The following is a 57,234-nucleotide window of genomic DNA, read 5'->3' on the forward strand; positions in this document are numbered from 1 at the left end:
TAAGACAGATAAACCTTCCTCTGATACTTCGTGTGAGACTCTTGATACTTTTGCTATTGCTGCAGCGCCTAAGCACCGCAACCGCACTCGCTATCAAGCGCCCACACTTATCGGCTGTTAGTTTTTAAAGAGCATTACGCAGAACTTCTCAGCGATTTCGCTTCGTTTCTTGCGCGCCGTCATTCAACGGGAGGCGAATTATGCGGACCAATTTCGATGCCGTCAAGCGCCTTTTTCAAAAAAAATTAATCAGACTATTTTCGAGTCGAATGGCGAAATAGAACAGACGCGCCCAATCCGGCCGACGTCGAAGCCGAGTTCGAACAGGTCAGCGAGGACAACACGCGTCCGCAGCGCGGATGGAACCTTCTGCGCAAGAACATGAACTTTCGCTGTTCCGTGCTGCTCGGCGTGTTGACAATGTCGTGATGTACTACGCGCCGCGCATCTTCGAACTAGCCGGCTTCGCGACGCACGAGCAGCAACTAATGGGCGACGGTCATCGTCGGTCTCGTGAATGTAGTGGCGACGTTCGGGGCGATCGGGATGTGCTCGCTCGGGTTTCTCTTGCATGCCGGCGTGGCGGGGCTGACGGCTCAGGTTCTGGCGGTCGCGTCGCTGCTGCTTTTCATCGCGGGTCCGCTCGTATGGATTCTCTGCTCGGAGATTCAACCGCAGCAGGGACGCGACTTCGGCATCGCGGTTTCGACGCTCGTTAACTGGGTGACCAACATGGCGGTCGCGGCCACGTTCCTCAGCTTGCTGTCGACGGTTGGTGAAGCGAACACCTTCGTTCCGTATGCCATCCTCAACGTCGTGTTCGGGATCGTCGTGTTCTTCTACGTTCCCGAAACGCGCGGCGTATCGCTCGAAAAGCTCGGCAACGATCTGATGGCCGGCAAGCGCCTGCGTGATCTGTGCAAAGCAAATTAGCGGCGACGCTGGCGGAATTCAAAACTCGCGCAACGTCAGTTCGACATGCTTCAGCCTGCGCACCATGCGCTCGACGAACTCACCCGTCACATGCGGCAGCGCGCGCTGGCTGGGAACGATGATGCCGACCGTCAGCGCGTTGATGTTCTCGTCGTCGATCGGGCGCCACACGACGTCGCCGCGCGAGAGTTCGTCGAGGAACGCGAGCTTGGAGAAGAACGATATGCCGCGCCCGGATGCGATCAGGCGCTTGAGCAGTGTCGTGGAGTTGCAGGTGACGCTCGGCTGCAGCGATTCCCAGAACGCGGGGAAGTCGCTGCTCATGACGCCCTGGATCGGCGAGCGGCCTTCGAGACGCAGAAACGCGTGATTCCGGCACGCATCGAACGTGACGCGCTCGCGCTTCGCGAGCGGATGCGACGACGCCATCACGACGCCCGGCGGCAAGGGCACTTCGGTCACGACATCGAGCCCGGCGGGCAGCTTCGTGATGTACGTGATGCCGACGTCGTACTCGCCGCTCAGCACGCGCGGCGGGACATCGTGCGGCGGCACGGCGGCGATCGAATACGTGACGGCCGGATACGCGTCCGAGAATTCCTCGACCGTCGCCGGCAGAAAATCGACGAACAGCGAATCCATCGCCACCACGGAGACGTGGCCCTTGCGCTCGCCCTTCAGTTCGTCGAGCTCGCTGCGCATCAGGTGGAAATCGTTCAGCGTCCCGCGAATGTGCTGCAGGACGCGCTCGCCCGCCGCGTTCAGCCGGATGCCGTTGGGCAAGCGGTCGAAAAGCTCGGTGCCCATTTCCGATTCGAGCTTGAGTATCTGCCGGTTCACCGCGCTCGATGCGACATAGAGATTCTGCGCGGCCTTGCGGATCGATCCGCACCGCGCGACCTCGACGAAATACTTCAGAACGTTCGCGTGCATCGCTTGCCCTCAGTCCGATACCCGCACCGGCCACGACGCGACCACGGGGTGATCGAAGGCTACCTTGCCGACGTCCGATGCGCCACCCGGCGAACCGAGCGCGCTCACGTCCGCGTCGAAGAAAGCGCGGTTCACCGCCGCGAACGCGGCCTCTCCGCGCGGCAATTCTTCTTCGTGATAGATCGCCTCGGTCGGGCACACCGACACGCACACGCCGCAGTTGATGCATTCCTCCGGATGGATATAGAGCGTGCGCCCGCCTTCGTAGATGCAATCGACCGGACAGCATTGCACGCATGCGCCGTCCTTCACGTCGATGCACGGCGACCCGATCACGTACGCCATCAGCATCCCCTCCATTGCGGCTTGCGTTTTTCCTGGAACGCGCGCACGCCTTCGTGCGCGTCCTCGGACTGCAGCGCGCTGACCAGCGCGGGAAGCCGGAGCGCCTGCGCCTCGCTCGCGGAGAGCGTCGACGTGCGGCGCACGACCTGCTTGATCGCCTGCACCGACAGCGGCGCGCAGGCGAGCACGGCATCGACCCATCGTTCGACGGCCGCGTCCAGTTCCGCCCGCGCGACGACTTCGTTGACGAGACCCATCGCCAGCGCTTCGTGCGCCGAGATGCGGCGTCCGGTCATGAGCATCGCCATTGCCTGACGATAGGGAATCTGCCGTTGCAGCAAGGTCATGCCGCCGTCGAGCGGCATGCGGCCGACGAGCGCCTCGGGCAGGCCGAAGCTCGCTTCCTCGCACGCGATCACGAGATCGCAGCCGAGCACCATCTCGAAGCCGCCGCCGAGCGCGTAGCCGTTCACGCGCGCGATCACCGGCACGTTCAGCGTCTCGCGCAGCGCGATGCCGCCGAAGCCGCCCGGACGCGGCGCGGCCCAGTATTCGAGGCCGCTCATCGCGGGATTCTTGAGATCCGCGCCGACGCAGAACGCGCGCTCGCCTTCGCCCGTCAGCACGACGACGCGCACGTCGCGGTTATGCTCCAGCTCGCTCCAGATGCGTTGCAGTTCGCTTTCCGTTTGCAGGTCGACGGCGTTCATTGCCTCGGGCCGCGCGAGTGTGACGGTTGCTACATGTCGATCGATGACGAGGCGCACGCTCATACGGCCTCCGTCGTCGTGAGGCCGAGAACCTCGGCGGTGTGTTGCCCCAGCCGCGGCGGTGCGCGGCGCAGTTCGACGGGCGCGTTCGACAGTTCGATCGGGCTGCCGATCAGCCGCACCGGCTGGCCTTCTCCGTCGCCTTCGATGACGAGCCGGTTGTGCAGCGTCTGCGGATCGACGAGCGCCTCGCGCAGATCGCGCACCGGCGCGCACAGCAGATCCTGTTCTTCGAGCCGCGCGAGCCAGTGCTCGCGGCTGTCGCTCGCGAAGCGCTCGCGGAAGGTGCGCTGCAATTCGGCCTTGTGCGCGAACTGCTGGTTCAGGTTGCAGAAGCGCGCATCGAGCGACATGTCGTCGATCTCGAGCGCCGCGCAGATGTCGCGCAACGGATTCGCCTTGAACGCGCCGACGAGCACGAGCGGGCCCGTCGTCGTGTCGAACACGCCGGAGAGCGGCATCGCGGCCCAGTTCACTTCGGAGTCCGCCATCATGATCATCGCGGCTTCCTGCATCTGCATGGCGAGCATCGAGTTGTAGAGCGACACGTTCACCTTCTGCCCTTCGCCCGTGCGTTCGCGATGCAAGAGCGCGAGCAGAATGCCCTGCACCATGTGCATGCCCGCCGAATAATCCGCGAGCGCCGTCGGGTAGACGGAGACGGGCAGCGTGTCGTCGGCGCGGCGGGCCATCACGCCGCTCATCGCCTGCGCGAGCACGTCCTGTCCGCCCTTGTGCGCATACGGTCCCGTCTCGCCGAAGCCTGTGCCGACCGCATAGATGACGCGCGGATTCAGCGCGCGGCAGTGCTCGTAGCCGAGACCGAGACGATCCATCACGCCCGCGCGGAAGTTGTTCACGACGACGTCCGCATCCGCGATCAGCGCCTTCAACGCCTCCATCTGCGATGCATCGCGCAGATCGAGCGCGACGCTGCGCTTGTTGCGATTCAGGCTGCAGAAGATCGGGTTGTCCGCGCCCGCCACGGGCTCGAAAGTCGAGCGGCTCAGATCGCCCGCGCCGTGCCGCTCGATCTTGACGACATCGGCGCCGTAGTCCGCGAGCATCTGCGTGCAGACGGGGCCCATCATCACTTGCGTGAGGTCGATCACGCGCACGCCGGTCAATGGAAGATCGTGCTTTTTCATCGTGTTCTCCGTATTGCTCATGCCGCTTCCCTCGCATCGATATGCGCGGCGAGCGGCGGAATGTCCGCGTTGCGTCCGCTCTGATCGCCGGGGTCCGCGCCCTGCGCCCGCAGCGTCTTTTGCAGCGCGGTCACGTCGACGTCGCGCACGGTGACGCCCGCGTTCAGCGCGAGCGCCGCCGCGACGCCCGCCGCTTCGCCCATCGCCATGCACGGCGGAATTTCGCGCGACATCTTCTGCGCCTGCGACGTCGCCGAATAATGGCGGCCCGCGACGAGCAGGTTGTCGATCTCCTTCGGCAGCAGCACGCGATACGGCATGTAGTAGTCGCGTCCGCGCGCGATGCTGTCGGAGAAGCGCGTGCGCTGCGCGAGGTCTTCCTTCGTCATCACGTATTCGCCTTGCAGCAGACGCGTTTGCCGCACACCGGTCTGCGGCGCGACATCGATCACATAGCAGTTCTCGAAGCCCGGCAGCTTCTCGCGCGCGAACTCCACGACCGCGTGAATGTGGCTGCGTCCCTGCATTTCGGCGCGCGTCAGGTCTTCGGGCTTCAGCCCGTCGAGACCGGCCATGTGCGGGCAGTTGCACCACACGACGCCCGGCAGCGGCGTCTTGAGCCACCAGTAGCCCCACGATCCGCCGAGAATCCGTTTGATCTGGCGGTCGATCGCGGCAAATGTTTCGGGATCCTCTGCTTCGAAGCGTTCGGCGGCTTCGGTGTCGACGCCGCCGAGCCGGAACACCGTCGTCGTGATGTAGCTGCCGCCGACATGCGGCACGCCCGCCGACGCCGCGACATCGAGATCGCCCGTCGCGTCGATGACGACATCTGCGAGAATCGCTTCGCGCCCGCTCTTGGTCTCGCAGATCACGCCCCTTACCTTGCCGTCCTCGACGAGCGTGCGCGAGAACCACGAATGCAGCCGCAGCTTGATGCCGAGCGACTCGACCATTTCGAGCGCGACACGCTTCATCGCGTCGGGATCGAAGGCCGCGGCGAAGCACACCGGATGCGGGTTCTTCTGGCTATGAAAGTCGAACGTGCCCCAGCGTCCCCACTTTCGGTACGACGCCGGATCGTCGCCCCATTCGTCCGCACGCGGGAAATACGCGAGCTTGCGGGCCGCCATGCGTTCGATGAAGGTCATGCAGGTGCCGCGCACGGAGATTTCGTGCAGATGGTTGTCCCACATGTCGTCGAGCACGAGCACCATGCCGCCCGATGCAAGCCCGCCCAGATGGTTGTAGCGTTCGAGCAGGATCACTTCCGCGCCGTTGCGTGCCGCCGCGATCGCCGCGGACAAGCCCGCCGGACCGCCGCCGACCACGACGACGTTCGCCTGCGCCGCCACGCGGACATCGCGCGCGGGTTCCTGAATCCAGTCGCTGATCATGTTCATTTCGTCTCCAGTGTTGATGGTTCGTATCGCGTCGGATTCAGCGGACGCCTTCCGGCTGCCACTTGACGAGCCAGCGCTCGAGCGCCGCGATCACGAGAAAAAAGAAGCCCGAGAGAACGGCGCTCATGATGATCGCCGTGTAGAGCAGCGCCGAGTCGAAGGCGTAGGTCGCCTGAATGATCATCGCGCCGATGCCTTCCGTTGCGCCGATCCATTCGCCCACGACCGCGCCGATCACCGACATCGACGCCGCGATGCGCAACGCGGAGAACAGATACGGCAGCGATGCGTAGAGCCTCAGCTTGAAGAAGATTTCGCGCTTGCTCGCGGAGAGCACGTGCATCAGTTCCATCGCCTGCGGATTGACCGCTTCGAGACCGCGCACCATGTTCACGAGCGTCGGAAAGAAGCAGACGATCGCCGCGATCGTGATCTTCGGCTCCAGACCGTTGCCCATGATGAGCACGAGAATCGGCGCCTTGGCGACCACCGGAATCGAGTTGATCATCACCGCGACCGGATAGAAGATGTCCTGCAGCGTCTTGTTGTGAACGAAGATCGTCGCCAGCACGATGGCCGCGAAATTGCCGAGCAGAAAGCCGAGCGAAGCCTCGATGGCGGTCGGCACGAGGTTCTGCAGGAGCACGTCGCTTTTGGCGAAGAGCGTCTCGAACACGAGCGCCGGCGAAGGCGCGATGAACGGCTTCACATGAAAGCCCGCGACCACCGCCCACCACGCGAAGATCAGGCTCGCGACGCCGAGCGCGGGCAACATGCGCGCGCGCCACACCTGCTGGCGACGGCGCGCGCGCCACGCCTGCGATTCCTCGTCCGGCATGTTGGCCGGCACGTTCAGGTTCATTTCGGACGTAGCCATCAGCAAGTCTCCAGTACGCGCCGCAGGTGCGCGGTGAGTTCGACGAATTCACGCGTTTCGCGGATGTCGAGCGTGCGATCCTCGGGCAGATCGACCGGCACGATTTCTTTCACGCGTCCCGGGTTCGCCGCGAGCATGAGCACGCGCTGACCGAGAAACGCGGCCTCGTAGATGCTGTGCGTGACGAAGAGCGTCGTGAGGCCGAGTTCCTTCCAGACGCGGCGCAATTCTTCGTTGAGACGGTCGCGCGTGATCTCGTCGAGTGCGCCGAAGGGCTCGTCCATCAGCAGCACTTTCGGATCGCAGACGAGCGCGCGCGCAATCGCGACGCGCTGGCGCATGCCGCCCGACATCTCGTGCGGAAACGCATCCTCGCGGCCTTTCAGACCGACGAGTTCCAGCAGTTCGCGCGGCGTCGCCCGGCCGGCGCGCGCCTTGCCGTGCGCGACTTCGAGCGGCAGCGCGACGTTCTGGATCGCGGTGCGCCACGGCAAGAGCGCGGCGTCCTGAAACACGAAGCCGATGTCGCGCCGCTCGCGCGCGGCCTGCGGCGCGGCGCCGAGCACGCTGACGCTGCCGCGGCTCGGCTTGACGAGATCCGCGACGACGCGCAGAAACGTCGACTTGCCGCAGCCCGACGGCCCGAGCAGCGTGAGGAATTCGCCCGCCGCGATATCGAGGCTGAGACCTTCGATCGCGGTGACGCTGCGGCGATCGGTGAAAAAACGCACGTTGATGTCGCGGCAACTGATCGCGCAATCGATGTCTTGCGGCAACGCGAAGCGCGCGCTCGCCCGCCCCGCGCGCGGCGGATTCGAAGTGGCAGCATGCATGGGTTACACCTTCAGGCGAGAGGAATGAGTGGCCTTGAGCACGTCCATCGTCATGACGTCGTCGACTTTGGGCTGTGCCGCGCGGAACTGGCCGAGCTGGCCGTACATCGCGATCTGTTCTTCCCAGACGCTCGCGTCCATCGCGCCCCAGCCCTGCGTTTGCGTCGTCTGGTTGAACGCGTAGCTCATCAGCGAATCGATCGCGATGCGCTCGTCCACGCGATTCAGGTTCGGATAGTCCTTCACGAGCATGTCGATGGCCTGATCGCGGTTCTGATTGGCGTACATCCATCCGCGCGCGGTGGCTCGCAGAAAACCCTGCACGATCTCGGGATGTTCCTTGAGCGTCGACGTGGTCGCGTAATACGGCAGCGCGTAGAGGCGCACGCCGGTGTCCCACAGACGCAAGTCCACGCGATCGGCGCCGAGGGGCTTCAGCGCCGTGGTGTTGGTTTGCCAGCCGGTGACGGCATCGACCTGACCGGCGACGAGCGGCATCATGTCCGCGCCGACCGGCACGATCTTCACCTGGCTCTCGGGGATCTTGTGCTTCGCGAGCAGCGCGCGCAGCAGGACCATGCCCGTCGACTGAATGCCGATGCGCTTGCCGATCATGTCCTGCGGCGAGCGGATCGGCGCCTTCTTCAGCGAAAAGAACGTATACGGATGTTGCTGGAGCCCGACCGCGATGCACTTGATGGGCAAGCCTTCCGACACAGCCAGCATGATCGACGGGCTCGACGAAATCTCGCCCGCCTGAAAGCGCCCCGACGCGACGATCGCGACGCCGTCGATGTTCGGGCCGCCCGGCTGGATGTGGAAATCGATGCCTTCCTGTTCGTAATAGCCGAGCCGCTTCGCGACCACCTCGCCGACCTGATTGCCGCCCGGCACCCAGCCGAGCTGCATGTTGACGGTCGTGAGTCCGCCCGCAAACGCCCGCACCGACAGCAGGCCGCCGCTCGTCGCCAACGCGCTTGCGGCGAGCGTGCGCAACATGCGTCGCCGTCCCGCGCTTTCGATCATTGCCATTTTCGTCTCCGGTGTTTCCTGCATGGGCTCCCCTTTTCAACGGTCTTTCGTGTGACGGGTGATGCCGAGTGATCCCATTGTCAGCAGCCAAAAGTGTCCCCGCATAGCATCATTTTTGGCGATGAGTGATGCCGAAATTAGATCGGGCGGGTATACCCGGCGACCCGCGCGCGAGGCGAAAGGCGTACGCAATGCGCACGGCCAGGAAGCGGATGCGCGCTAAAAATTCGCTCGCTGGTGGCCAAATTCGGTGCTATCCGGCGCGTTTTTTGTTCCGCAAGAATCTGTCGCAGCCGGGGTGAATCGCTGTGGCCGATGACATCGGAAACCAGCGCCGGATTTCTGGAAGACTGATTCGTCATCCTTATCGATCGCAACGTTTCCGTTCAAACTCATACAACAGGAAAGCCATGAAACGACGTTTGTTGGTCATCGCCGCAAGCGCGCTGTGTGTTCAGAGCGCCTTCGCCCAGAGCAGCGTGACGCTCTATGGACTGGTTTCGACAGGCATCGTCTACGCGAACAATCAACGCGGCGCGGACAAGCAGGGACATTCGACATGGCAGTTCTCGAGCGGCCCGATGCAGACGCCGCGCTGGGGCATGAAGGGCACCGAAGATCTGGGCGGCGGCGTGAAAGCGATCTTCACGCTGGAGAGCGGCTATAACATCGGCAACGGCACGCTCTCGCAGGGCGGACGCGAGTTCGGGCGGCAGGCGTTCGTCGGGTTGTCGTCGAATACGCTCGGCACGATCACGCTCGGGCGTCAATACGACGAGGCGGTCACGTTGTGCATGTTCGAGTCGGCGTGCCAGTTCGCGGCGTACGGCGCGCATATCGGCGACAGCGACAACGTGTTCGACACCTTCCGCATCAACAACGCGGTGCAGTACAAGACGATCGACTATGGCGGCTTTCAGGCGGAAGCGCTGTACGGATTCTCGAATCGCGCCGGCGGTTTTTCCGACAACAACGCTTACAGCGCGGCGGTGCAATACCGCAGAGGTCCGTTGTCGTTGGGCGCGGCGTTCCTGCTCGTCAACGAGCCGAACGACCCGAACAACCCGAACGGCGCCGTCGTCGGCGATTATGGCTTCACGTCGCCGTTCATCACCAACCCGGCGACGGGCGCGGGCGTGCGCAGACAGACCATGTACGGCGCGGGCGGCGCTTACGCGTTCGGAAAGGTGAGCGCGTCGTTCCTCTATACGAACGCGCGCTTCGACTATCTGGACGAGTCACGATTGACGCTGCAGAACTTCGAAGTCTCGCTGACGGACTATGTGTTGCCCGATTTGCTGCTTGGCGCGGCGTACATCTATACGACCGGGCAGTACCATCCGCAGGACGCGTCGCCAGCGTGGCATCAGGTGAATGCGGGCGCGAACTACTTCCTCAGCAAGCGCACGGACGTGTTCCTCGTCGGCGTCTATCAGCATGCGGCGAAGGACGCCCCGTATGCGCAAATCTATACGCTGTCGCCATCGACGACGAAGACGCAGGTCTCGGCCGTCGTCGGGTTGAGGCATCGGTGGTAATGCGTCGCTCTAAAGTTGCAAGTTCCGATGCCGTTAGAAAGGAAGTCTTTATCGGCTGCCAGAACGGCGCGCCGTTTTTTTCGAGACCGAGATTGGCTCCTTTCATTTCCTTGCCGCGAATGCAAGTCAAAACATCAGAACAAGCATGAAACTCGTCGTTGCGGTATCTGCACTTACAGTCGCTTTGGCCGGATGCGGCGGAGGTGGATCGGATAACGCGCCAAGCGCGCCCGAGGCAAACGCCGCCCAAGGCCTTTACGCAGGAACCGATGCAAACGGCAACGCCGTCGCCGGCGTCGTGCTCGAGACGGGCGCGTTCTACTTCGTGTATGCAAACACGACGACCAACGCGTTTGGATTGGTGCAAGGCACGTCGTCTGCCTCTCACGGCACTTTCCAGTCCGACAACGCTCGCACCTTCGACATCACCGGCAACGGCGCGGGCGATACGCCCGTACTCGCAGGTTACAACGAGAAGAACAGCGTCCAGGGCGTGATCTATACGAGCGCGGCGAAGCAGAACAGCTTCAAGTTCAATCTGACTTACGACGGCACGTATGAGCGGGCGATTTCGCTGTCGTCCGTCGCGGGGGCGTATTCGGGCGCGGCGGGATCGATCAAGGGCAGTGAGACCACCACGTTCGTGATCGGGCAGGACGGCGCGATCAAAGGTACGGGAGCGAGCGGCTGTACGTTCAGCGGAACGGCAACGCCGCATGGGAACAAGGACTTTCTGGACGCTACTGTTTCGTTTGGAGGCGCGCCTTGTCTCTATCCAGGCGTCACGGTCACGGGTGTCGTGTTCTTCAGCGCTGGGGAGGTGCTGGCGGCGCTGACGTTGCCCGACCGGTCGGATGCGTTTGTTGTTGCGGGTACGAAGTGAGGCGAGTTTTGAATTTTTTTATGCTCTGCCCGCGACCCATCTGCGTCTCTTAGCCCGGACGGATCGATTGGACGCTAGACAGCCTGTGCGATTGTCACAGGCTGTTGGCGACTTGCTAGTCGCGCTGAGACAAGACCGTTAGTTGCGTTGAATGACTGCGGTTGAACCGCGATTTGCAATGCAGTTTCGAACAGCGCTGTCTCGCCGCAGTCGCCCTCTCGCTTGCAGCACACATCAAAGCGACCGAACCGGGCGCAGCGCAATTCGGATCGTGACTTTCGCGATTGCGCTCAACCCTTTCGTCTTCGCTGCGGTCGTGCAGGTTCGTGAACAAATCGCACGCGATTCGGCGAGCATTTCAAGCGCGGGGCATGCGTGCGTGGCTAAAGCGCCGACGCAGCGGCAAACGGTGGTCGAAGAATGTCGATTTCCGTGCTCGCTCAAGCGCCGAACAGACGCATGTTGTGACGGCTTATCTAGACATTGAGCCGGCATCGCTACGCGCATACTCAATGCAATCGATGTTCCGTCACAATGAACGACCGGGTGAGGTGGACATGGCTGTCCTTGAATTCCTTGGCACGATGGGGTTTGTCGCTGCTGTACTGCTTTCGTTGCTGGCGGTGTTGGACGTTTTCATACCGAGCCTGAGCCCGGGCTTGAACCGAAGGCGCGCTTTCAACTTCATCCGCGCACGTACGCTCGCGAAATCCCGGGTGCGATAGCGGAGCGTTGGACCACTTCCCTGGTGGACGTTCTCCACGCTCGGGCTGGCCACATCGAGTGGTCTCGGATGGATTCGGATCGCGTCGGGGAGGCCATTTTCTTATGGCTTGGTCGGTTGCGTTAGTTTCGTGTCGATCAAAACATTTCTTGTGTTTTTTGTTACGATTTTGATCGCATCGCTCTGCGTCCGTGCTCCACGGCCAATCCATATGATCTTCTGGGCGATAGCGCCTGCCTCGCCGTGAAACAATTCCTCGAAAGAGGATGAAAAACGGCGTTGAACCTTCTGCTAGTAAGGATCTCAGGGCTTGTCGCTGTTGCAAGCAATGTTTCACGATTTCCGGTGCCGGGCATTAGAAGGGGGTGTGGGTGGATTGAGTTCTGGTGGCTAGGCATTTTTCGCTCGAAAACCGGCAGTCAGCCGGTGACGTAACATCCTCGCTGGACACGCTTTGACCTTCATCACGCACTACACTCATAGGCAGAAATTTCGGCCCCGAGTTGAATCAATTGCTCCGCGTTTCAATGAGATGTCAGAGAACCTTTAGACCACGCCGACGTCTTTGTCTTCTCTGTGTCGTGCCACCTTGCTGCGCAGCGAAAAGAGGATTGGCTTGGCCGCCCCATGTGAGCGAAATACGCGGACGAGATCGCTTACCGCCTTGCTCTGAGCGCGAGCGTGCGTCAATCTTTCGTCTCAACTTAGTTGCCAGGGTTCGCTGGTTACCTTCGGCGCATCGATTCGCCAAGATCCATGCGCCATTCCTTCGGGCGCTCAACCGCGGAAATCTCTCCCGCTGGACCGAGATGGCCCGAATTTAAGGCGGCGCATGTCCGATTCATCAGAGGCGCCGGCTTACGTCGCGCTCGCTCGAACCATCGTCGTCAACGGTTCTGCCCGCCCATGCGTCCCAAACATCTTCTTGTCGTTAGCCGAAAGAGTGGGGGCCACTCGCCATCCTAAGACGAAACTCTCTGAGCGATTCTTTCGGTCGATGTGCCAGCGATTGCACGTTTTCGTGACGTATAGGATCACGGGTAGTGAACGTCGTCAGAGTTGGGCTCGGTCGCTGTGACCGATTGGCGATGGCAGCAAATTACGCGGGATTTTTGGTGTGGAGTTTGGCGCTCTCAGGTTGGCAAATCGCGTCCGAGCCATTATTGATCCGTTCTGTTTTGATGCTTAGACTGCACCACTTCGCGACCTTTGTGAGATTTTATCTTCGCTGCGATCTCGCTCCGCTCGTTAATGGGATCGTTCGGGCGACCAAGTCTTTAAAAGACGGAGCGGCGTAGTTGCCGTGAGACATCACCTGACTAATCAGGCGAAGCTTGGCGACTAGCATCAACCGAGACCCAAGCCTGATTTGCCACGAGGGCGCGGCTTTAGGTAAGTAGATCGTCGCTGGCGCGCCTAGTCGCCGCACGAAGGAGTGTCCCAAGTAGGGACACGCGTCGGATCTGCGGCAGATTGTGTCGGTTGGATCTTCACGCGGGGGTGTCCCAAGTTGAGACACTGCCTCTGAGACAGCGCGTATCTCAAGCGCATCGTTCGAAACGATTCAGTCCAGATAACAGCTTCGATCCAAATCACCCATTGTCTGCAAACAACTGCGCAACCAGATCCCTTATCTGCTTCTCCTTATCCACCGTCAGCATCCCCGCCTTGATTTTTACAGTCAGTCCCATCGAGTCCCTGGTGATCGATCCCGCTTGAGAACCGCTTGCGAAAATCTTGTCGATGCTACGATCACTGACGCCCGGCGCCGGCTTTCCTTGTTCCTCCAACGCCTGCTTAATCGCCTTTCCCAGTTTCGACTGCTCCAAGTCGCCCGCAACCACCCTCGCCCACAAATCCTTGGCGATCTCGAATGCCGCGTCATTTCGACCTCGCAACACCGAAACCACACTCTCCGCCGCGGTCGCCCCCAATAACCGCGGCTGTACATCCAGATCTTGGAGCACGAAGTCCGGCAATTCGCCGAACGACAAATAGCGATAAAGCTCAGAACGCGAAATTCCCAACGCTTCGGCCATTCGTTTGCGGTTAGGAAACTCCTTCTCCGTCCGTCGAATCGATCGCGAAATTTCGTAGTCGCACAGATCCTCACGCGCCACGTTCTCAACGAGCGCTAGCATCGCCATTTCTTCGTCGGAGAGATCGACGACCAGAACCTTGATCGACTCCTTCCCGATCATCTTGTGCGCGCGCCACCGACGCTCGCCCGCCACGATCTGAAATCCCGCGCCGACGCGGCGAACCACGATCGGCTGAACAAGTCCAGCTTCGCGAATCGACTCAGCCAACTGAACAAGTTTCGCGTCGTTGAATACCTGACGCGGCTGCCAAGGATTCGGAACAATATCGGCTACGGGCGCCTCTGACGCAGGACCGGCCTGCTCGAGCTGCGCAATGCGCTGCTGTGCCGAGGCCAGCGCGGCGGCCATCCCGGGCGCGGTACGCGGACTCGCAGCTTTCTCCTGCTGCGGATCGAGCTGGATGTCTTTTGCCGCCCGCACTTCGGCGGTCTTGCTCATCATGCGATCGCGAAGGCTGCTCATTGTCCTGCCCTCCATTGGGCTACGTACTGGTCATCAATCCATTTGCAGTAGTCCACCATCGGTTGCTTCACGCGCGCCAAGGTCTTCGCTACTGTTTCGGCACGCGATAAATCGAACACCGTCGAAAACGCCAACGCGCCGTTACTCATCACCGAACTAGCCGGGATTTCCGTGGTGTGCAGCCAATCTCCGTAAGCCCGCTGAGACCAGGAGCGCACAACGGGCGCCGACGACGTACTGCCATAGTCCACGCGTGAGAGAAGCACCGAGACGAAGTCGTAGGTCTTGTCGACCTCGTGCTCCACGAAACCATTCGCGACTTCCGCGAACAGCGACCAGAACGACACCGAAGAGATAAAGTCCAGGCTCTCGGGCACGAGCGGCATGACCATGGAGTCGGCGGCCATCAGTCCGTTCAGCGTCATATAAGATAGCGACGGCGCGGTGTCGAGAATGATGTAGTCATATTGCGCGCGCAGCGGCTCGATCCCTTTCCGCAGCACAGACCAGAATTCGAAGTTCGCATTCGTCTTCTGAGCAGTCGGCAGGTGGAACTCGGCGTCATGCAGATAGTTGTGCGCCGGAATGACATCGAGACCGTCCCAATACGTCGTCTGCACTTTCGACGAAAGGCCGCCTTCGATATCCGGGTCATAGATATAGGGCAGGACAGTGTCCTCCCACGTCAGATCCTTTTCGGCGTACAAGCCGCACAACTCTGAGAGCGACGCTTGTGGGTCCAGGTCGATCATGAGAACCTTTCGACCACGCAGACTCAATCCTTGACCGATGCACATCGATGTCGTCGTCTTGCAGGAGCCGCCTTTGAAGTTGGCGGTAATCAAGACGCGCCCGCGATGTTCGCGCGTGCCGGTGACGAGCGGTGTCTGATAGATGTCCGAGACCTGTTGCACCCAGGTTCGGGCATCCGGCAAAGAAAAAATGCGGGCGCGGCCCGTCCCATGCGTTTCGCCCGGCGGCAGTTCGCTTCCTTCCTTGGTCGCCAGGTAGTTGATCTTTTGACGGTCAATTCCACACATGTCCGAGAGTTCGCCGATCGTGAAAACGGGAGCCGTCTTCCGCGGCCTCGGGGCCAATATCTGATCACGGAGTTCGTTCGTCATGACCGACAAACGCTCGGCGAACTCTCCCAGATTGGAGAGCTTCACCCGTCGATTAATCCCTGGCAGTTCACTCAAATTCATTCGGGCGTTTCCTTATAGATCCACGGTGAGGTGTTTTCTCCACGCTCCGTGATGTTTCCACGGTTTTGGTGTAACTTGATATCAAACCGTAGAATACTCGCCAGAGCGATAAATCGCCATTGGAATCGAAAGAAATTTGCAGACGCCGTGGTTGACATCAAAAAACCTATATCTTTCCGTGACTTGGCTTGGCTCGTCGCCCGACGAAACTGGTTTCTGGCCAGTCCGACAACAATGTCGCTGACGCCTCGACACAAAACACCTCACCTCAGCGAATGGGTCAGCGCCGGTAAAACGGAAGCGTCGTTCGTCCTTTCACAATTTGCCTCACCAAACCGCTTGCAGATATCGCCCTCGTAACTGCTGCAGGTTCAAACTCAAGCATCTGCGCTAATCACAGTTAACTTCATGCTCTCGGTGGTTTGTTATTTAAAGAAATGAAAACCTACCACCACCAACAGCGCCAACCATATCGTTGAAAATCAGATAGTTGAGTCGGCAAGGTGAGGTTTACTGTGATCGAGGTGATGTGGATTGATCGCCAAAGTGCTGCGTTTACCCCACCAAGGTGATGTGAAGTGGCGCCGGAGGTGAGGCGTATGGGCGTCGATGGTGAGGGAAAATGTGACGGACACCGGGAAAGGTGAGCTTTTCTGTGTCGATGCCGAGGCAAGGTGAGGTAGTTTGTGTTGACAGCTCACCTTGCAGCCGTTAACGTACCGCTCGTTAACAAACACGTCGCTTGATGCGGAGGCGCAATGACGGCAGAAGGGCAGGTGGCCACGTCCAGACAACTGGCGCTGGCGCTATTCGACGATGCGAATACCGAAGGCCTTCCCGTCGATGCTGCCCGGTCGGACATTGGCTTCTCGCGCAAGAACGTCCTGATTCGGATCGTCGATCTCGGCGTGTCGGCGCGACGTCTTATCGACGCCGCGTATTTCATCGTCGCTCAAGAACACAAGGTCCACGATCTATACGACGTCGAACTGGACTATTTCAAATGGCTCATGCGTTACTCGAGCCGCAACAACGCGCATCTGGAGCAGGTGATCACGGAGGCGCAGAGAGCGCTCATTCAGGCGACCGCGGAACCCGACGCCGATGGGTCCAAGCCATTCGGATCGGTTCAACTGATCGGACGGATTTCTTACGTGGGCGGACGTTTCCAGTTCCGTGTGCCCCCGGATCTCATCGGGATCATTCGGGGTCCGGGGAAATCGCACTGGCTGAGCCTGCGCATTACCTCGCTCTTCACGCTCAGCTATGCACGCGTGATGTACGACCACCTGCTTCCTTATGCGGGCGAGGGTGTAACCGATTGGTTCACGCTCGACGAACTGCGCGCCTGGCAAGGAACGATGGGCGCGAAGGCACAGGAATTCAAGTACTTCAAGCGGGACTGGCTAGCGCCGGCCGTGGATCAAATCAATGAGGTCTCCGATCTTTCCCTGTCGTACGAGACACGTAACGAGCCGGGTTCACGCAAGATCGGGCGCATGCGTTTTCGCGTCGAGCGAAAGGAGATGGCTGAGCGGCTGCTTCATACGCACGAGCACGCACAGTCGCTGTACCAGACGCTGAAGCAGGAAATCGGGCTGTCGAGCGCGCAGTTCGGCCAGATCGCTTCCGACCGCGATACCTACACCGATGCACGTCTGGAGCAGGCGATCGAGCGTACGCGTTTCAGCTTGAAACTGGGCAAGGTATCGAAGAGTCCGGCGGGCTTCTTCATGAAGGCGCTGAAAGAAGGCTGGATCGTCTCGGACGCGGAGCGTCAGATGTTACACATCCAGCAAGGCCTGGCGTTGACCGATCAGCGGGAGGCCGAGGCGAAGGAGCAAGCCGAGGCGCGTCGTGCATTGCAGGTCGCGGCGCAAGACGTGAGCGCGCAGAACCGGATCGTCGACGAAGTCCGTCGAGGATGGGAAGTGTACGAAGCCGCGACGCCGCGACAGCGCGACGACTGGCGCCGCACTTACAGAACGAGCCCGGGCGGAAAGCTGACGCTGCGCAGGCTGGGCATCGATCCGTCGAGCGATCTCGTCGAAGCCGTCATCCAGAAGTATCCCGATCTGCGCGATGGGTTCTCGGGGTACGTATTCAATAAGGCGCGATCGGTGAAGGGCAGGGGCCTCGCGATATAAGTGTCAATCCGAGCGGCGAAATGTCCGGCGGCCGGGCGAGCGAGGCAAGCCAGGACGATTTGCGCTAGCCTGTCCGATCGTTCTTCAATTTTCACCACGCTTATGTCCCGCCCTCTCCAAATCGACTTCGTTTCCGACATCGCCTGCCCGTGGTGCGCCGTCGGCCTCTCTTCCCTGCAGCGCGCGCTGGAACGCCTCGGCGATACCGTCGATGCCCGCATCACGTTGCATCCGTTCGAACTGAATCCGGACATGGCGCCGCAAGGCGAGCGCATCGTCGATTATCTCGGCCGCAAGTATGGCCGCACGCCGGAGCAGATCCGCGAGACGCAGGCGATGATCCGCGAGCGCGGCGCGCAGGAAGGCTTCGCTTTCGGCGAACGCAACTGGGTGTACAACACGTTCGATGCGCATCGGCTGCTGCACTGGGCGCGTATCGAAGGCAAGCAACTGCCGCTCAAGCTCGCGCTTCTGCGTGCATATCACGGTGACGGCAAGGATACGAGCGATCGGAACGTTCTCGTCGAAGCGGCCCGAAGCGTCGGTCTCGATGGCGACCAGGCGCGCGCGGTGCTCGAAAACGGAACGTATGCCGATGAAGTGCGCGCGGAAGAGCGAGAGTTTCAGCAACTCGGCATTCAGTCCGTGCCCGCGATCATCTTCGACCGGAAATATCTGGTGAGCGGCGGTCAGCCTTCGGAAGCGTTCGAGCAGGCGATTCGGAAGATCATCGACGAGAACGGTTGAAGCGCAGGAGAAAGCGCGCGGTTCGCGCCAGCTCTGATCCAGCAAATGCGCGCCTCGTCCCGTCTATCGGAAGGACGTGGCGTGTCTATCGAACGTTCTTTGCGAGGAAGCGGTCGAGTTGCGCGGCGAAATTTTTCCCGTCGCGCGGCGCATACGGCGGAGGTCCGCCCGTCTGGACGCCGGAGCCGCGCAACTGATCCATCATCGCGCGGATCGACAGGCGTTCCTCGATGTTGTCCGTGTTCATCCACTCGCCACGCGGATCGAGCGCGAAGGCGCCCTTTGCGATCGCCGCGGCGGCAAGCGGAATGTCCGCCGTGATGATGAGATCGCCGGCCTGGGCCATCTCGACGATGCGCGCGTCGGCCACGTCGAAACCGGCGGGCACCTGAATGGCGCGTATCCACGGCGAGGGTGGCGTGCGAAGGAACTGATTCGCGACGAGCGTCACGTTGACCTTCATGCGCGGGCCCGCGCGAAAGAGGATGTCTTTCACGACGGCAGGGCAGGCGTCGGCATCGACGATGATTTGCATCGGTTCGTGTCCCGGAATGTCATGTCGCCGTGGCGACGAGTATCGGATGAGGTCTTCGAGCGGCGCAGCGCGAACCCGAACGCCCTATACTTGCCTTCGAACGCATCTCCCCCAGACGGAGAATCACCGTGAGAACGAAGCTGGCAAGCATTGCTGTGTCACTCATCATGGGCGTTGTGGGCGCTTCCGCGGCCCCGCTTTCCTATGCTCAGGATACCGGTTCGGCCGCCACCGACGCGACCCAGGCCGCACCCATGACGAAAGCGGAAAAGAAGGCCGCGCGAAAACAGGCGCGCGCGAAGAAGAACGCCGAGTTGAAGAAACTCGAAGACGCGGGCTACAGTCCAGGCCGCGCGAATGACCCCAACTATCCCCAGGATTTGCAGAACGCTCAGAAGAAAGCGGGGATAGGCACGGGCGCGAGCCAATAATCGCAGCCGATTGAACGCACGAGCGGGAGCGCCATCATGCTTGCCGTGATGGCTGGCACCCGTGCGTCTGCGAGGCTTATTAGCTGAACAAAAACTCCCGTGCAATTAGGGTTCAGGCGCCTTGCGCGCGACATTTTATTACCCAACACTGCATTGCATTCCGATTAGCCAGATGTCTGTCCGATATACCGGACAGCAAGCGATCACTCGTCTTCCGCTGCGGACCGAGTCTGGAACCGGTTCCCTGCTCCATCTCAAACTCAGGACCTGCACATGAAACTCTCGACTCTAGGCGCCAGAACTGTCTCTCTGTTCATCATCGCCGGTGCGCTGGCGTTGTCGGCGTGTACCAAGGTGTCCACGCCGGCCGAGGGCGGTGCGGCGGCCGCAGGTTCTGCTTCCACGCTTCAGGCCGTGTTGCAGCGTGGGACTTTGCGTGTCGGCGATTGCCTGACGTTCGCGCCGTTCGGCTTCTACGACAAGAACGGCCAGCCGGATGGCTACGACGTCGATCTCGCGAAAGAGCTTGCCAAGCAGATGGGAGTCAAGCTCGAAGTCGTGAACACGACGAGTGCGAACCGGATCCCGAATCTGCAGACGAGCAAGGTCGACGTCGTGTTCTGCAACTTCACGCGCAATCTGGAGCGCGCGAAGGTCATCGAGTTCACGACGCCTTACGTCGTAGCGAGTGAAGCGCTGCTGGTCAAGAAGAGCAGCGGCATTCAGTCCGTGAAGGACATGGGCAATCGCACGATCGCGACCGTGAAAGGCTCGACCAACGGCGATGAAGTCCGCTCGCTGAATATGCCGATCAAGATCCAGGAATACGACAGCTCGCAGGCCGCGATTCTCGCCGTGAAGCAAGGTCAGGCGGACGCGATGATCGAGGACAACAACTTCCTCGCGTATCAGGCGACACTCGACCCCGAATTGACCGTGACGAACGAAGCGCTCGTGCCGCTCGAGTACAACGGCTTCGGCGTGAAGGCCGGCGATCAGGCGTGGCTCAACTACTTGAATCTGTTCCTCTTCAACATCAACGCGTCGAAGCTCAACGCGCAGCTCTACAAGAAGTGGTTCGGCACCGATCCGCGTTATCCGCTCAACCCGCAGTTCTAATCCGAGCGACGCGGAGGCTGACATGAGTTACGAGTGGCTCACCTTGTGGGGCTATGTCCCCGAGTTCCTGAAAGCCGGCTGGCTGACTCTGCAGGTGACGCTTCTCGCGTTCGTGCTGGCGGTGCTGCTCGGTCTTTTGACGGCGCTGGCGAGCATGTCGCCGGTGGCCGTTGTCCGGTTCATCGCGCGGGCTTACGTGGAAATCATCCGCAATACGCCCGTCTTGCTGCAGATCTTCATCGTGTTCTTCGGATTGCCGTCGGCGGGCATTTCGCTCGACGCGTACTGGGCGGGCGTGATCGCACTGGGACTGAACGTCGGCGCGTATCTGTCGGAAGTGTTTCGCGCCGGCATTCAGTCCGTGCCGCGCGGACAGCTCGAAGCCGCGGGCATTCTCGGCCTCGAACGCGGCCAGATCTTCACCGAGATCGTCTTGCCGCAGGCCGCGCGCGCGGTTTATCCGGCGATCGTGAATTACCTGATTCAGTTGCTGCTCGGCACGTCGCTGTTGTCGGCGATCGCATTGCCCGAACTGACCGGCACCGCGACCGTCATCAACTCGCGCACGCTGCTTTACGTCCAGACCTTCGCGGTCGTTCTCGTCGTGTATCTGGTGCTGAGCAACGTGCTGTCGTGGATCGCGAACCTGCTCGGCGCGCGGATGTTTCATCCGCCGCTCGTCGTCCGGCCGCGTGCGCGGTTCGGCGGTTTCGCATTGCGCCGCGCCAATCGCGCCTGATGCCCGTATCGGAGTCGGATCATGTCAATCGAATTGCTGGGAACCAGTCTGTCGATCCTGCTGCAAGGTCTCGTGACGACGCTGCTGCTGTCCGTCGCGTCGATCGTCGGCGGCACGCTGGTCGGCCTCCTTGCCGCCGTGTTGCGGTCGTTCGGGCCGTGGGGCACGGATCGCATCGCGCGCCTTTATACCGAGCTGTTTCGCGGCACGCCCGTGCTGATCACGCTGATGTTCATCTATTTCGGCGTCTCGTACTTCGGCTATGCGATCGACGTGTTCGCCGCCGGCGTGATCGGGCTCTCCGTGTATCAGGGCGCGTATATCGCCGAAGTGTTCCGTTCCGGGATCGAGTCGGTGGCGAAGGGCCAGTGGGAAGTCTCGCAGATTCTCGGTCTGTCGCGCATGCAGGCGTTCGCGTTCGTCGTGTTGCCGCAGACCGGCAGGATCGTGCTGCCGCCGCTCATCGGACAGTATCTGTCGCTGATCAAGGACACGTCGATCGTCAGCATGATCGGCATGTCGGAACTGATGCACGGCGGGCAGGCGATCGTCGATCGCATCGGCAAGCCGGTGGAGATATACGGACTCGTCGCAATCATCTATTTCGTCGTGTGCTTCCCGCTTTCGCAATGGGTGCGCCACCATGACCGCAGGAGACTGTCGTGAGCAATCAAAGTCAGAGCAAGCCCGTCATTTCGCTTTCGGGCGTCAGTAAAGCATTCGGCGCGACGCGCGTGCTCAACGAGATCAATCTCGACGTGCGTGCGGGCGAAGTGCTCGTGCTCATCGGCGCGTCGGGTTCGGGCAAGAGCACGGTGCTGCGCATCATGGCGGGACTGGAAACGACGGATTCCGGCGAAGTCTGGGTCAACGAAGTGCCGCTGCACGATCCGAAACGCGCACGCGACATTCGCGGTCATGTCGGCATGGTTTTTCAGCAGTTCAATCTGTTTCCGCACAAGACCGCGCTCGGCAACGTGACGCTCGCGCTGATCAAGGCGCGCAAGATGAATCCCGCCGATGCCCGCAAGCGCGCGATGGACGTGCTCGATCGCGTCGGGCTCGCGGATCGCGCCGACCATTACCCGAGCCAGTTGTCCGGCGGACAGCAGCAGCGCGTCGCGATTGCGCGGGCGCTTGCCGTCGAGCCGGGCATCATGTTCTTCGACGAGGCGACGTCGGCGCTCGATCCCGAACTCGTCGGCGAAGTCACCGAAGTCATGCGCGGACTCGCGCGCGACGGCATGACGATGGTCGTCGTCACGCATGAAATGGGCTTCGCGCGCAAGACCGCCGATCGCGTCGTGTTCATGGACAAAGGCGTGATCGCGGAGCAGGGCGAGCCGGAACAGATCTTCGTCAGTCCATCGAACGAGCGCACCCGGCAGTTCCTGCATCGCGTGCTCGACCATTGACGCATACGGAGCGAATGAATGGCTGTCATGGAATCGTCGCGCGCCAGGGGCGTGGACCGGGTCATTGCCATGTTCCGGCAATTGCATCTCGCCCAGCGCCCGATGACGATGCGCGAGTTGATCGAAGCGACCGGCGCGCCGCGTTCGAGCATCTACGAACTGGTCGCGATTCTCGCCGAAGTCGGCTGGCTCGAAACCTCCGCCGACGGCAGCGTGTTCTTCGGACGCGAGATGCACTACTACGGCTCCGACTACGCCACGCACAACGACCTGATCAGCCGCGCGCATCAGTCGATACTCGCGCTGGTGCGCAAGTACGACGAGACCACGCAGTTGTGCATGCTCGAGGGCAACAAGTACACCGTGGTGTTGTCCGAGAACAGCGCGCGGCCGTTCAACATCAGTTCGGACATCGGCGTGCGCGTGCCGATTCCGTGGACCGCGACCGGACGCCTGCTGCTCGGCCACATGAACGCGGCAGAAATCCGCGCCTTGATTCCGGGCGAGGATTTCACGCTGGACAACGGCGTGCACATCGATTTCGATGAATTCATGCGCGATGTCCAGCACGCGAAGGAACTGGGCTACTGCTGCACGGAAGGATTGTCGAACGCGTTCCGGCTGTGCATGGCCGCGCCCGTGCGCGATCGCGCCGGACTGCCGATCGCGGCGCTGTGCTTCATGACGGGCCGCGATACCGATCCGCAACGGCGGCAGGCGATGCTCGACGATCTTTTGCAGTCCGCGCGGGCGCTGTCGCACCGATAGCGGCTTATCGCAGCTTTGCCTGGAAGAAGCGCACCACTTCCGCGTTGAAACGTTCATGGAACGCCGCGCGGTCGAAGCCTGGCGCACTCGCGCAGATGGCCGGCATCGTGCGCATCAGGCGCGCGCTACAGGGCGGCAGGAAGTCGTAATGTCCCGCGCCCGCGACGACGTGAAACTCCGGTGGCTGCGGCAGGTTCGCGCGCACGGCTTCGTCGTAGAAAGGATCCGGTTGATGACGGTCGTCGGCTGCTCGCCAGAGCTGGATCGGGATGCGCACGTTCTTCAGGCCCGCGCGTCCGAAGGTGAAGCCGAAAGCCGGAGCCGCAACGACCGCCGCTTCGATGCGCGAGTCCGAAACCCATGCGTCGCCGGGCACGTTCGCGCTGACGCCGGGATCGACGCCGGCATGCTGAAGCGCCTGACACAAGTCGTGGTCCGGATGCGCGCGGCAATACGGCGCGATCTCGGAAAGGTTCGGCACGCCGCCGGCGGCCACGAGCACGGTGAAACCGCCGTTCGAAAAGCCGAAGGCCCCGATGCGCGCGCGATCGAGATGCTCGCGGCCCGCCCACTCCGTGAGCATGTAATCGATGAGACGATGAAGCTGGATCGGGCGACGCCACAACTCCAGAACGTGCGACTGGTCGTCGAATGTATCGCCGGCATGGTTCACCGCCGCCGCGACGAAGCCCGCGCGAGCAAGCGCGATGGCGGTGTCGTGGTGGCTGTCGTACGCACCGCCGCCGCCGTGCGACATCACGATCAGCGCGAGCCCGTTTCCCACGACCTTCGATGCAGGATCGCCCGAAGCGTGTTCGGTCGCAGGCGCGTCGGCGGGATACCAGATTCCGACCGTCAGCGGCGACTCCGTGCCGTTCGCGATCCTGATTTCCTCGAAGCCGACGTCGGCGGCAAAACACGGCGTGGCAAGAAGCGCAAGAACGATCGCAAGCGCGGTGACGGCAGCGAATCTCACGAGGGTCGGCCTCCCTGGGTGTCCGTTCGTCGAAGCAATGGCCGTCCGCGCATCGATTGCCGCGGCGTTACCAAGGTGCTCGTAATCTCACGCTGCTACGATTTCGCCTCTTTCCTCTTTAACACAACGAACTCATGAAAAAGGCTGTTATCGCCGTGTTTGCCGCAGGCATGGCATTTTTTTCCGTCGCTCCGGCTTTCGCTGCTTCGCATCATCATGAACCGGTCTGCCACAAGGTGCGCGTGCATCATCATTGGGAACGCCACTGCAAGTAAGCACGTTCCGCTGCCGAAAGCCGAAAGCCCCGTCGCGATTGAACTGACGGGGCTTTTTTTCTTTCGATGCGACGCTTCAGTGAACGCGCGCCACCGACTCCGTCGCGCCCGACACCTCCCATCCCAGTCCCAGACTCTTCTGAAGCGACACGAAATCCTTCAGCAATTCCGCCTGCGCGGCCACCACGTCCTGTTGCGCGGCGAACTGCGTGCGCTGTGCGTCGAGGAGATCGATGAGCGTCGAGACACCCGCCGTGTAACGCTGGCGCACGAGCGTGGCCGAACGCTCCGCCGATGCCTGAACCTGCTGAAGCCGCACGACATGCTCGCGCTGATTGCCGTAACGCGACAGCGACGAATTGGCGTCCTTCAACGCGCCGAGCACGGTTTTTTCGTAGCGCGCTTCGGCTTCGTCGCGGGCGGCTTCGGCGGCATCGACGTTCGCCGCGGTGCGCCCGAAGTCGAACAGATTCCATTGCAGATACGGCACGCCGACCCACGAGAAATTCTGCTTGCGCAGCAGGTGCCCCGGATTCGACGCGGAAAAGCCGATATCGCCGAGCAAGGACACCTTCGGGAAATAGTCCGCGATATGCTCGCCGATCTGCGCATTGCTCGACGCGAGACGCCGCTCGGCGGCGCGAATGTCGGGCCGCTGTTGCAGCATCGTCGCCGGATCGCCGATCGGCACCGACGACGGCAACGCGGGCAGCGGCGCCCGCGCGCCGAGTTCGGCATCGAGCGCACCGGGCGTGCGGCCCGTCAGCACGGCGAGCTGGTCCAGCGAATCGGTGATCTGCACTTGCAGCGGCACGAGCGTCGCGCGCGTCGTGTCGACCTGCGTCGTGAGGCGTTCGACATCGACTTGCGCCGCCGTGCCGCGCGCGCGGCGCTGCTCGGTGAGCGTGAGCATCTGCTGCTGATAGTCGGCCGTGTGTTCGGCGAGCGCGAGCCGTTCCTGCTGATCGCGCAAGTCGATGTACACCGAAGCCACTTCCGCCGCGAGCGACACTTGCGCGTCGGAGAGATCCGCGTTCACGGCGTCGGCTTCGTCCGATGCGGCTTCGATCGCGCGGCGCGTGCCGCCGAAGAGATCGATTTCCCACGAGGCATCGAAGCCCACGGTGTAGAAATCGACGGGACCGCGTGCGGTCGATGCCGCGCCCTGATCGCCCGACGAAGAGCCGAAGATCGCCGTATCCGGCGAACGCATGCGCAGCGCCGCCGCCGAGCCCGACACCTTCGGCAACTCGTTGGCGCGTTCTCCGCGCAATTGCGAGCGGGACTGACGCAGACGCGCCTGCGCCATCCTGAGATCGGGATTGTGCGCGAACGCGGCGTCGATCAACGTGTTCAGTTGGGCATCGTCGAGCGATTGCCACCACGCCGCGGGCGCGTGCGTCGCGATGACGCCTTGCGCCGGCGCGCGCACGAATGCGCCGCTCTTCGCGGCGTCGGGCGCGATATCCGGCGCGCCGCGATAGTCGGGGCCGACCGTGCAAGCGGCGAGCACGAGCGCGGCGAGCGGAAGCAGACAGGTGAAGCGGGAAGGGAACATCGTCGAATGATTCATGACATCAGTGGCCGGCGGACGGCATTTCGCCGGCTTGCGCGCGCGGAGTCTTGAGGAGAAGCGCGAGCGGCAGGCACGCGAGCAGCGCGATGGCCAGCACGTAAAAAGTTTCGGAGTAGGTCATGACGATGGCCTGCTGGCCGATCTGCATCGACAACTGGCCGAGCGCCTGCATCTTCGCGTGGGCGATGTCGCCACCCTGCGCCGCGAAGTTCGCTGCGCTCGCGGCGATGCGTTCCTGGCCGATCACCGAGTTCGCCGTCAGCGATTCGCGGATCGCAGCCGTATGGAAGTCGTTGCGCCGGTCGATCACGGTGCCGAGGATCGCGAGACCCACCGAGCCGCCGAGATTGCGCGCCATGTTGTAGAGGCCGGCGGCATCGCCGGATTCTTCGCGCGACACCGCGGCCATCGACGCCTGATTGAGCGGCATCATCGCGAGCATCTGGCCAAAACCGCGCAGGATTTGCGACCAGAAGAAGTCGCGTCCGACGCTTTGCGCCGTGAGCGAAATGTCGAGCAGACAGCTCGCCGCGAAGAACAGCAGACCCGTGATGACGAGCACGCGGAAATCCACCTTGCCGAGCAGACGCGGCAGCACCGGCATGATGAGAAACGCGGGCACGCCCGACACCAGCATGATCGAGCCGGATTGCAACGCGTTATAGCCCGCGACGATGCTCAGAAACTGCGGCAGCAAAAACGACACGCAATACAGCCCCGCGCCCACGGCGAACACGATCAGGATCACGCTCGCATAGCGCGGATTGCGCAGCAGCGAGAGCCGCACGATCGGCTTTTTCGCGGTGAACTGCGACAGCGCGATGAGCAGAAAGCCGAACGCGGTGACGCAGGTGAGCATCACGATCTCGCTCGATTCGAACCATTGATTGCGCTGGCCTTCTTCCAGCACGACGGTGAGCGAGCTCAGACCGATCGCCAGGCCCGCGATGCCGAGCCAGTCGGCTTTGAGAAAGGACTCCCAGTGCGACTTCTCGGGCGGCAAGCCGGTCACGAGCAGCGCGACAAGCGCGAAGCCCACCGGCACGTTCACGAAGAAGCACCACGACCACGAAATGTTCTCCGCGAGCCAGCCGCCGAGCACGGGGCCGAGCAGCGGTCCGAGCAGCACGATCAGGCCGAAGATCGTCATGCCGACGGGCATCTGCTCGCGCGGCAGCCGCGTGCGGATGATGGTCTGCGCGGTCGGGATCATGGCGCCGCCGGTGAAGCCCTGCCCGATGCGGCCCGCGACCATCATCGGCAGGGAGTTCGAGAGGCCGCACATCACCGAGAACAGCGTGAACAGCACCGCGTTGCCGAGCAGGAAATTGCGCAGGCCGAACACGCGCGTAAGCCACGCGGCGAGCGGAATCATCACGATTTCCGACATCAGATAGCCGGTCGAAATCCACGTGCCTTCGGTGCCGGTCGCGCCGATTTCACCCTGAATCTGCGGCAGCGCGGAGTTCGTGATGGAGATGTCGAGCGTGGCCATCAGCGCGCCGAGTGCGCCGGCCGTGACCGCGATCCAGTCGACGGCGCTCGCGCGTGCGTGCGATTCAGTCATGGCGATTCTCGGCGGCGACGCGTTTGCTGTCGTCGGTGGCGGCTTTCGTGTCGACATCGACCGTCACCGACAATCCCGGCAGCAGCACCTTGCGCGTTTCCGGACCCGTATCGACGCGAATGCGCACGGGCACGCGCTGCACGATCTTCGTGAAGTTGCCGGTTGCGTTTTCGGGCGGCAGGAGCGCGAACTGCGCGCCGGTGCCGGGCGCGAAACTCTCGACGACGCCGTGCAGATCGGTGCCCTTGAGCGCATCGACGTGCAGCGTCGCCGGCTGGCCGATACGCATGCGGCCCACCTGCGTTTCCTTGAAGTTCGCTTCGAGATAGAGCGACTGGACCGGCACGACCGTCATCAGGCGCGTGCCGGGCTGCACGTACTGGCCGACGCGCATCGTGCGGTCGCCCACGCGGCCCGCGACGGGACTCACGAGCGTGGTGTCGTCGAGATCGAGCTTCGACTGATTCAGTTGCGCCTGCGCCGCTTCCATCTGCGCGCGGGCCTGCGCGATCTGCGCTTCGGTCGCGCCGATCTGCATCGCGGCGGAACGGGCGGCGGCGAGGTTCGCGGCGAGCGTGGCACGCGCCTGATCGCGCGTCGATACGAGGCTTGCGAGGCGCTCGGCGGTTTCCGCGCCGGTCGCGACGAGCGGACGGTAACGCGTCACGTCGTCCTCCGCGTGCGTGAGACTCACGCGCGCGACGTCGGCCTGCGCCTTCGCCTGGTCTGCGTTCGCGTGCTGCTGCTTCAATTCGGCTTCGGCGCGCTGGATGTCGGCGGCGCGGGCGTCGAGCGTCGCCTTCGCCTGATCGAGCGACGCCTGATACTGCCGCGTATCGAGCCGCGCGAGCGGCGCGCCCGCCGCGACGGTCTGATTGTCCTCGACCAGCACTTCCGTGACGTAGCCGCTCACCTTGGGCGCGATGGTCACGCTGTCGGCCTTGAGATAAGCGTCGTCGGTGGTTTCGACGAAGCGGCCGACGGTCCACCAGCGCAGCCCCCACGCAACGCCGACGACGACCGCGACGATTCCGATCGCGATCAGCACGCGCTTGCGTGACGGTTTGCTCTGGGCGGCGTCAGCGGGTTGATCGCCGTGCGTGGGCGCTGTGACTGACATGATTTCTCCGGGATTTCTTGCGCTACCGCGTGCGTGCGATAGTCTTCGATGAATACGAGACGGTGAGCGCGCTTGCTGCATGTTCGATACACGCGGTGCGCTCGCCAAACTAGACGATGTCGTCTAGTATGCACGAATCTAGACGATCGCGTCTAGTTTGGCCCGTCCCAGGAGAGACGATGAAAAAACCTCGCGCCGACAATGAAAGCGAGTTGCAGGCTCAGGAGCGCGGCAGCGCCGCGCGTTCGCCGCTGCAGGCGCGCGGACGTGCGCGCATCGAGGCCGTGCTCGACGCGACCGCCGAACTGATCGCGGAAAAAGGTCTCGAGGGCGTGACGATGCATGGCGTCGCGCGGCGCGCTCAGACGCCGATCGGCTCGATGTATCACTTCTTTCCGGATCGCGACAGCTTGCTCGCCGCGTTGTGGGACCGTCATGCGGCGGCGCTCGAAGAACTGGAAGACGAGCTTGGCCGGATCGACAGCGAAACGTGGCGCGGGCTGTCGGCGGAAGCGGTGATCGATCGCATCATGACGCCGCACATCGAATATTTCGAACGGAAGACCGATTTTCTGATCCTGATGTCGGTCATGCCGCACGATGAAGCGAAGAAGAAACGCAAGTCGAGCATGATGCGAAAGGTGATCGACGCACGCATGCCCGGCGTGAAAGCGTCCGAGCGTGAGCTTTATGTGGAGATGCTTCATGCGCTCGCGGGCGGCGCGCTGGCCGTCAAATTGCGTCCGGCGATGGGCGACGTGCAATTGGCGCGCCGCTATCTGCGCGAAGTCAAGCGGGCGCTGGCGGCCTATCTGGCCGCGGTGGAGGCGGCGGTGCTCAAATAACGCCCGATTCGGGGAATGAGCGGATTTATCCGCGCGTGTCGATCCAGTCTTTCGCCCAGCGACGCGCGTAAGCGATGGCCTCGACTTCCTTCGAGAAATAGCCGACGGAATAAAACGCGTAATGCGATTCGGAAGAACGCTTGCTTGTCCGGTCGACTGAAACATTTGCCGAAAACGTTCGATCCGGCAAACGGTGTGCGGTCGCTTGTACCGCATAGCCGTGATAATTTTGAATGGATGCCATTAGGTTTTATATTTTTCAGGCGTTGAAACGTACGTTAAAACGCAAAGAATGAAAATGGAGTGCGCGCGTAGTCAATCGCCGAGCGATGTCGGGACTTGCGGCAATGAGGGGGAAGGGAGAAGCGGAAAACCTGAGGGAACGGGACCCGAACAGCAGGTCCCGGGAAGCTGCGATTAAAGCGGCTTGATATTCGAGGCTTGCATGCCCTTCGGGCCACGCTTCGTTTCGAAGCTTACCTTTTGACCTTCGGCGAGGGTTTTAAAACCATCGGCGCGAATTTCGGAGAAGTGAGCGAACAGGTCGTCGCCGCCGTTATCGGGCGTAATGAAGCCAAAACCCTTGGTGTCATTGAACCACTTGACGATACCGCTATCCATGGAAAATCCTTGAATTAATGATGTGTGTTGAACGAGAGAAGCATCAAGGAGGGGAGTGGACAACGAATTCCGGCAACGGACGGACGATTGATGAGCAGCAGTCAACTTCTTGAACTTCACCTTCAATCATACCAAGTCCCAACGAAACGGTCAACTATTGGGTAACTAAATCGACAAGGGCCCGGCAGGAAGGGAACCGGCGCCGCGCGGCGCTCTCATTCGACAACTAGGAAAATTAATGATTGACGCTTGCGCGCTGCAAGGAAGAAGCTCGCGGCAATGCTTTGATTGAAGCCTCCGATCTGATTACGCGCTGAAGATGTTTTCCTTCCGCCGTGCGCGGCACCGCACGGTCTTGAAAACGGAGAAGAGCATGAGAAGGATGCGAGGGTTGGTTCTGGCGATTTCATCAGGAGTATTGATTACCGGATGCGGCGGCGACGCCGGCTCCGATGCCATCGAGATGACGCAGAAGTTCCACGGCGCTCCACGGCCGAACGAAACCGTGTACACGTTGACGCGCGCTCAGGCGCCGGCGCAGGTGACCGCATACGATTTCGCTTCGCGCGCGCCGAAGGCTTCGATCGATCTTTCGCTGACGGGCGATTACACGCAAGTCGATCAAATGTTCGCGAGCGTCGATGGAAAACGGCTGCACGTGCTTCTGGAAAGAAGCCCGACTTCGATCGATCTCGCCACGATCGATACCGCCACCAATACCGTGCTGCATGTCACGCCGATCGGCCCGTTGCTGACGACTTTCACCGGCTATAGCCTCCAGCCCGCGCCGGATGGGAAGCAGGTTTATCTGTCGAGCAAGAACGTCATCAGCGTCATCGACACGGACTCGGGCGCGCTCGTCAGAAAGCTGGTGCTGCCTGCGGCCTACAGTCTCATCAAGGTCGTCACGGCGAAAAATGACGATGAACATCTCTACGCGCTCGCGAACCAGCCGGGGAATCAACTCGAAGTCCTTCGCATCGAGACGGCCAGCGCGTATATCGTGGGCGGCTATCCGGCGGGTTCGGCGTCGAGCAAGATGAATCGTGAATTTGCCGTGACCGACGACGCGAAAAAGGCTTATTTCGTGAGCTTCACGTCATTCGACGCCGAGGGCAATCTGACGGAAATGGATCTGGAAAGCGGCATCACACGCGTGCTGACCGATCTGCCGGAAAAGAATCCGAGCTTCCTCACCACCATCGGCAATGGCCAGATTCTTTTTGCCGACGACAATGACACGAGCCCAAGCACGATCATTCTCTATGACGTGGCGAACAGAACCAGAACGACCTTACTGACTTCGTCGAGTCTCGTGGAATACATGCAATACGATCCCACGACCGAGTCCGTTCTCTTCGAGCGGAGCGACATTGCGTCCGTCAGTCAGTTGAAGCAACGGGCGAATGGAAAGTACCGCAGTATCGATCTCGGAATGCGGTCATTCACAAGCGGTTCGGTCCCCGGCGGCGTCACGCCGTTCGTGGCGTTGGCGCGCTGAATCGTCCGACATAAACAGCGCGAACGAGATCGCAAATGCTCACTTGACGACAGCCGAAAGTGCCGTATGATGAACCTCGATATTGCGGTGCAGCAAAATCGTACTCGGTCATAAATACGGTTTTCTTTCGAATCTGATCTCAGGAGTATCAATGTTTCCGTCTTCTTTCGCGAATCAAACGTTCGTGCTTCCGGCAACGAACCTGCAGATATTCGTTAATGTTGCAAAGCGCTATGCCAGCGGGCTTCAGCAGCTTGCTGATCTGAACGTGCAGACGGCAAAGACCGTTTTCGAAGAAAGCGCCGCCATTGCAAAGGCCGGTCCGAATGCGAAACCGGGCGATTTTCTGAGCTGGCAATCGACGCTGCTCGCCGAGACGCCGGAAAAAGCGGCGGCTTATGCGCGGCATTTCTGGCAGATCGTCCGTGCGACGCAGACGGACATCCTCAATGAGGCTCGTGGCCCGCTCGAGCAGTTCGGCTTTGAGGTGAAACGGGCGTCCGAGTCTGTCTCGCAGGTGCCGGTCGCATTGGTATCGAGCATCGCCAACGCATCGGACGACGCCGAAGCGATCGCGCAATCCGAAAAGAGCGTACGTCTGTCCAAAGTCGACTCGAAGCGCTAATTCGCGACGTCGGTTCTGACGTCTCACGTTTGGTGTTCAAAGCCCGCAACACGCGGGTTTTTTAATCTGCCCGCTCCCACGGGAAAAATCGATGAATCCCTTCCATCCGCTTGCATGGGCGCACGACTCGTTCTGGTCGTTGTTCCCCGGCGAACTCGTCGGTCTCACGGCGCACTTTTTCGACAATGCCGAACCGGCGATCGCGGCCCCTGCGACCGAATTGCAATCGGAGAGCGAAGCGCGAACAGCGCGTGTGAGCGGTCATGGCTGGTCGAGCGATCAGTTCGAATACGGCAACGATACTTATCGGTTCAAGATCTATATTCCGACCGCATACGAAGGTCGGCCATTGCCGATGATCGTCATGCTCCACGGCGCGCAGCAGGACTCGGACGACTTCGCGTCGGGCACCGGAATGAACATCGTCGCCGAGGAGCAGGGCTTCATCGCCGTCTATCCGGAGCAGCCGGAGAGTTCGAATCCGCTGAAGTGCTGGAACTGGTTCTTGCCGGCGAATCAGACGCGCGCTTCGGGCGAAGCGGCGGCGATCGCGGCGCTCACGCGTGAGGTTGCGGCTGCGTATAACGTCGATCGCGCGCGCATTTACGTTGCGGGCATGTCGGCTGGCGGGGCTTTGGCCGTCAATCTCGCCGTGACGCATCCGGAACTCTACGCCGCCGCGGCGATTCATTCAGGCCTGGCGTTCGGCGTCGCCGACGAGCAGTTGACCGCACTCTGCGCAATGAACGACGGCCGGGGCAAAGTGCGCCTGCCTCTGACTTCGTCCGACGAACCCAGGTTGCGCGCGGTGCCGCTGATCGTCTTTCACGGAGATGCCGACGGCACCGTGCATCCGCGTAACGCCGAACAGATCGTGTCGATGAGTCAGCTCCTGCATGGCGTCACCGACGACAAAGCGGCGCCTTCCGCGATCCACACCGGTCATGAAGCGGGTGGCCACGCTTATACGCGACAGGTGTTTCATGATCGCGATGGCGACTTGATCGGCGAACAGTGGGTCGTGCACGGACTGGGACATGCATGGTCGGGAGGCCATCCCGATGGCACGCATACGGACATGCGCGGACCGCGCGCGAGCAGAGAGATTGCGCGATTCTTCGGTGAATTCGTCTTAGAGAATAGCCCGCCGATTCAAACCAATCCGCTTTGAATTCTTTTCCCTCGCCGCCTAGACTTCGATTCGACATTTCCGGAAGTCATCGAAACAGCTTCTGTCTGTCCAGGGCGTGACGAGAGGAGAGACGATGGAATGCATCGAGATATACGCGGGACTCGACGGACACTCGGCGTTCAGACGCATCGACGCATTTGAAGCGGCCCCGGTGATGTTCAACGGCGTCGCAGTGGCGTTGTCGTCGCCGCAGGCTTGTGAAAGCGTTCTGATGCACGAGTTCGATGGCGACTATGTCCTCGGCTGGCATAACCCGCCATCCAGACAGTACGTCATCGTGCTCGAAGGCGAACTCGAAATCGCCGTGAAAGGCCGCGACGCCGCGCAACGTTTCGCGCAAGGCGCGATTTTTCTCGCCGGCGATACACACGGCACGGGCCATACGACGCGCGCGCTGCGTTCCGGCCGCGCACTGGTCGTCAATTTGCGGGGATGACGCGATGTTAATGAAGCATGCTCTGGCGGTCGTCACGGGCGGCGGCAGTGGCATAGGCTTCGCCGCCGCCGAACGATTCGTGGCCGAAGGCGCGCGCGTGGTCATCAGCGGGCGTAACGCGGAGAAACTGCAACGCGCCGCGCAGAAACTCGGTGAAAACGCGCTGCCTGTCGTAGCCGACGCCGCGATTGCGGACGACATGCGACGGCTCTACGAAACGGCAACCGGCCACTTTCAATGCAAGGTCGATGTCGTGGTCGCCAATGCGGGCGTTTCCCGGCAAACGCCGGTGCGCGACACATCGCTGGAACAATTCTCCGACGTGCTCAATACCAACGTCGGCGGCGTCTACGCAACGGTGCGCGAGGCGTTGCCGTTCCTTGCGCGGCCAGCGTCGATCATCCTCGTCGCGTCGCTCGCGGCGAATCAGGGCACGAAAAATTTCTCGGCTTACTGTGCGTCGAAGGCGGCGGTCGTTTCGCTTGCAAAGAGCTTCGCGGCGGAATTCGTCGAATCCGGCATACGCGTCAACAGCATTTCTCCGGGCGTCGCCAATACGCCCATTTTCGATAGCCTCGGCATGACGGAAGCGCAACTGCTGGAATGGTCGCGCGTGATTCCGATGAAGCGTCCGGCCGAGCCAGCCGAAATCGCCGCGGCCATTCTCTTTCTCGCATCCGATGCATCGCGCTACATGACAGGCGCCGACCTCGCCGTCGACGGAGGCATGTCAGGCATCAGTCCGTTTTGATTCGCGTAGCGGCGGGCGGTCGATATGCCGTGAAGGGCCACTTGTTCGCGCGGCGTGTCGCTGCTGATTACGCAAAGCCCGCCGGCGACGCAATCGCCGTTCGTGGTCGCGTGCCGCATTCAGGAATCGACCGTGATTCAGCCGCTGACCGCGAGCCTAATGCGAGATGCTTTCGCCCGTCGATGCCGGCTCGGCGGGCCGTTCGATCTGCCGCACGCTGACGCTGACATCCATGCCGGCGAAATCCGACGCGTCGCCGAACCAGGAGCCGGACACGGGCGCGGCCTGCTCGGGCTTGCGCGTGTAGGCGACCCGGATCAGATCGGTGCCGCCGACGAGCGAATTCGTCGGATCGTACGGCACCCAGCCGGCGCCCGGCAGGTACACGTGCAGCCATGCGTGCGTCGCGCCAGCGCCGACGACGAGCGGTTCGTCGCGGCTTTCGACTTGTCGCGCGCCCTGCTGCAATCCCGTGTTGCGTGTCGCCGGCGGGGCGGGGGTGTCGAGCGCGCGGTCGTACAGATATCCCGACACGAAGCGCGCGGCGAGTCCCAGTCCGCGCGCCACTTCCATCATCAGCAGCGCGAAATCGCGGCAGGTGCCGCTGCGCCGGTCGAGCGTCTCGGACGGACGCTGCGTGCCCATCGCGTCGCGCGACTGATACTGGAAGTCGCCGCGGATGGCGTCGTTGATATTCGCGAGGATGTCGCGCGTGTGGATCGTGCCGCGCCGAGGCAGAAACTGCGCGACCCAGTCGCGCAGCGCGGGCTGATCGTCGGGATATTGCGGCGGCAGGAAGGACGCCAGATCGAGCCGATCCTCGTCGGCGTACTGAAACGGATAGTTTTCGGCTTCGGGCGCGACCGGCAACTCCAGATTCCTGACGCCGAAATGCTCGATCACGAAGCGCGCGCGAAGCTCCAGCGCCTCGGCGGGCACGCGCGGCTCGACAATCGCGACCGAATTGGAAAACACGTCCTGAATCCAGTGCTGCGTGCTGTGCGGCGACACCGCGAGCGTCGCCGACAGCACGCGGATGTCGTGCGCGGCGCGCGGCCGGAACATCACGCGATGCGGGGAAAACTCCACCGGCTTGTTATAGCGATAGGTTGTGACGTGTTCGACTTCGAGAAAGACGGACATGTGCGGCCTCCGAGGGCGATGCCGAAGCTGGCCGCCGACTTGGCCATGATGCCATCGATGGCGCGATCCAGAAAGCCGTCGCGCCGGAGCGTGCTACCCTCGTTTTCATCGGAATCGCGCGGTGCGCACGCCAGCGCCCGGCGCATAACAGGGATATCGACACATGTCTCATTCTGCTCTGACCAAAGACGCCGTTGCCGTCATCACGGGTGGCGCATCGGGTATCGGTCTCGCTGCGGCGAAGCGGTTCGCCGGGCTGGGACTGCGCATCTGCATCGCGGATCGCGATGCGGATCGAATCGCGCAAGCCGTCGCGCAAATCGCCGGCGTGAGCGCGGGCGGCGCGCAGAACGTATTCGGATTCGAAACCGATGTCAGCGTCATCGACGATGTTCGCCGTCTGCACGCGGCCGTCGTCGAACGATTCGGCGGCGCCGATATCCTGATGAACAACGCCGGGATTCAGCCGGGCAGCGGTATCTTCGGTCCGGCCGAGAACTGGAATCGCGTGCTGGGCGTGAATCTGTGGGGCGCGATTCACGGCACGCAGGTTTTCGTTCCCGCGATGATCGAGCGTGGACGTCCGGGGCTCGTCATCAATACGGGTTCGAAGCAAGGCATCACGACGCCGCCCGGTGACCCGGCGTACAACGTTTCGAAGGCCGGACTGAAGGCGTTCACGGAAGCGCTGCAACACGAGCTGCGCAATACCGCCGGGTGCAACATCAGCGCGCATTTGCTCATTCCCGGCTTCGTGTACACGGGGCTGACCCGCAGAGATCGGACGGAAAAACCCGCCGCCGCGTGGACGCCCGAGCAGACCGTCGACTTCATGCTGGAGCGTCTGGACGCCGGCGACTTCTACATCCTGTGTCCCGATAACGACGTGCCGCGCGCGCTCGACGAACGCCGCATGCTGTGGGCCATCGGCGATATCGTGGAAAACCGGCCTGCGTTGTCGCGCTGGCATCCGGATTACAAGGCGGCGTTCGACGCGTTCATCGAAGAGCCTCGTTGAGCCGTTCGATTCAGCGATGCGGCCAGAGACCGCAATACGTCTGGCCATCTTCGAGATTCGGTCCGACGCTTCCGTCCGCCCGAACGATCTTGAGCCAGCCGTTCGGATCGGACGACGTGGGCGTGTCGCCGCAATTGTTGTGTACCCAATGGATGCCGCCGCGAAACGGAATGCCGCATGCTTCGATCCCGTCGCCGACTTTGATCGTGTTCAGCGGGGCAGGCACGCCTTTGCTGTTTTTCTGATAGCCCGAAGCGAAGACGTTGTCGATGGCGACATCGTACGTTTTGCCGTCGGCGTCGCCTTTGATCCGCAGATGCGTATGCGACAGCTCCACGCCGTGACGGAACATGCCGTCCTTGAACGTCGGCGGCGACACCGCTCGGCCGGTGAGCAGCGTGCCGCCGGCCGCGCGGCAATTCTGCGCATCGTCGGCGCGCGCGGTTGTCGAGAGTGCGGCGAGCAGCAAGGCCGCGGCCACGGATATGCTGGTTCGGTGAACGAGTGATCTCATGTTTTTTTATCCGATGGCAAGGTCGCCGCGGGTCATTTCATCAGCACCATCTGCGCGACTTTGACGACGACGAGTCCCACGGCAATGACGAGGTAAGCACGCAAGGCGGTCATCCAGATCCGGCTCGTCAAGGTGAGCCGGGGCCTGGGCAACTGATCGAGCGGCGGCATGCGCCACGTGTCCCGCGCGTGCCGCTCATGCGAGAGCGCTTCGATGCTCGTCGCTTCCCGGCCTTGCCGTGCGCGAAGCAGAAAGATCGTCGCATAACCCGCAAGGGCGATGACTGTACCACCCGCGAGAATCGCGCCGATGGTCTCGCCGCTGATGTCCGGATACATGACCGAAGCGGTCAGAACGATGGACAGCATCACCAGCAGCCACACCACCGCGCCCGTGAAGACGTTGAGCGCCCTGGAGTTGACCCACGGCCCGAGCACGGCGCGGTCGTTGCACAGGAGCAGCAGGAAGACCGTCGCGCTCGGAAGCAGCACGCCGGCGAGCGTTTGCACCGCTTCCGTGAGCAGGCCGAGCGGACTGCCGGGGATGAGAACCAGTGCCGCCGCCACCGCGATGATCCCGAAGTAGACGAAATAGAATCCCTTTGCATCGGACACGCCGCGATGCAGGGAATGACGAATCCTGAAGACATCGCCGATCGCATATGCGGTCGATAGCGACACGGCAGCCGCGCCGATGATGCAGGCGTCGAGCAGCGCGACGGCGAAGAGGGTCGCGGACGTCCTGCCGACATACCGCTCCAGCCCGGCGATCACGCCGCCTGCATCGGTGAACTGCCCGGACTCCGGATGGCCGGCGAACAGCGCGGCGCTGAACGAGATCATCGCGACCGCGCCGATCAGCACGAAGGCGATGCGGATCCACAAGTCCACCTTCTCGTACTTCATGAAGCGCGGCGTGATCCGCTTGTCGACGATATAGCTCTGCTGGAAGAACAACTGCCACGGCGCGACCGTCGTCCCGACGATGCCGATGACGAGCAGCATCACATCCGACAGTCGCGTATGCGCGGGCCAGTTCGGCACGAAGAAATCACGCGACATCTGGCCGACGGGCGGATGCACCGACACGAGCACGGGAACCAGCAGCAGGCTCAGGAGGCACAGCACGAGCGCGAATCGCTCGAAACGCCTGAAGTTGCCGGTGCTGACCGCCGCCATGATGAGCGCCGCGGCGATACACACGCCCGCCATCTTGGAGACGCCCAGAAAGCCGAGCGCGAACGTGATGCCGATAAATTCCGTGACGATGGTCAGCGCGTTGAGGATGAACAGATCGATGACGCTGAACGCGCCCCAGAACTTGCCGAAACGCTCGAAGATCAGCCGGGCGTGACCGACGCCCGTCACCGCGCCGAGACGCAGGACCATTTCCTGATTGACGAACAGAACGGGGACGAGCAGCAGCAAGGTCCAGAGCAGGGTGGTGCCGTAGTTCTGTCCGGCTTGCGTATAAGTGCCGAACGCGCCCGCGTCGTTGTCGCCGACCATCACGATGAGACCGGGGCCGATGATCGCGAGCAAAGTCCGCAAGCGCGCCCACGCGTTGCGTCGCGGCGCCGTGTCGTGATGCGCGATGGTGCCGAACGCGCCCTTGATATCGCCGAGATGGGCTGAATCGAGCACGGCGCTGCGTTCGGGCGCGGCGCTGCCCGGCGATGAAACGTTCGATGGCGTCGACATTGTTGTTATCCGTGATCGTGAACTCTGCATACGGTCGTGCACGCTTGCGGCGGGCACGCCGGGTCGGCCGCGCATGGACGCGGCGAATGCCTGACGGGCGCGCATGAGCGACGCCTGTCAGGCGCTTAAGTGAGGTGCACGGGGAAAACTGCTGCGACGCGCACCGTCCGCTTGCTGGCGGGACGGCGGCTAAGGAAAGGAAGCGCTGACGTCCGGCCGGCTAGGCGGCGAAACTTTTCGATGATCGACTACTGCTTGTGTCCAAGGCATCAGCCCCTTTCGTGGAGATGAAAAAATTGTAGGCGCGGTTCTTGAGGCGCGTCAACACGGTTGGTGAAATAGACGCGCAAAAGGCCGGTCATTGGTGCGGTTCAGCGCGCAAGCTTTCAAGCGTCGAAAGCTATTTAAGATCGCGCGCTAGATCAGGTTCCTTTGCCTGAATTCCTTCGCCAGCGCATCGGCATCGACGAACTTGTAGGCGAGCAGCCCGGCAAAGAGCGCGCCGCGCACGTTTGCATCGGAATCGTCGATGAAGAACGTCTCCGAAGCCCGCGCGCCCAGCCGTTCGAGACAGCCGTAGTAAGCCTGCGCCGCCGGCTTCGCCGAGCCGAACGACGCAGTCGCATAGACGCGAGCGCCGAACACGCGCGCGACCGGCGGGTTCAGATAACCGATGTGATCGGAGACCAGACGGCAGTTATTGGTCAGCACCGCGATGGCACGATTTCGCGCGACGCTCGCCGCCAGATCGAGCGTTTCGAGGTTGGGCGTAATCGACGCGCGGCGCGACGCCAGCCACATGTCGCGGCTGATCGGGCAGCCGAGCAGATTGCCGAGCATGGCGAGATAGTCGTCTTCGCCGATCTCGCCGCTGTCCGCGCGAGCTTCGAGGCCGGAACCCCAGATTGCTTCACGCACGGCTTCGGACGGCCTTCCGCAAAGCGCCGCGAGATGATCGGCGCGCACCGCGCGATCGTAGTGAGACAGGACGCCTTCCATATCGAACAGGACGAGCGAGATCGGTGCTGTCATGCCGGTGCCTCACGCGACTGGCCTGCAGGAGAAGGACGCCACCCCTCGGATGGCGCAACGTCCCATTCTAGCTGCGCAAAATTCGCGCATTGCGACACGAATCGGCCAGGGAAAAACGTGGGAAGAAAGCTCGGTGAACCGCGCCGCGATGCGCCGGAACAAGCATGCCGTCACCGGCGTCCGGGCGCGCATGTTTTCCGGATACGCGCGGACAAGTACACGCCCGATGTGGACCCAACGATTGGTTTCGTCTGGCACTAACTTTCCGGATTTTTCGCTGTGGATACTCGGTCATCGGCTCGCTGCGAGCGCAACGAGCCTGCACCGGAACAGGGAACGCCGCGCACGCGCTCCCCGATTCTCCACCTCTCCAGGAAAGCTCATGAAAACGATCCGCGTCTCCGGCTTGAAATTCATGCCCGGCAAGCTGCTTCGAACGTTCGCGCCGGCGCGCGCGCTGGCCTCGCTCGCGATCGCCGCGTGCGCGTGGGGCATCGCACAGACCGGCCATGCCGAAGACAAGGAAGTGACGATCGCGTACCAGCAGATCGTGGATCCGTGGGTCGTCGGCATCGCCGATGGTTCCATCGCCAAGGCCACCGGCTACAAGATCAACTGGCGTCAGTTCGAATCGGGCGCGAAAGTGGCGACCGCGATGGCCTCGGGCGACGTCAAGATCGGCGTGATCGGCTCCAGTCCGCTCGCCGCCGCCGTCAGTCAGGGCGTGGACGCGCAACTCTTCTGGATTCTCGACAACATCAACGAAGCCGAGGCGATGATCGTGCGCAACGGCTCGGGCATCGCGAAGCCGGCCGATCTGAAGGGCAAGACCATCGGCGTGCCGTTCGTCTCGACGACGCACTATCACACCATGTTTGCGCTGCAGCACTGGGGCATCGATCCGTCGTCGGTGAAGATTCTCAACATGCAGCCGAACCAGATCGCGGCGGCGTGGGAGCGCGGCGACATCGACGCCGCTTATGTGTGGGACCCGGCGCTCTCGCAACTGAAGAAAAGCGGCAAGGTGCTGATCACGTCGGGCGACCTGTCGAAGCTCGGCAAGCCGACCTTCGACGGCATCGCGGTCGATCGCGCGTGGGGCGAGGCGCACAAGGACTTCATGGCGAAGTTCGTCAAGGCGATTGCCGATATCGATCAGCAATATCGCAGCGATCCGTCCAAGTGGAGCGCGCAGTCGCAACAGGCTTCCGCGATCGCGAAGACGATCGGCGGCGCGCCCGCCGACGTGCCGGAATCGCTCGCGCTGTACGGCTATCCGTCGGCGCAGGAGCAGGCGTCGAAGCAATGGCTCGGCGGCGGCGTGTCGAGCCGCGCGGCCTTCGCGCTGAAGGACACGGCGGACTTCCTGAAGCAGCAGAAGCGCGTCAATGCGGTGCTGCCGGACTATTCGAAGTACGTGACGGCCGAATATGTCGAGGCAGCCGAAAAGCTCAAATGAAGAGTCCCTTGCCACATCCGCGTCCGGGAGGACATATGGGCTGCATGCAGGTGAAAAACGTCAGTGTGATGTTTCCCGGACGACGCCCGGGCGAGCGCGTGCATGCGCTCGATGGCATCGATCTCACGATCGGCGATGGCGAATTCGTCGTCGCGCTCGGGGCGTCGGGTTGCGGCAAGACGACGCTTTTGTCGCTGATGGCGGGCTTCATCGCGCCGTCGTCGGGCGAGATGCTGCTCAACGGCAGGCCGGTGGAAGGACCGGGCGCCGATCGCGGCGTCGTGTTCCAGAAGCATGCGCTGCTGCCGTGGCTCAACGTGCTCGACAACGCCACCTTCGGACTCAAGTTGCAAGGCGTGCCGAAGGCGCAGCGCGAGGAGCTCGCGAAACGCAATCTCGCGCTCGTCGGGCTTCAGGATTTCCACCGGCACATGATCTATCAGTTGTCGGGCGGCATGCAGCAGCGCGTGGGCATCGCGCGCGCGCTGACCTGCGATCCCGCGATGCTGCTGATGGACGAGCCGATGGCCGCGCTCGACGCACTCACGCGCGAGACCATTCAGGAACTGTTGCTCGATGTCTGGCAGCGCACGCAGAAGATGCTTTTCTTCATCACGCATAGCGTGGAGGAGGCGCTTTTTCTGGCGAGCCGGCTGATCGTGATGTCGCCGCGTCCGGGCCGCATCACGCATAGCTACGATCTCGACTTCAACCGCCGCTTCCTCGCCACCCGCGATGCGCGCGCGATCAAGTCGAGTCCCGATTTCATCGAGATGCGCGAGCGCGTGCTCGGCATCATCTACGGCGACGAGCGCGCCGCGCATCACGCTGCCGAGGAGCTTCATCATGGATAAGCGAGCATCGATGACCGTGCCCGGTCCGGCGATCGACCGGGAACTCGGCGCATCGCGCCGTCCGCCCGGCAGACCCGCGCGGCAGTCGAAGAAAAAGCCGGTGAAACCGGGCGACACGTTCGGCGTGCCGGGCTACGGCAGCAGCCTCGCGATGAGCATCGCGACGGTCGCCGTGCTGCTGGCGGGCTGGTTCCTGATCACCGGCATGCACTGGATCAAGCCGCTCTTCCTGCCGTCGCCGCAAGCGGTGTTCGCGAAGTTCCTCTCGGTGGCGAGCGAAGGTTTCGCCAACTCGACGCTCGCCGAACATATCGTAGCGAGCCTGTTGCGCGTGTTCGGCGCGTTCGCGCTCGCGTGCGCGACGGCGATTCCGGTCGGCGTGATGATGGGCGTCTCGCGCCACGCGCGCGGCGTGTTCGATCCGCCGATCGAGTTCTATCGGCCGCTGCCGCCGCTCGCGTATCTGCCGCTCATCATCATCTGGTTCGGCATCGGCGAGTTCTCGAAGGTCTTCCTGATCTATCTGGCGATCTTCGCGCCGCTCGCGATCGCCGCGCGCGCGGGCGTGCGTTCGGTGTCGATCGAGCAGATTCACGCGGCCTATTCGATGGGCGCGACGCGCACGCAGGTCGTCATCCACGTGATTCTCAAGTCGGCGCTGCCGGAGATTTTCACGGGGATGCGCATCGGCATCGGCGTGGGCTGGACGACGCTCGTCGCGGCGGAAATGGTCGCCTCGACGCGCGGCCTGGGCTTCATGGTGCTCAACGCGGCGGAGTTCCTGGCGAGCGATGTGGTCATCATGGGCATCATCGTGATCGGCTTCTTCGCGCTGTGCTTCGATCTGCTGATGCGTTATCTGGAGAAGGCGATGGTGCCGTGGAAAGGGCGCGTGTGAGTTAGGGAAGGGCTTGCAGAACTGTTCGGGCGTGAAGAGCCGTCGAGAAGTTTCCTCCAAGTCTTGTATAAGACATAAGACATAAGACATTTGACGAGGCAAGCTGTCTCAATTAGAATGGCGATAAACGCAGTGCCCGGAACAGCCTCGGTGTGTCTGAAAGCCTTTCCCTGAAACGCAATACGAACGGTCCCCCATGCTTGAAAATTTTCGTGCTCACGTAGCCGCACGCGCCGCGCTCGGCATTCCTCCCCTGCCGCTGACGGCTCAGCAGACCGCCGAACTGGTCGAATTGCTGACGAATCCGCCTGCCGGCGAAGAGCAGATCCTGCTCGACCTGATCACTCACCGCGTGCCTGCCGGCGTGGACGAAGCCGCCCGTGTGAAGGCGGGCTTCCTTGCCGCCGTCGCCAAAGGCGAGACCGCCTGCGCGCTGATCTCGCGCGCCCGCGCAACCGAACTCCTCGGCACGATGCTGGGCGGCTACAACATCCAGCCGCTGATCGAGTTGCTGTCCGACGCCGAAGTCGGCACGGTCGCCGCTGAAGCGCTGAAGAAAACCCTCCTGATGTTCGATCAGTTCCACGACGTCAAGGAACTCGCCGACAAGGGCAACGCCAACGCCCGCGCCGTGATTCAAAGCTGGGCCGAAGCCGAGTGGTTCACGAGCCGTCCGGAAGTGCCGCAAAGCCTGACCATCACCGTGTTCAAGGTGACGGGCGAAACCAATACCGACGACCTGTCGCCGGCGCCGGACGCGACCACGCGCCCGGACATTCCGCTGCACGCGCTGGCGATGCTGAAGAACGCCCGTCCCGGCATCACGCCGGAAGAAGACGGCAAGCGCGGTCCGGTCAAGTTCATCGAGTCGCTGAAGGAAAAGGGCCATCTGGTCGCCTATGTGGGCGACGTGGTCGGCACCGGCTCCTCGCGCAAGTCGGCCACCAACTCCGTGCTGTGGTTCACGGGCGAAGACATCCCCTTCGTGCCGAACAAGCGCTTCGGCGGCGTGTGTCTGGGCGGCAAGATCGCCCCGATTTTCTACAACACGATGGAAGACGCCGGCGCCCTGCCGATCGAACTCGACGTATCGAATATGGAAATGGGCGACGTCGTCGAACTGCGCCCGTACGAAGGCCGTGCGCTGAAGAACGGCGAGGTGATCGCCGAATTCCAGGTCAAGTCAGACGTTCTGTTCGACGAAGTGCGCGCCGGCGGCCGCATTCCGCTCATCATCGGTCGCGGACTGACGGCCAAGGCGCGTGAAGCGCTGGGTCTGCCCGCGTCGACGCTGTTCCGCCTGCCGCAGCAGCCGGCCGACAGCGGCCGTGGCTTCTCGCTGGCGCAGAAGATGGTCGGCCGCGCCTGCGGTCTGCCGGAAGGCCAGGGCGTGCGCCCGGGCACGTACTGCGAACCGAAGATGACTTCGGTCGGCTCGCAGGACACCACCGGCCCGATGACACGCGACGAACTCAAGGACCTCGCATGCCTCGGCTTCTCGGCCGACCTCGTCATGCAGTCGTTCTGCCACACCGCCGCCTATCCGAAGCCGGTCGACGTGAAGACGCACCAGACGCTGCCGAACTTCATCAGCACCCGCGGCGGCATCGCGCTGCGTCCGGGCGACGGCGTGATCCATTCGTGGCTGAACCGCATGCTGCTGCCCGATACCGTGGGCACCGGCGGCGACTCGCACACGCGCTTCCCGATCGGCATCAGCTTCCCGGCGGGTTCGGGCCTCGTCGCGTTCGCGGCGGCCACCGGCACGATGCCGCTGGACATGCCGGAATCCGTGCTCGTCCGCTTCAAGGGCAAGATGCAGCCGGGCGTGACGCTGCGCGATCTGGTCAACGCAATCCCGCTGTACGCCATCAAGCAAGGCATGTTGACGGTCGCCAAGCAAGGCAAGAAGAACATTTTCTCGGGCCGCATCCTCGAAATCGAAGGTTTGCCCGATCTGAAGGTCGAACAGGCGTTCGAGCTGTCGGATGCGTCCGCCGAGCGCTCGGCCGCCGGTTGCACGGTGCATCTGAACAAGGAACCGATCATCGAATACCTCAACAGCAACATCACGCTGCTGAAGTGGATGATCGCCCAGGGCTATCAGGACCCGCGCAGCCTGCAGCGCCGCGTCACCGCAATGGAACAGTGGCTGGCCGACCCGCAACTGCTGTCGCCGGATGCCGACGCCGACTATGCCGCCGTCATCGAGATCGATCTGGCCGACATCCACGAGCCCATCGTCGCCTGCCCGAACGATCCGGACGACGTGAAGACGCTGTCCGACGTGGCCGGCGCCAAGATCGACGAAGTGTTCATCGGTTCGTGCATGACGAACATCGGTCACTTCCGCGCGGCGTCGAAGCTGCTGGAAGGCAAGCGCGACATTCCCGTCAAGCTGTGGGTGGCGCCGCCGACCAAGATGGACCAGAAGCAGTTGACCGAGGAAGGCCACTACGGCGTGTTCGGCACGGCGGGCGCGCGTACGGAAATGCCGGGCTGCTCGCTGTGCATGGGAAATCAGGCGCAAGTGCGCGAAGGCGCGACGGTCATGTCGACGTCGACACGCAACTTCCCGAATCGTCTTGGCAAGAACACGAACGTGTACCTCGGTTCGGCGGAACTGGCCGCGATCTGCTCGCGTCTGGGCAAGATTCCGACCAAGGACGAGTACATGGCCGACATGGGCGTGCTCAACGCGGACGGCGACAAGATCTACAAGTACATGAACTTCGATCAGATCGAAGACTTCAGGGAAGTGGCCGACACCGTGAAGATGTAAGCACGTTGTTTTCGTCGTAGCGAGATGCAATCGCGCCGCAGAGTGAAAGCTCTGCGGCGCGTTTTTTTTCGCGCGGCATCCGGACGCGACTCAGTTCACTACGGAAATCACGCAGCCTGCGCATGCCCGTGAACGCGCATGGCTCGCTCCGCGAGTGCGCCGAAGAGCAGGCCGATCGTCGTCCACAGAATGACCTGCATGCCGATGGCCGCGGTCCGGAACTTCCAGAGCACGACAGCCGGAAAGTCGGCGGGCACTTCGTCGATCACCGGCATGACCGCCTGAATCACGCCGATCACGACGATGAACCCAAGCCCCGCGACGATCGACGCGTTCCATTCGCTCATCGATGCGGCGAGGCGCCGGCGCGCTTTCAGCGAGAAGACCATCACGGCGATCGAGATGGCGACCATCAGAAAGAACAAGCCGGTCCGATAGCCGATCGTCTCGGGGTCGCCCACGGCTGGCGGACTCGCCGGATACTTGATATTCGGCACGATCACGATCGAGACGAATGCCGCGAGCGCAAGCAGCGCCGAAAGCGGGCGCGCCTGCAAACGTCCCGCGCGGCCATAGACGAACGCGAACACGAGCGAGAAGATGCCGCCCATCGCGGCGCTATAGGTCATCACACCCGTGAACAAGCCGATGCCCGCCTGCGTGCGCCGGCTCACCAGTTCGGGTTCGGGCGCTTCGCCTTTTGCCGCGTCGAGTTTCTCCCCGAAGGAGATTGCCTGATCGACCTGCGGCTCGCCCATCGTCTTGGCGAAGCCGAACGTGAGCAGTCCCGCGACGATGCCTGCCAGCATGCCGCGCGCCAATAGTTTTCCGACCATATGCGCCTCTTCAGTGACAGGGAAAGCCGAGCAGGTGCCGCCCGTCGTGAACGAACTCGTGCACGTACATGCCGGGAACGATGGACGTCGCGCCTTCCTCGGCGCCGACGAAGTAAATGGCGATCAGGAGGATCAGACCGCCAAAGACGGCCCAGGGCAGCAATTCGCCGAGTGGAATGGGCGCCGGCACGGTGGCCGGGCGAGAAATCGTGGTGTTCATTGCAGACATCTCCGCAGGGGTTTCGCGCCCCTAAGACGATTGAGGACAGCACGCGGACGGGTCTGGCTTTCGATTCTGACGCAAACCGATTACAGTGGCGCGACCGTGCCGGATTTGCACCGGCTTCCTTCCAGCGTACCGCTCGAATTCTACGCCCGAAACGCGCGCGCATCGCCGGCATTGACGCGACGGGCATCGCATGAGTACCGTTGGAGCCTTGCGCGTACATGGCAACTGGAGCAATCAGTGAAGAAAATCCTCATCATCGGAATCGGTGCGGGCGATCCGGAATACGTCACCGTTCAGGCGATCAACGCGATGAACCGCGCCGACGTCTTCTTCGTGATGGACAAGGGCGTGGCGAAAGCGAAGCTCGTCGAGTTGCGCAAGGACATCATCGAGCGATACGTGAAGGAACGCGACTACCGGATCGTCGAGGCGACGAGCCCGGAGCGTCAACGCGACGCCGCGAGTTATGTCGATGCAGTCGAAACGCTGAACCACGAGAAGCAAGCCGTGTTCGAACGTCTGATCGGGGAAGAACTGCGCGACGGCGAATGTGGCGCGTTTCTCGTGTGGGGCGATCCGTCGCTCTATGACAGCACGATGCGCATCATCGAAGCCATCGACGAGAGCGGACGGCATCAGTTCGAGTATGAGGTGATTCCCGGCATCAGCAGCGTTCAGGCGCTTGCGGCGAAGCACCGCGTCGCGCTCAACACGATCGGGCGCGCGGTCGAGATCACGAACGGCAGAGGCATCGCGGAAGGCTTTCCGAAGCATGTCGACAGCGTCGTCGTGATGCTCGATGCACAGAATGCATTTCGACAGCTTGCGGATGAAGATGTCGATATCTTCTGGGGCGCCTATGTGGGCACCGAAGACGAAATCCTCATCGCAGGCAAGCTGCGCGAAGTGATGGACGACATCGAACGAGTCAGAGCCGAGGCGCGCGCCCGCAACGGCTGGATCATGGACACGTACCTCCTCAAGCGGCGAACGCAGCCGAAAGACTGACAAACGAAAACTCGATCCGCGTTCGACGATCACACGGACTGTCGCAAGGTCTGCGCAGCCGCGACCATGTTCTTTAGCGCCGGGATGACTTCTTCCCACTGACGCGTCTTCAGGCCGCAATCCGGATTCACCCACAAGCGCTCGGCGGGGATACGCTCGGCCGCCTTCTTCATCAGATTGACGATATGTTCCTGGCTCGGAATGTTCGGCGAGTGAATGTCATACACGCCCGGCCCGATTTGATTCGGATACCGAAATTCATCGAATGCATCGAGCAGTTCCATGTCGGAGCGTGATGTCTCGATGGTGATGACATCGGCATCCATATCCGCGATCGACGCGATGATGTCGTTGAACTCCGAATAGCACATGTGCGTGTGGATCTGCGTCTCGTCCTGCACGCCGTTCGCCGTGATGCGGAACGATTCGACCGCCCAGCGCAAGTACTCGTTCCATTGCGAGCGGCGCAGCGGCAGACCTTCGCGCAGCGCGGCTTCGTCGATCTGGATCACGCGGACACCGGCCTTTTCCAGATCGAGCACTTCCTCGCGGATCGCGAGTGCGAGCTGATAGCACGACACCGAGCGCGGTTGATCGTCGCGCACGAACGACCAGTTCAGGATCGTCACGGGACCGGTGAGCATGCCCTTCATCGGCTTGTTCGTCTGCGATGCCGCGTATTGAATCCACTCGACCGTCATCGCCTTCGGACGGCTGATATCGCCGAACAGAACAGGCGGCTTCACGCAGCGCGAACCGTACGATTGCACCCAGCCGAACTGGCTGAACGCGTAGCCATCGAGTTGTTCGCCGAAGTATTCGACCATGTCGTTGCGTTCGGCTTCGCCATGCACGAGCACGTCGAGACCGAGCGCTTCCTGTTCCTTCACGGCGCGTGTGATCTCGCGTTCCATCGCGGCCTTGTAGCCGGCCTGATCGAGTTCGCCCGCTTTGAACTGGCTGCGCGCGTGGCGAATCTCGCCCGTTTGCGGGAACGAACCGATGGTCGTCGTCGGGAAAGCGGGCAAGCCGAGAATGGCGGCCTGCTTCTTCGCGCGCTGCTCGTAGGCGTTCTGACGCTTGCCGTGCGCTGCATCGATCTTCGCGATTGCAGCCTTGACAGTGGGATTGTTCACGCGCGGCGACTGGCGACGGCTTTCGATCGCGGCGGCGTTCGCGGCGAGCGCGTCGGCGACCGAGGCGCGGCCGTCGTTCAACGCGCCGGCGAGCACGTTCAGTTCATCGAGCTTTTGCAGCGCGAACGCGAGCCACGACTTGATTTCGGCATCGAGCTTGATCTCGCTGTTCAGATCGACCGGAACGTGCAGCAGCGAGCACGACGGCGCGACCCAGAGACGATCGCCAAGCTGACGATGCAGCGGCTCCAGCCATTGCAGCGTCGCGTTGAGATCGCTCTTCCAGATGTTGCGGCCGTTGATCGCGCCGACGGACACGATAGCCGTTTCAGGCAATTGCGCGACGATGTCCTGGATTTCGTCACTCGCGTTGATTGCGTCGACATGCAGGCCATCGACAGGCAGCTTGCATGCAAGCGAGAGGTTCTCCTGCAACCGACCGAAGTACGTCGCGAGCAGCAGACGCACGCGGCGCGCCGACAGCGCATCGTAGGCGGTGACGAACGCATCGCGCCATTTCGCATCGAGCTCGGTGACGAGCGCCGGTTCGTCGATCTGCACCCAGTCCACGCCCTGCGCCGCGAAATGATCCAGAAGCGCCGCATACGCCGGCAGAATGCGCGGCAGCAGCGCGAGCTTGTCGCTGTCGTCCTTCGCTTTGCCGAGCCACAGATACGTGACCGGACCAACGATGACCGGCTTCGCGTTCACGCCCTGAGCGCGCGCTTCGCTCAACTGTTCGATGAGTCGCGAAGTATCGAGCTTGAACTGCGTGTTCGCATCGAACTCGGGCACGATGTAGTGATAGTTCGTATCGAACCACTTGGTCATCTCGCCAGCCGCGACGCCGCCGCAACACGCGGCGTGCTCTTGCTCGCCCTGCGCCGAACGGCCGCGCGCGACGCGGAAATAGTTGTCCAGCGTATCGCCGTGAAAGTCGCGCACGCGTTCGGGCAGGTTGCCGAGCGTGAAGCTCATGTCGAGCACCTGATCGTAGAACGCGAAGTCGCCGACCGGCACATAGTTCAGATGCGCCTGATCCTTCCAGTGGCGCTTGCGAAGTTCGGCGCCGGTCGCCTTCAGCGCGTCGCGCGACGATTCGCCTTTCCAGTATTGTTCGAGTGCGAACTTCAGTTCACGCTTCGCGCCGATGCGCGGGAAACCCAGGTTGTGTGTCGTGGCCATCGTGCGATGTCGTCCGAAGAGAATAGATCGGAGTCGATGATAGAATTTTTGAAGCATGAATAAAAATGGAATGTTTTCATGCATCGATTAACTTTCTTCATGGAGCAGCGATGCTGGAACGTAGTCATCTGATGGTCGTGCGAGAAGTCGAAAAGCAGGGCTCGCTGACCGCCGCAGCCGACGTGCTCAATCTCACGCAGTCCGCGCTCAGTCATACGGTCAGGAAGCTGGAGCAGCAACTGGGCACGCCCCTCTGGACGCGCGAAGGACGCAGCATGCGGCTCACGCAGGCGGGGCATTATCTGCTCGGCCTTGCGAATCGCATGTTGCCGCAGTTCGAGCAGGCGGAAATGCGCATGAAGCAGTATGCGCAGGGCGAGCGCGGCACGTTGCGCATCGGAATGGAGTGCCATCCGTGTTATCAGTGGCTGCTGAAGGTCGTGTCGCCGTATCTCGCCCGCTGGCCCGACGTCGATGTGGACGTGAAGCAGCGCTTTCAGTTCGGCGGCATCGGCGCGCTGTTTGGCTTCGATATCGACGTGCTCGTCACGCCCGATCCGCTCAAGAAGGACGGACTGAAATTCGAACCCGTGTTCGATTATGAGCAGGTGCTGGTCGTCGCCGAGAATCATGCGCTGGCTACGGCCGCCTATGTGACGCCCGAGCAGCTTGCATCGGAAGTGCTCATCACGTATCCGGTGGAGACGGACCGGCTGGACATCTACACGCGGTTCCTGACGCCGGCGAACGTGGTGCCGCGACGCCACAAGGTCATCGAGACCACGGACATCATGATGCAGATGGTGGCGAGCGAACGCGGCGTGGCGGCATTGCCGCGCTGGCTCGCCGAAGAATATGCGGACCGTATGCCCATCACGCCGGTGAAGCTCGGCAAGAAGGGCATCGCGAAGAAGATTTATCTCGGCGTGCGGGAGAGCGATAGGTCTATCGATTACCTCGCGGCTTTCATCGCGCTGGCTCGCGGTGCGGACTGGAAGCGGGCGCGTATCAGGACGTGAGGGCCTTGGACGTCAGAAGCAGCGAAGGCGCACCATCACTTCATCGCCTCGACCACATCCTGAGTCTTGACGACGGCATGCGCAAGAAACGCATAATTGATCATCGCGGCCTTATAGCCATCGCCCCACGTCGGATGACGTGGCCCCGCCGTGGCGTCGGAGACGACGAAAACTTCGAAACCTTGTTCGATCAGATCGCGCAAGTGAGACTCGACACACATGTTGGCGAGCATGCCGCCGAGCACGACCTTGCGTACATTTCGCTTTCGAAGCTGCAACGTGAGGTCATTCGTCTGAGGACCGAAAACCTTGTGCGGGCTGACGACGACCGTTTCTCCATCCTCGATATACGGCTTGAATTCTTCGAGCCAGTCGGCGCCCGATTTCTCGAATCCGCTCAGGTTCAGCGCGCCCGCGCGAGCAAACGTGCCGGTTGCAAACTCGTCCGCTTCGAGCGGGCCATTGAACTTCCATGCACGATCGGTCGGATAAAAATAATGCGGCGAGATAAAGACGGCGAACTTCGACGCTTTCGCGGCCTTGAAGATTTCCAGCATGTTCTCGACGGTTCGGTTCTCCGTCACGCTGGCTCCGACAGCGCCCCAGTTTTTTCCCTGCGGGCTGAGCACATCGATTTGTGGATCGATAAACACTACGGCCGTGTCGGCCGGATCGTATTTCATGGTTCGGGCTCCAGACAGTGAAGTCTGCGCGACGTGCAATCGGATGACAGGCGCCGCTTGCGCAGGATTTCTCGAAGTCGTTCACAAGGCGGACACACGGACGAACTAGTGCCCGGTGAAGCATCGCTTAAGCAAATTAGACAAAGTGTAGGAAACGTGCCGAATGATTCAACCGGAATCGTACGCACGATTAACGATTCGCGCGATATCACTCGCGTTCGTGCGTCACGGCGGTGCGACCAACTCGCATCTGATACGCGCTCGGCGAGAGTCCCGTCTTGCGTTTGAACAATTGCCGAAACGTGCTGAGGTCGCCATAACCTACACGCTGGCTCACCTTGTCCAGGCCGATCGGCCTCGATTCCAGCAACTGCTTGGCTACTTCTATACGCAGGTTCTGCAAGTACGTCAGCGGCGCAAGACCGACTGCCTGCTTGAAACGGCGATTGAGCGTCCGTTCGCTGACGGCGAGCCACGCAGCGAGCTCGCTCAGCCGGAACCCCTGTTCGAGTGTCGCCTCCATGCGTTGCTGCGCTCGTGCGACGAGTGAATCGACATGTCCGTGATCGTCGAGCAGCTTCGCGTACGAAGCCTGAGAAGTGCGGTTCATGTCGATCAACATCGATTTGGCGGTGAGCGCGGCGAGCTTTTCGCCTGCAAACATGTCGACCAGACGGACGGCGAGGTTGAGATAGGACGTGACCGAACCGCCCGAGACGATGCCGTCTTGCCACGTCAGAACTTCCCGCGCCCGAAGTTCGACGTGCGGATATCTTCGGGCGAAGTCCGCCGCCTTGGCCCAGTGCGTGGTGGCGACGCGACCGTCCAATAGTCCCGCTTCGGCAAGCAGATAATTGCCGGTGCAGTACGCGGCCACCACGGCGCCCGCCTTGCGTTGCCGACGTAATGCCGACGACAGCGCATCCAATTGTTCCCGTTGGCCGATGAACTCGTCCATGTTGGCGAAAAACGGCGCCGTCAGCAGAATGGCATCGGCGCGCTTGCGTGGATCGATTTTCCCGTCCACCGAAATGCGTTGACCCGAAGCCGCCGTGACCGGCTGTCCGTCGAGCGATTCCACACGCCACGCGAATCTGGGAGCAGGCTTGGACCCACGCGCCGCTACCCTGACGCTCAGATGATTCGCGGCGCTGAAAACGTCGATGGGCCCGGAAACGCCCGACGCGAGAATGCCGTCATAGACCCAGATTCGTATCGTGATCATTTTAGAGTGTGTCCGAAATGCCGCTAACAATGGCGATACTGCCACTTCCGGTTCGACCGGTAAAGGCCGAATATCGGGCAACCGAGTTCGCTGAAAAAGGAGTGACATCATGCCAATGATCGATGCGTTGTGGTCCGAAGATGCCTTGACGCCTGAAGCGGGAGCACGTCTCGTCAACGAATTGACCGACATCCTGATCGAAGCAGAGGGCTACGATCGAAACAATCCGATCGCGCGCGGCGTGACCGTGTTTCATCTGCATCGGCCGGCTGCGGTATTCGTCGGCGGAGAGCGTTCGAAGACGGCGCGCTATCGCATCATTCCTTCGGCGCCCGAGGGGCAATACACGAACGAATCTCGCAGAGCATTGGTGAAAGCGGTCACGGAAGCGGTGGCACGCGCCGAGAACCGACCGTTCGAAGAAGTCGCGCCGCGCGTCTGGGTCTTCCCGACGGAGATTCCAGACGGAACCTGGGGCAGTCGCGGCGCCATCTACACGTTGCCCGACATTCATGCGCTGCTGGCCGGCGAGTCCGAGCGGAGCGTCGGCGAGGCGCGACTCGCGCGCAGGAGACGAGAAAAAGCACGCATCATGATGGAAGCGGGCGCTGCCGACGCTCACACCACCGTTGGAGAGCCGATATGAAATTCAACGATACAGCGCCTGTCATGACGCCCGAAGGCGGCCTGCCGTTCTGGCTGGCGCGGCTTGCCGAAGACGCGACGCTGGAGGCGACCGTTCTGAAACGACCGGTCGAAGGGCGGGCTGACATCATGGCGGTGATCAGGCACGCGGTCTCGCTCTACGAGTTTCAGCACCACAGTTACAAGGGCATGATAGGTAATGGCCTGTATATGGAGTCCTATCGCTCGCAGATTCAGGGAATGCCGATCGAAACTCTGCTTATCGCACACGTGAACGAACAGGGCGAAGCCGACGCTGTCGTGATCAATCATCGCCCGCTCGACGCTGCGATGCTGTTTTCGAAGCTGATGGGAGAGCGTGTCGAAGAGCGCTTTCGCGACCTGTATTTGACGGGATCGCAGGCCGATTCCGAATGATCGTTCCGGAACTAATCGTCATACATTTCCTTCCTGTCTGCCATAGATAACGCTTGCCAACCGGTGCAGCGAGCCGTAATATGTGCATATGCACTAAAAGATCGATGAGAGAAAACTATGCTACGCATAGCTAACGTTATTCGAGGCAAGGTGACAATGTGATTGCTGCCGAGAGTGGGCCGCAGTCCATTGCCGATCGAGATGATGAGCGCCGCACGCGCGCTGAAGATTTCCGGCGGATGATCGATAGCCTGCCCATACCGGCTATTCTCTATACACCGGACGGCGAGGTCTATCACGCCAACCGTCACGCGCAATGGCGGGCATGGCAGACGAACGATTCGATTCATCGCGACGATCGGAACGCAGTCGTCGCCCGGTTTCATGCGTCGTTAACAACGGGTGAGCCTTTCGCGTTCGAGTGTCGCTTTCGCATCACTGCCGGCGTCTATCGCTGGTGTCTGGTTCAGGGCTATCCGCTGCGAGACGACGAGGCTCGTATTGTTTGCTGGTACGTCACGCACAGCGAAATCGACAATCGCAAACGTGCCGAGGCGCTGCTTGCGGGCGAAAAGCGGCTGCTCGAAATGGTCGCGTTGGGGAGGCCCTTGCACAAAGTGCTGGATGGCTTGTGCAAGCTCGCTGAAGAGATTGCGGACGGCTGCCAATGCGGCATCTCCCTGACTGTTCCCGACGACATGACGCCGCTGCGAGTGGGCGCGCCGAGCTTCATTCACGTCGAAGCCGAGGCGCGCGGACGTCACGTCAGCAGTCACGTGGGACCTTGCGATCTGGCGGCGTCGTTCAGGGCGCAGGTTATCGTTCCGGATATCGCATCGGAAACCCGTTGGTCGCGCATGTGGCGCGAGCAGAGTCTAGCCGATGGACGACGCGCGTGCTGGGCTACGCCGATCCTGTCGCGAGCCAATGAAGTCCTGGGCAGTTTCACCATCTATTCGTCGACGCCGGGTTATCCCACGCCGTTTCAGCGCAATTTCATCGCGCAGTTCAAACACATCATCGGCGTCGCGATAGAACGCGCGCAGAGCGACCTCGCGCTGAAAAGAAGCGAAGAGTGCTTTCGTACGATCGTCGACACGACGCCCGAGTGCGTGAAGGTCATCACACGCGAAGGTTCGCTGTTGCGTATCAATTCAGCCGGCAGCGCGCTGGCGGGCGCGCCTTCGGAGGCGCTCATCGGAAAATGCTTCTACGACTTCGTCGCTCCGGATCATCGTGATCAGTACATCGAATTTAATCGCGATATCTGCTCGGGCAAAACGGGCTTTCTGGAATTCGACCTCATCACGCTGAATGGCGAACGTCGTCATATGGAAACGCATGCTGCGCCGTTATGCGGCAGCGACGGATCCATCGTGCAGTTGGGCGTGACGCGCGACATCACCGCACGCAGGCAGGCCGACGAGCAGCTACGAAAAAGCGCGGCGCTGATGGCGAAAGTGGAGCAGTTGAGTTTGAGCGGCAGCTTCTGCTGGCGCCCGTCGACTGGCGGGATCAGTTGCTCGGAGCAGCTCTATCGAATCTATGGCGTCGAGTTGGAGACGCGCATGACGATCGATCTCGTCACGGCGCGCGTTCACCCGGGCGATCGTCATATCGTGCAGAACGCGCTGGAACAGGCGCAAGACGGCAAGGATCTGGATTGCGATTACCGCCTGCTCCTGCCCGATGGCGCGGTCAAATACGTGCGCATGCAGGCGCACGCTACGTCTGGTCCGCATGGTGAACGCGACTACATGGGCGCCGTGCAGGATGTCACCGAGCGCAGGCAGTCCGAAGAAGCGCTCGATGCATTGCGCGCCGAGCTGGCCCATGTGAGCAGGGTCAACGGGCTGGGCGCGCTGACGGCTTCGATCGCACACGAGATCAATCAGCCGCTGGCCGGCATCATGACGAATGCGCGCATCGTGCAGCGCTTGCTGAGCGCGGAGCCGCCCAATGTCGAAGGTGCGCTGGAAACCGCGCTGCGTACCATCCGGGACGGAAACCGCGCTTCCGAAGTGGTGACACGTCTGCGAGCGATGTTCAGGAAAGAGGTCGTGATGTCCGGCGCCGTCGATTTGGCCGAAGCCGCGCGCGAAGTCATCGAACTGCTGCGCAGCGAAATCCGCAGGAAACAGATCGTGTTGCAGTTCAAGACGACCGGTCACCTTCCTGCCGTCACAGGTGACAAGGTTCAACTTCAGCAGGTCATGCTGAACCTTCTGCTCAATGCGATAGAGGCGATGCAAGGTGTGGGCGATCGTCCGCGGCGCATACTCGTCAACGTCGAACGGGACGATGACAATCGCATCAGACTCGCGGTGACGGATTCCGGAGCGGGCTTCGAGCCGGAGCGCGCGGCCAGACTCTTCGATGCGTTCTACACGACCAAGCGAGAGGGAATGGGCATTGGTTTGTCGGTGAGCCGTTACATCGTCGAGCGTCATGGCGGCCGATTGTCGGCTACCTCGAACGAGCGCTTCGGTGCGACCTTTGCCTTCTCCGTCCCATACGCCGAAAGCCCATGACGATTCAACGCCCAGTTGTCGCGGTAGTCGACGACGATGAATCCGTGCGCGAATCGCTGAGCGAGTTGCTGCGCGAACTCGGCTTTGCAGTCGCGGCGTTTGCGTCGGCGGAGGCGATTCTGGCCTCCGGCTATATCGACCAGGCACATTGTCTGGTGCTCGATATCGATATGCCCGGCATGTCCGGCTGCGACCTGCAGCGCGAACTGCAACGGCGCGGGCATAACATTCCCATCGTTTTCATGAGTGCGCATGCGGACGACGTTCTATGCCCGCAGGTGCTCGAACAAGGTGCAGTCGCATGCCTGTGCAAACCGTTCAGCGATATCGTCTTGCTGGAGGCCAT

Annotated in this window: 54 protein-coding genes and 1 riboswitch (1 of these 55 only partly in view); of the genes, 29 read left to right on the plus strand and 25 right to left on the minus strand. The window is 61.9% G+C overall.

Going from position 1 to position 57,234, the window contains the following annotated elements; translation table 11 throughout:
- Positions 1–513: 513 nt before the first annotated feature.
- Positions 514–933 (plus strand): MFS transporter, encoded by a 420-nt coding sequence (locus NOV72_RS07975; protein ID WP_245932943.1) that lies wholly within the window; start codon positions 514–516, stop codon positions 931–933.
- 18 nt (positions 934–951) lie between these two features.
- Here the strand turns inward: NOV72_RS07975 and NOV72_RS07980 are convergent, their stop codons facing one another.
- Genes NOV72_RS07980 through NOV72_RS08015 form a run of 8 tightly spaced genes read right to left on the minus strand, consistent with a single transcriptional unit; the run spans position 952 to position 8,274 of the window.
- The gene (locus NOV72_RS07980) at positions 952–1,866 is read right to left on the minus strand and encodes a LysR family transcriptional regulator (RefSeq protein ID WP_106854068.1); all 915 of its coding nucleotides are present in this window, start codon (positions 1,864–1,866) and stop codon (positions 952–954) included.
- Between the two features lie 9 nt (positions 1,867–1,875).
- The gene (fdxA, locus tag NOV72_RS07985) at positions 1,876–2,211 is read right to left on the minus strand and encodes a ferredoxin (protein WP_106854346.1); all 336 of its coding nucleotides are present in this window, start codon (positions 2,209–2,211) and stop codon (positions 1,876–1,878) included.
- Positions 2,211–2,984 (minus strand): enoyl-CoA hydratase-related protein, encoded by a 774-nt coding sequence (locus NOV72_RS07990; protein WP_106854069.1) that lies wholly within the window; start codon positions 2,982–2,984, stop codon positions 2,211–2,213. The genes fdxA and NOV72_RS07990 overlap by 1 nt, the downstream gene beginning before the upstream one ends.
- A complete protein-coding gene (locus NOV72_RS07995; protein ID WP_106854347.1) occupies positions 2,981–4,129 on the minus strand; it encodes a CaiB/BaiF CoA transferase family protein in 1,149 nt (382 codons plus the stop codon). The genes NOV72_RS07990 and NOV72_RS07995 overlap by 4 nt, the downstream gene beginning before the upstream one ends.
- A 17-nt stretch (positions 4,130–4,146) precedes the next feature.
- Positions 4,147–5,532, minus strand: coding sequence for an FAD-dependent oxidoreductase (locus NOV72_RS08000; RefSeq protein ID WP_106854070.1), 1,386 nt, complete (start codon positions 5,530–5,532; stop codon positions 4,147–4,149).
- A 37-nt stretch (positions 5,533–5,569) separates the two neighbouring features.
- A complete protein-coding gene (locus NOV72_RS08005) occupies positions 5,570–6,409 on the minus strand; it encodes an ABC transporter permease (RefSeq protein WP_106854071.1) in 840 nt (279 codons plus the stop codon).
- Complete coding sequence (locus tag NOV72_RS08010; protein WP_106854072.1) at positions 6,409–7,242, minus strand: ABC transporter ATP-binding protein; 834 nt, start codon at positions 7,240–7,242, stop codon at positions 6,409–6,411. Before NOV72_RS08010 ends, NOV72_RS08005 begins: the two co-directional genes overlap by 1 nt.
- Before the next feature lie 3 nt (positions 7,243–7,245).
- Positions 7,246–8,274, minus strand: a complete 1,029-nt coding sequence (locus tag NOV72_RS08015) for an ABC transporter substrate-binding protein (RefSeq protein ID WP_106854348.1) — start codon at positions 8,272–8,274, stop codon at positions 7,246–7,248.
- Between the two features lie 410 nt (positions 8,275–8,684).
- Between NOV72_RS08015 and NOV72_RS08020 the strand changes: the two genes are divergently transcribed.
- Together NOV72_RS08020 and NOV72_RS08025 are read left to right on the plus strand one after the other, a co-directional pair.
- On the plus strand, positions 8,685–9,812 hold the full coding sequence (locus NOV72_RS08020; RefSeq protein WP_106854073.1) for a porin: 1,128 nt from the start codon (positions 8,685–8,687) through the stop codon (positions 9,810–9,812).
- A 145-nt stretch (positions 9,813–9,957) separates the two neighbouring features.
- The gene (locus NOV72_RS08025) at positions 9,958–10,695 is read left to right on the plus strand and encodes a hypothetical protein (RefSeq protein ID WP_181290913.1); all 738 of its coding nucleotides are present in this window, start codon (positions 9,958–9,960) and stop codon (positions 10,693–10,695) included.
- A 2,316-nt stretch (positions 10,696–13,011) separates the two neighbouring features.
- Here NOV72_RS08025 and NOV72_RS08035 read toward each other — a convergent pair.
- Both NOV72_RS08035 and NOV72_RS08040 read right to left on the minus strand, forming a co-directional pair.
- Entirely contained in the window at positions 13,012–13,983 is a 972-nt protein-coding gene (locus NOV72_RS08035; protein ID WP_106854349.1) for a ParB/RepB/Spo0J family partition protein, read from the minus strand.
- Positions 13,980–15,188: a ParA family protein gene (locus tag NOV72_RS08040; RefSeq protein ID WP_106854076.1), complete on the minus strand. Its 1,209-nt coding sequence runs from the start codon at positions 15,186–15,188 to the stop codon at positions 13,980–13,982. Before NOV72_RS08040 ends, NOV72_RS08035 begins: the two co-directional genes overlap by 4 nt.
- Positions 15,189–15,946: 758 nt before the next feature.
- On the opposite strand from NOV72_RS08040, the gene NOV72_RS08045 reads away from it, so the two are divergent.
- Entirely contained in the window at positions 15,947–17,335 is a 1,389-nt protein-coding gene (locus NOV72_RS08045) for a replication initiation protein (RefSeq protein ID WP_106854077.1), read from the plus strand.
- Positions 17,336–17,437: 102 nt separating this feature from the next.
- A complete protein-coding gene (locus NOV72_RS08050; protein WP_106854078.1) occupies positions 17,438–18,082 on the plus strand; it encodes a DsbA family oxidoreductase in 645 nt (214 codons plus the stop codon).
- A gap of 85 nt (positions 18,083–18,167) precedes the next feature.
- On the opposite strand, the gene NOV72_RS08055 is transcribed toward NOV72_RS08050, so the two are convergent.
- Complete coding sequence (locus NOV72_RS08055; RefSeq protein WP_106854079.1) at positions 18,168–18,617, minus strand: YaiI/YqxD family protein; 450 nt, start codon at positions 18,615–18,617, stop codon at positions 18,168–18,170.
- Between the two features lie 122 nt (positions 18,618–18,739).
- Here NOV72_RS08055 and NOV72_RS08060 point away from each other — a divergent pair, with 122 nt between their 5' ends.
- The 6 genes from NOV72_RS08060 to NOV72_RS08090 all read left to right on the plus strand — a co-directional run bounded on the left by NOV72_RS08060 (position 18,740) and on the right by NOV72_RS08090 (position 23,089).
- Positions 18,740–19,048, plus strand: a complete 309-nt coding sequence (locus NOV72_RS08060; RefSeq protein WP_425428720.1) for a hypothetical protein — start codon at positions 18,740–18,742, stop codon at positions 19,046–19,048.
- Positions 19,049–19,321: 273 nt separating this feature from the next.
- Positions 19,322–20,167, plus strand: coding sequence for an ABC transporter substrate-binding protein (locus NOV72_RS08070; RefSeq protein WP_106854080.1), 846 nt, complete (start codon positions 19,322–19,324; stop codon positions 20,165–20,167).
- A 22-nt stretch (positions 20,168–20,189) separates the two neighbouring features.
- Positions 20,190–20,906 carry an amino acid ABC transporter permease gene (locus tag NOV72_RS08075; protein WP_106854081.1) on the plus strand — a complete coding sequence of 239 codons (717 nt, stop codon included), beginning with the start codon at positions 20,190–20,192 and terminating at the stop codon, positions 20,904–20,906.
- Positions 20,907–20,927: 21 nt separating this feature from the next.
- Positions 20,928–21,572 (plus strand): amino acid ABC transporter permease, encoded by a 645-nt coding sequence (locus NOV72_RS08080; protein ID WP_106854082.1) that lies wholly within the window; start codon positions 20,928–20,930, stop codon positions 21,570–21,572.
- The gene (locus tag NOV72_RS08085) at positions 21,569–22,321 is read left to right on the plus strand and encodes an amino acid ABC transporter ATP-binding protein (protein ID WP_106854083.1); all 753 of its coding nucleotides are present in this window, start codon (positions 21,569–21,571) and stop codon (positions 22,319–22,321) included. Before NOV72_RS08080 ends, NOV72_RS08085 begins: the two co-directional genes overlap by 4 nt.
- Before the next feature lie 18 nt (positions 22,322–22,339).
- Positions 22,340–23,089 (plus strand): IclR family transcriptional regulator, encoded by a 750-nt coding sequence (locus NOV72_RS08090; protein ID WP_106854084.1) that lies wholly within the window; start codon positions 22,340–22,342, stop codon positions 23,087–23,089.
- A gap of 4 nt (positions 23,090–23,093) precedes the next feature.
- On the opposite strand, the gene NOV72_RS08095 is transcribed toward NOV72_RS08090, so the two are convergent.
- The gene (locus tag NOV72_RS08095) at positions 23,094–24,065 is read right to left on the minus strand and encodes an alpha/beta hydrolase family protein (protein ID WP_106854085.1); all 972 of its coding nucleotides are present in this window, start codon (positions 24,063–24,065) and stop codon (positions 23,094–23,096) included.
- A 134-nt stretch (positions 24,066–24,199) separates the two neighbouring features.
- Between NOV72_RS08095 and NOV72_RS32200 the strand changes: the two genes are divergently transcribed.
- Complete coding sequence (locus NOV72_RS32200) at positions 24,200–24,340, plus strand: hypothetical protein (RefSeq protein ID WP_181290915.1); 141 nt, start codon at positions 24,200–24,202, stop codon at positions 24,338–24,340.
- A gap of 76 nt (positions 24,341–24,416) precedes the next feature.
- Here NOV72_RS32200 and NOV72_RS08100 read toward each other — a convergent pair whose 3' ends face one another.
- From NOV72_RS08100 to NOV72_RS08110, 3 genes are read right to left on the minus strand one after another with little or no spacing between them, the layout of a single operon-like run.
- Positions 24,417–25,913 carry an efflux transporter outer membrane subunit gene (locus NOV72_RS08100; protein WP_245932944.1) on the minus strand — a complete coding sequence of 499 codons (1,497 nt, stop codon included), beginning with the start codon at positions 25,911–25,913 and terminating at the stop codon, positions 24,417–24,419.
- Between the two features lie 4 nt (positions 25,914–25,917).
- Complete coding sequence (locus NOV72_RS08105) at positions 25,918–27,483, minus strand: MDR family MFS transporter (protein ID WP_106854087.1); 1,566 nt, start codon at positions 27,481–27,483, stop codon at positions 25,918–25,920.
- A complete protein-coding gene (locus NOV72_RS08110) occupies positions 27,476–28,603 on the minus strand; it encodes an HlyD family secretion protein (protein WP_106854088.1) in 1,128 nt (375 codons plus the stop codon). Before NOV72_RS08110 ends, NOV72_RS08105 begins: the two co-directional genes overlap by 8 nt.
- A 179-nt stretch (positions 28,604–28,782) precedes the next feature.
- Between NOV72_RS08110 and NOV72_RS08115 the strand changes: the two genes are divergently transcribed.
- Positions 28,783–29,448 (plus strand): TetR/AcrR family transcriptional regulator, encoded by a 666-nt coding sequence (locus NOV72_RS08115; protein WP_106854089.1) that lies wholly within the window; start codon positions 28,783–28,785, stop codon positions 29,446–29,448.
- Between the two features lie 417 nt (positions 29,449–29,865).
- Here NOV72_RS08115 and NOV72_RS08125 read toward each other — a convergent pair whose 3' ends face one another.
- Positions 29,866–30,069 (minus strand): cold-shock protein, encoded by a 204-nt coding sequence (locus tag NOV72_RS08125; RefSeq protein WP_106854091.1) that lies wholly within the window; start codon positions 30,067–30,069, stop codon positions 29,866–29,868.
- 373 nt (positions 30,070–30,442) lie between these two features.
- On the opposite strand from NOV72_RS08125, the gene NOV72_RS08130 reads away from it, so the two are divergent.
- The 5 genes from NOV72_RS08130 (at position 30,443) to NOV72_RS08150 (ending at position 34,574) form a co-directional block, all read left to right on the plus strand.
- Positions 30,443–31,570 (plus strand): YncE family protein, encoded by a 1,128-nt coding sequence (locus tag NOV72_RS08130; RefSeq protein WP_146149959.1) that lies wholly within the window; start codon positions 30,443–30,445, stop codon positions 31,568–31,570.
- A 184-nt stretch (positions 31,571–31,754) separates the two neighbouring features.
- On the plus strand, positions 31,755–32,195 hold the full coding sequence (locus tag NOV72_RS08135) for a phasin family protein (RefSeq protein ID WP_181290917.1): 441 nt from the start codon (positions 31,755–31,757) through the stop codon (positions 32,193–32,195).
- Positions 32,196–32,286: 91 nt separating this feature from the next.
- Complete coding sequence (locus NOV72_RS08140; RefSeq protein ID WP_106854094.1) at positions 32,287–33,366, plus strand: extracellular catalytic domain type 1 short-chain-length polyhydroxyalkanoate depolymerase; 1,080 nt, start codon at positions 32,287–32,289, stop codon at positions 33,364–33,366.
- 94 nt (positions 33,367–33,460) lie between these two features.
- The gene (locus NOV72_RS08145; RefSeq protein WP_106854095.1) at positions 33,461–33,823 is read left to right on the plus strand and encodes a cupin domain-containing protein; all 363 of its coding nucleotides are present in this window, start codon (positions 33,461–33,463) and stop codon (positions 33,821–33,823) included.
- Between the two features lie 10 nt (positions 33,824–33,833).
- Positions 33,834–34,574 (plus strand): SDR family NAD(P)-dependent oxidoreductase, encoded by a 741-nt coding sequence (locus NOV72_RS08150; RefSeq protein WP_245932945.1) that lies wholly within the window; start codon positions 33,834–33,836, stop codon positions 34,572–34,574.
- A gap of 156 nt (positions 34,575–34,730) precedes the next feature.
- Here the strand turns inward: NOV72_RS08150 and NOV72_RS08155 are convergent, their stop codons facing one another.
- Entirely contained in the window at positions 34,731–35,717 is a 987-nt protein-coding gene (locus NOV72_RS08155) for a transglutaminase family protein (protein WP_106854097.1), read from the minus strand.
- 163 nt (positions 35,718–35,880) lie between these two features.
- On the opposite strand from NOV72_RS08155, the gene NOV72_RS08160 reads away from it, so the two are divergent.
- The gene (locus NOV72_RS08160; RefSeq protein ID WP_106854098.1) at positions 35,881–36,735 is read left to right on the plus strand and encodes an SDR family NAD(P)-dependent oxidoreductase; all 855 of its coding nucleotides are present in this window, start codon (positions 35,881–35,883) and stop codon (positions 36,733–36,735) included.
- A gap of 10 nt (positions 36,736–36,745) precedes the next feature.
- Here NOV72_RS08160 and NOV72_RS08165 read toward each other — a convergent pair whose 3' ends face one another.
- From NOV72_RS08165 to NOV72_RS08175, 3 genes are all read right to left on the minus strand, one after another.
- Positions 36,746–37,216, minus strand: coding sequence for a hypothetical protein (locus NOV72_RS08165; RefSeq protein WP_245932946.1), 471 nt, complete (start codon positions 37,214–37,216; stop codon positions 36,746–36,748).
- A gap of 65 nt (positions 37,217–37,281) precedes the next feature.
- Positions 37,282–38,949 carry an Nramp family divalent metal transporter gene (locus tag NOV72_RS08170; RefSeq protein ID WP_106854099.1) on the minus strand — a complete coding sequence of 556 codons (1,668 nt, stop codon included), beginning with the start codon at positions 38,947–38,949 and terminating at the stop codon, positions 37,282–37,284.
- A 417-nt stretch (positions 38,950–39,366) separates the two neighbouring features.
- Positions 39,367–39,981 carry an HAD family hydrolase gene (locus tag NOV72_RS08175; RefSeq protein WP_106854100.1) on the minus strand — a complete coding sequence of 205 codons (615 nt, stop codon included), beginning with the start codon at positions 39,979–39,981 and terminating at the stop codon, positions 39,367–39,369.
- 415 nt (positions 39,982–40,396) lie between these two features.
- Between NOV72_RS08175 and tauA the strand changes: the two genes are divergently transcribed.
- The 4 genes from tauA (at position 40,397) to acnB (ending at position 45,974) form a co-directional block, all read left to right on the plus strand.
- On the plus strand, positions 40,397–41,440 hold the full coding sequence (tauA, locus tag NOV72_RS08180) for a taurine ABC transporter substrate-binding protein (RefSeq protein ID WP_106854352.1): 1,044 nt from the start codon (positions 40,397–40,399) through the stop codon (positions 41,438–41,440).
- Between the two features lie 35 nt (positions 41,441–41,475).
- Positions 41,476–42,294 (plus strand): taurine ABC transporter ATP-binding protein, encoded by an 819-nt coding sequence (locus NOV72_RS08185; protein ID WP_106854101.1) that lies wholly within the window; start codon positions 41,476–41,478, stop codon positions 42,292–42,294.
- A gap of 10 nt (positions 42,295–42,304) precedes the next feature.
- A complete protein-coding gene (locus tag NOV72_RS08190) occupies positions 42,305–43,192 on the plus strand; it encodes an ABC transporter permease subunit (RefSeq protein ID WP_483862438.1) in 888 nt (295 codons plus the stop codon).
- A 196-nt stretch (positions 43,193–43,388) separates the two neighbouring features.
- Entirely contained in the window at positions 43,389–45,974 is a 2,586-nt protein-coding gene (gene acnB, locus NOV72_RS08195; RefSeq protein WP_106854102.1) for a bifunctional aconitate hydratase 2/2-methylisocitrate dehydratase, read from the plus strand.
- Positions 45,975–46,081: 107 nt separating this feature from the next.
- Here acnB and NOV72_RS08200 read toward each other — a convergent pair whose 3' ends face one another.
- Both NOV72_RS08200 and NOV72_RS08205 read right to left on the minus strand, forming a co-directional pair.
- Positions 46,082–46,810, minus strand: a complete 729-nt coding sequence (locus NOV72_RS08200; RefSeq protein WP_106854103.1) for a CbtA family protein — start codon at positions 46,808–46,810, stop codon at positions 46,082–46,084.
- 10 nt (positions 46,811–46,820) lie between these two features.
- Complete coding sequence (locus NOV72_RS08205; protein WP_106854354.1) at positions 46,821–47,030, minus strand: CbtB domain-containing protein; 210 nt, start codon at positions 47,028–47,030, stop codon at positions 46,821–46,823.
- 4 nt (positions 47,031–47,034) lie between these two features.
- Positions 47,035–47,184: riboswitch (adenosylcobalamin (AdoCbl) riboswitch) on the minus strand.
- Between the two features lie 92 nt (positions 47,185–47,276).
- On the opposite strand from NOV72_RS08205, the gene cobF reads away from it, so the two are divergent.
- Positions 47,277–48,047 carry a precorrin-6A synthase (deacetylating) gene (gene cobF, locus NOV72_RS08210; RefSeq protein WP_106854104.1) on the plus strand — a complete coding sequence of 257 codons (771 nt, stop codon included), beginning with the start codon at positions 47,277–47,279 and terminating at the stop codon, positions 48,045–48,047.
- A 29-nt stretch (positions 48,048–48,076) separates the two neighbouring features.
- On the opposite strand, the gene metE is transcribed toward cobF, so the two are convergent.
- Positions 48,077–50,368, minus strand: a complete 2,292-nt coding sequence (gene metE, locus NOV72_RS08215; RefSeq protein WP_106854105.1) for a 5-methyltetrahydropteroyltriglutamate--homocysteine S-methyltransferase — start codon at positions 50,366–50,368, stop codon at positions 48,077–48,079.
- Positions 50,369–50,478: 110 nt separating this feature from the next.
- Between metE and NOV72_RS08220 the strand changes: the two genes are divergently transcribed.
- Complete coding sequence (locus NOV72_RS08220) at positions 50,479–51,387, plus strand: LysR family transcriptional regulator (protein ID WP_106854106.1); 909 nt, start codon at positions 50,479–50,481, stop codon at positions 51,385–51,387.
- A 35-nt stretch (positions 51,388–51,422) separates the two neighbouring features.
- Here NOV72_RS08220 and NOV72_RS08225 read toward each other — a convergent pair whose 3' ends face one another.
- Entirely contained in the window at positions 51,423–52,070 is a 648-nt protein-coding gene (locus NOV72_RS08225; protein WP_106854107.1) for a cysteine hydrolase family protein, read from the minus strand.
- 208 nt (positions 52,071–52,278) lie between these two features.
- On the minus strand, positions 52,279–53,295 hold the full coding sequence (locus NOV72_RS08230; RefSeq protein WP_106854108.1) for a GlxA family transcriptional regulator: 1,017 nt from the start codon (positions 53,293–53,295) through the stop codon (positions 52,279–52,281).
- A 109-nt stretch (positions 53,296–53,404) separates the two neighbouring features.
- Here NOV72_RS08230 and NOV72_RS08235 point away from each other — a divergent pair, with 109 nt between their 5' ends.
- The 4 genes from NOV72_RS08235 to NOV72_RS08250 all read left to right on the plus strand — a co-directional run.
- Complete coding sequence (locus NOV72_RS08235) at positions 53,405–53,941, plus strand: tautomerase family protein (RefSeq protein WP_106854109.1); 537 nt, start codon at positions 53,405–53,407, stop codon at positions 53,939–53,941.
- On the plus strand, positions 53,938–54,357 hold the full coding sequence (locus NOV72_RS08240) for a hypothetical protein (protein ID WP_106854110.1): 420 nt from the start codon (positions 53,938–53,940) through the stop codon (positions 54,355–54,357). Before NOV72_RS08235 ends, NOV72_RS08240 begins: the two co-directional genes overlap by 4 nt.
- Before the next feature lie 158 nt (positions 54,358–54,515).
- Positions 54,516–56,888 (plus strand): PAS domain-containing protein, encoded by a 2,373-nt coding sequence (locus tag NOV72_RS08245; RefSeq protein WP_146149961.1) that lies wholly within the window; start codon positions 54,516–54,518, stop codon positions 56,886–56,888.
- On the plus strand, positions 56,885–57,234 hold the 5' portion of the coding sequence (locus NOV72_RS08250; protein WP_106854112.1) for a response regulator. The gene runs 61 nt beyond the window's last position; only the first 350 of its 411 coding nucleotides appear in the window; it begins with the start codon at positions 56,885–56,887; the stop codon falls past the right edge of the window. The genes NOV72_RS08245 and NOV72_RS08250 overlap by 4 nt, the downstream gene beginning before the upstream one ends.

The organism is Caballeronia novacaledonica (genome assembly GCF_900258035.1).
GTDB classification, from domain to species: domain Bacteria; phylum Pseudomonadota; class Gammaproteobacteria; order Burkholderiales; family Burkholderiaceae; genus Caballeronia; species Caballeronia novacaledonica.

Coding starts and splice junctions, on each gene's coding strand:
- NOV72_RS08080 (WP_106854082.1), top strand. CDS start 20,928: ATGTCAATCGAATTGCTGGGAACCAGTCTGTCGATCCTGCTGCAAGGT.
- NOV72_RS08150 (WP_245932945.1), top strand. CDS start 33,834: ATGAAGCATGCTCTGGCGGTCGTCACGGGCGGCGGCAGTGGCATAGGC.
- NOV72_RS08240 (WP_106854110.1), top strand. CDS start 53,938: ATGAAATTCAACGATACAGCGCCTGTCATGACGCCCGAAGGCGGCCTG.
- NOV72_RS08230 (WP_106854108.1), bottom strand. CDS start 53,295: ATGATCACGATACGAATCTGGGTCTATGACGGCATTCTCGCGTCGGGC.
- NOV72_RS07995 (WP_106854347.1), bottom strand. CDS start 4,129: ATGAAAAAGCACGATCTTCCATTGACCGGCGTGCGCGTGATCGACCTC.
- NOV72_RS08005 (WP_106854071.1), bottom strand. CDS start 6,409: ATGGCTACGTCCGAAATGAACCTGAACGTGCCGGCCAACATGCCGGAC.
- NOV72_RS08000 (WP_106854070.1), bottom strand. CDS start 5,532: ATGAACATGATCAGCGACTGGATTCAGGAACCCGCGCGCGATGTCCGC.
- fdxA (WP_106854346.1), bottom strand. CDS start 2,211: ATGGCGTACGTGATCGGGTCGCCGTGCATCGACGTGAAGGACGGCGCA.
- NOV72_RS08100 (WP_245932944.1), bottom strand. CDS start 25,913: ATGAATCATTCGACGATGTTCCCTTCCCGCTTCACCTGTCTGCTTCCG.
- NOV72_RS08105 (WP_106854087.1), bottom strand. CDS start 27,483: ATGACTGAATCGCACGCACGCGCGAGCGCCGTCGACTGGATCGCGGTC.
- acnB (WP_106854102.1), top strand. CDS start 43,389: ATGCTTGAAAATTTTCGTGCTCACGTAGCCGCACGCGCCGCGCTCGGC.
- NOV72_RS08035 (WP_106854349.1), bottom strand. CDS start 13,983: ATGAGCAGCCTTCGCGATCGCATGATGAGCAAGACCGCCGAAGTGCGG.
- NOV72_RS08200 (WP_106854103.1), bottom strand. CDS start 46,810: ATGGTCGGAAAACTATTGGCGCGCGGCATGCTGGCAGGCATCGTCGCG.
- NOV72_RS08110 (WP_106854088.1), bottom strand. CDS start 28,603: ATGTCAGTCACAGCGCCCACGCACGGCGATCAACCCGCTGACGCCGCC.
- NOV72_RS08130 (WP_146149959.1), top strand. CDS start 30,443: ATGAGAAGGATGCGAGGGTTGGTTCTGGCGATTTCATCAGGAGTATTG.
- NOV72_RS08115 (WP_106854089.1), top strand. CDS start 28,783: ATGAAAAAACCTCGCGCCGACAATGAAAGCGAGTTGCAGGCTCAGGAG.
- NOV72_RS08155 (WP_106854097.1), bottom strand. CDS start 35,717: ATGTCCGTCTTTCTCGAAGTCGAACACGTCACAACCTATCGCTATAAC.
- NOV72_RS08075 (WP_106854081.1), top strand. CDS start 20,190: ATGAGTTACGAGTGGCTCACCTTGTGGGGCTATGTCCCCGAGTTCCTG.
- NOV72_RS08145 (WP_106854095.1), top strand. CDS start 33,461: ATGGAATGCATCGAGATATACGCGGGACTCGACGGACACTCGGCGTTC.
- NOV72_RS08220 (WP_106854106.1), top strand. CDS start 50,479: ATGCTGGAACGTAGTCATCTGATGGTCGTGCGAGAAGTCGAAAAGCAG.
- NOV72_RS08025 (WP_181290913.1), top strand. CDS start 9,958: ATGAAACTCGTCGTTGCGGTATCTGCACTTACAGTCGCTTTGGCCGGA.
- NOV72_RS08235 (WP_106854109.1), top strand. CDS start 53,405: ATGCCAATGATCGATGCGTTGTGGTCCGAAGATGCCTTGACGCCTGAA.
- NOV72_RS08205 (WP_106854354.1), bottom strand. CDS start 47,030: ATGAACACCACGATTTCTCGCCCGGCCACCGTGCCGGCGCCCATTCCA.
- NOV72_RS07990 (WP_106854069.1), bottom strand. CDS start 2,984: ATGAGCGTGCGCCTCGTCATCGATCGACATGTAGCAACCGTCACACTC.
- NOV72_RS08170 (WP_106854099.1), bottom strand. CDS start 38,949: ATGTCGACGCCATCGAACGTTTCATCGCCGGGCAGCGCCGCGCCCGAA.
- metE (WP_106854105.1), bottom strand. CDS start 50,368: ATGGCCACGACACACAACCTGGGTTTCCCGCGCATCGGCGCGAAGCGT.
- NOV72_RS08015 (WP_106854348.1), bottom strand. CDS start 8,274: ATGGCAATGATCGAAAGCGCGGGACGGCGACGCATGTTGCGCACGCTC.
- NOV72_RS08050 (WP_106854078.1), top strand. CDS start 17,438: ATGTCCCGCCCTCTCCAAATCGACTTCGTTTCCGACATCGCCTGCCCG.
- NOV72_RS08020 (WP_106854073.1), top strand. CDS start 8,685: ATGAAACGACGTTTGTTGGTCATCGCCGCAAGCGCGCTGTGTGTTCAG.
- NOV72_RS32200 (WP_181290915.1), top strand. CDS start 24,200: ATGAAAAAGGCTGTTATCGCCGTGTTTGCCGCAGGCATGGCATTTTTT.
- NOV72_RS08190 (WP_483862438.1), top strand. CDS start 42,305: ATGACCGTGCCCGGTCCGGCGATCGACCGGGAACTCGGCGCATCGCGC.
- NOV72_RS08070 (WP_106854080.1), top strand. CDS start 19,322: ATGAAACTCTCGACTCTAGGCGCCAGAACTGTCTCTCTGTTCATCATC.
- NOV72_RS08045 (WP_106854077.1), top strand. CDS start 15,947: ATGACGGCAGAAGGGCAGGTGGCCACGTCCAGACAACTGGCGCTGGCG.
- NOV72_RS08185 (WP_106854101.1), top strand. CDS start 41,476: ATGGGCTGCATGCAGGTGAAAAACGTCAGTGTGATGTTTCCCGGACGA.
- NOV72_RS08055 (WP_106854079.1), bottom strand. CDS start 18,617: ATGCAAATCATCGTCGATGCCGACGCCTGCCCTGCCGTCGTGAAAGAC.
- NOV72_RS07980 (WP_106854068.1), bottom strand. CDS start 1,866: ATGCACGCGAACGTTCTGAAGTATTTCGTCGAGGTCGCGCGGTGCGGA.
- NOV72_RS08090 (WP_106854084.1), top strand. CDS start 22,340: ATGGCTGTCATGGAATCGTCGCGCGCCAGGGGCGTGGACCGGGTCATT.
- NOV72_RS08225 (WP_106854107.1), bottom strand. CDS start 52,070: ATGAAATACGATCCGGCCGACACGGCCGTAGTGTTTATCGATCCACAA.
- tauA (WP_106854352.1), top strand. CDS start 40,397: ATGCCCGGCAAGCTGCTTCGAACGTTCGCGCCGGCGCGCGCGCTGGCC.
- NOV72_RS08125 (WP_106854091.1), bottom strand. CDS start 30,069: ATGGATAGCGGTATCGTCAAGTGGTTCAATGACACCAAGGGTTTTGGC.
- NOV72_RS08040 (WP_106854076.1), bottom strand. CDS start 15,188: ATGAATTTGAGTGAACTGCCAGGGATTAATCGACGGGTGAAGCTCTCC.
- NOV72_RS08140 (WP_106854094.1), top strand. CDS start 32,287: ATGAATCCCTTCCATCCGCTTGCATGGGCGCACGACTCGTTCTGGTCG.
- NOV72_RS08010 (WP_106854072.1), bottom strand. CDS start 7,242: ATGCATGCTGCCACTTCGAATCCGCCGCGCGCGGGGCGGGCGAGCGCG.
- NOV72_RS08175 (WP_106854100.1), bottom strand. CDS start 39,981: ATGACAGCACCGATCTCGCTCGTCCTGTTCGATATGGAAGGCGTCCTG.
- NOV72_RS08160 (WP_106854098.1), top strand. CDS start 35,881: ATGTCTCATTCTGCTCTGACCAAAGACGCCGTTGCCGTCATCACGGGT.